This window comes from Streptomyces sp. CB02400 (genome assembly GCF_001905725.1).
GTDB classification, from domain to species: domain Bacteria; phylum Actinomycetota; class Actinomycetes; order Streptomycetales; family Streptomycetaceae; genus Streptomyces; species Streptomyces atrovirens.
The window spans coordinates 803,871-860,201 of the sequence record NZ_LIWB01000001.1 but is presented as its reverse complement, the minus strand read 5'-3'; the positions used below and the strand labels follow the sequence as shown (position 1 = coordinate 860,201).

51 protein-coding genes and 5 pseudogenes (1 of these 56 cut by a window edge) are annotated in these 56,331 nt (G+C 70.7%); 22 read left to right on the top strand and 34 right to left on the bottom strand.

Annotation, left to right across the window (positions count from 1 at the left end; genetic code table 11):
* The 4 genes from hydA to AMK33_RS03685 form a co-directional block, all read right to left on the bottom strand.
* On the bottom strand, positions 1-741 hold the 5' portion of the coding sequence (gene hydA / locus AMK33_RS03700) for a dihydropyrimidinase (RefSeq protein ID WP_073931196.1). The gene continues 663 nt to the left of window position 1, outside the view; only the first 741 of its 1,404 coding nucleotides appear in the window; the start codon lies at positions 739-741; its stop codon lies off the left edge, out of view.
* A 52-nt stretch (positions 742-793) separates the two neighbouring features.
* Positions 794-2,080 (bottom strand): aspartate aminotransferase family protein, encoded by a 1,287-nt coding sequence (locus AMK33_RS03695; RefSeq protein WP_073931195.1) that lies wholly within the window; start codon positions 2,078-2,080, stop codon positions 794-796.
* On the bottom strand, positions 2,077-2,919 hold the full coding sequence (locus tag AMK33_RS03690) for a nitrilase-related carbon-nitrogen hydrolase (protein WP_073931194.1): 843 nt from the start codon (positions 2,917-2,919) through the stop codon (positions 2,077-2,079). The genes AMK33_RS03695 and AMK33_RS03690 overlap by 4 nt, the downstream gene beginning before the upstream one ends.
* A gap of 356 nt (positions 2,920-3,275) precedes the next feature.
* Positions 3,276-3,545, bottom strand: coding sequence for a helix-turn-helix domain-containing protein (locus AMK33_RS03685; RefSeq protein WP_073931513.1), 270 nt, complete (start codon positions 3,543-3,545; stop codon positions 3,276-3,278).
* 33 nt (positions 3,546-3,578) lie between these two features.
* On the opposite strand from AMK33_RS03685, the gene map reads away from it, so the two are divergent.
* From map to AMK33_RS03655, 7 genes and pseudogenes are all read left to right on the top strand, one after another.
* The gene (map, locus tag AMK33_RS03680) at positions 3,579-4,355 is read left to right on the top strand and encodes a type I methionyl aminopeptidase (protein ID WP_073931193.1); all 777 of its coding nucleotides are present in this window, start codon (positions 3,579-3,581) and stop codon (positions 4,353-4,355) included.
* A gap of 394 nt (positions 4,356-4,749) precedes the next feature.
* The gene (locus AMK33_RS41105; protein ID WP_107102704.1) at positions 4,750-4,860 is read left to right on the top strand and encodes a keywimysin-related RiPP; all 111 of its coding nucleotides are present in this window, start codon (positions 4,750-4,752) and stop codon (positions 4,858-4,860) included.
* A gap of 22 nt (positions 4,861-4,882) precedes the next feature.
* Positions 4,883-6,706, top strand: a pseudogene (locus AMK33_RS03675) (lasso peptide isopeptide bond-forming cyclase); the annotation flags it as partial.
* Between the two features lie 118 nt (positions 6,707-6,824).
* Positions 6,825-7,079 (top strand): lasso peptide biosynthesis PqqD family chaperone, encoded by a 255-nt coding sequence (locus tag AMK33_RS03670; RefSeq protein WP_073931192.1) that lies wholly within the window; start codon positions 6,825-6,827, stop codon positions 7,077-7,079.
* Positions 7,076-7,513 (top strand): lasso peptide biosynthesis B2 protein, encoded by a 438-nt coding sequence (locus AMK33_RS03665; protein ID WP_073931191.1) that lies wholly within the window; start codon positions 7,076-7,078, stop codon positions 7,511-7,513. The genes AMK33_RS03670 and AMK33_RS03665 overlap by 4 nt, the downstream gene beginning before the upstream one ends.
* Entirely contained in the window at positions 7,510-9,564 is a 2,055-nt protein-coding gene (locus tag AMK33_RS03660; protein ID WP_079194724.1) for an ABC transporter ATP-binding protein, read from the top strand. Before AMK33_RS03665 ends, AMK33_RS03660 begins: the two co-directional genes overlap by 4 nt.
* 99 nt (positions 9,565-9,663) lie before the next feature.
* Positions 9,664-12,192, top strand: coding sequence for an ATP-dependent Clp protease ATP-binding subunit (locus AMK33_RS03655; protein WP_073931512.1), 2,529 nt, complete (start codon positions 9,664-9,666; stop codon positions 12,190-12,192).
* 24 nt (positions 12,193-12,216) lie between these two features.
* On the opposite strand, the gene ggt is transcribed toward AMK33_RS03655, so the two are convergent.
* Positions 12,217-14,025 carry a gamma-glutamyltransferase gene (gene ggt / locus AMK33_RS03650; protein ID WP_073931190.1) on the bottom strand — a complete coding sequence of 603 codons (1,809 nt, stop codon included), beginning with the start codon at positions 14,023-14,025 and terminating at the stop codon, positions 12,217-12,219.
* 152 nt (positions 14,026-14,177) lie between these two features.
* Between ggt and AMK33_RS03645 the strand changes: the two genes are divergently transcribed.
* Positions 14,178-14,933, top strand: a complete 756-nt coding sequence (locus tag AMK33_RS03645; protein WP_073931189.1) for a hypothetical protein — start codon at positions 14,178-14,180, stop codon at positions 14,931-14,933.
* A gap of 270 nt (positions 14,934-15,203) precedes the next feature.
* On the opposite strand, the gene AMK33_RS03640 is transcribed toward AMK33_RS03645, so the two are convergent.
* From AMK33_RS03640 to AMK33_RS03615, 6 genes are all read right to left on the bottom strand, one after another.
* A complete protein-coding gene (locus AMK33_RS03640) occupies positions 15,204-15,947 on the bottom strand; it encodes an amino acid ABC transporter ATP-binding protein (protein ID WP_073931188.1) in 744 nt (247 codons plus the stop codon).
* A gap of 146 nt (positions 15,948-16,093) precedes the next feature.
* Entirely contained in the window at positions 16,094-16,501 is a 408-nt protein-coding gene (locus tag AMK33_RS03635; protein ID WP_073931187.1) for a DUF6278 family protein, read from the bottom strand.
* Between the two features lie 74 nt (positions 16,502-16,575).
* On the bottom strand, positions 16,576-17,355 hold the full coding sequence (locus tag AMK33_RS03630; RefSeq protein WP_073931186.1) for an exodeoxyribonuclease III: 780 nt from the start codon (positions 17,353-17,355) through the stop codon (positions 16,576-16,578).
* Between the two features lie 52 nt (positions 17,356-17,407).
* Positions 17,408-18,043, bottom strand: coding sequence for an MBL fold metallo-hydrolase (locus tag AMK33_RS03625; RefSeq protein WP_073931185.1), 636 nt, complete (start codon positions 18,041-18,043; stop codon positions 17,408-17,410).
* A gap of 55 nt (positions 18,044-18,098) precedes the next feature.
* Positions 18,099-19,397 (bottom strand): bifunctional 3-oxoadipate enol-lactonase/4-carboxymuconolactone decarboxylase PcaDC, encoded by a 1,299-nt coding sequence (gene pcaDC, locus AMK33_RS03620; RefSeq protein ID WP_073931184.1) that lies wholly within the window; start codon positions 19,395-19,397, stop codon positions 18,099-18,101.
* A gap of 30 nt (positions 19,398-19,427) precedes the next feature.
* Entirely contained in the window at positions 19,428-20,525 is a 1,098-nt protein-coding gene (locus tag AMK33_RS03615) for an IS110 family transposase (protein WP_073931183.1), read from the bottom strand.
* Positions 20,526-20,877: 352 nt separating this feature from the next.
* Here AMK33_RS03615 and AMK33_RS03610 point away from each other — a divergent pair.
* Positions 20,878-22,026: pseudogene (locus AMK33_RS03610) on the top strand (IS1380 family transposase); the annotation flags it as partial.
* A 165-nt stretch (positions 22,027-22,191) separates the two neighbouring features.
* On the opposite strand, the gene AMK33_RS03605 reads toward AMK33_RS03610, so the two are convergent.
* Positions 22,192-23,478, bottom strand: coding sequence for a cellulase-like family protein (locus AMK33_RS03605; protein WP_073931182.1), 1,287 nt, complete (start codon positions 23,476-23,478; stop codon positions 22,192-22,194).
* Positions 23,479-23,746: 268 nt separating this feature from the next.
* Here AMK33_RS03605 and AMK33_RS03600 point away from each other — a divergent pair, with 268 nt between their 5' ends.
* The 5 genes from AMK33_RS03600 to AMK33_RS03580 all read left to right on the top strand — a co-directional run bounded on the left by AMK33_RS03600 (position 23,747) and on the right by AMK33_RS03580 (position 28,417).
* Positions 23,747-24,523, top strand: a complete 777-nt coding sequence (locus AMK33_RS03600; protein ID WP_073931181.1) for an SDR family NAD(P)-dependent oxidoreductase — start codon at positions 23,747-23,749, stop codon at positions 24,521-24,523.
* A gap of 67 nt (positions 24,524-24,590) precedes the next feature.
* Entirely contained in the window at positions 24,591-25,736 is a 1,146-nt protein-coding gene (dgoD, locus tag AMK33_RS03595; RefSeq protein ID WP_073931180.1) for a galactonate dehydratase, read from the top strand.
* Between the two features lie 88 nt (positions 25,737-25,824).
* Entirely contained in the window at positions 25,825-26,469 is a 645-nt protein-coding gene (locus tag AMK33_RS03590; RefSeq protein ID WP_073931179.1) for a bifunctional 4-hydroxy-2-oxoglutarate aldolase/2-dehydro-3-deoxy-phosphogluconate aldolase, read from the top strand.
* Between the two features lie 38 nt (positions 26,470-26,507).
* Positions 26,508-27,428 (top strand): sugar kinase, encoded by a 921-nt coding sequence (locus AMK33_RS03585; RefSeq protein ID WP_073931511.1) that lies wholly within the window; start codon positions 26,508-26,510, stop codon positions 27,426-27,428.
* Between the two features lie 89 nt (positions 27,429-27,517).
* A complete protein-coding gene (locus tag AMK33_RS03580) occupies positions 27,518-28,417 on the top strand; it encodes an SMP-30/gluconolactonase/LRE family protein (RefSeq protein ID WP_073931178.1) in 900 nt (299 codons plus the stop codon).
* Between the two features lie 132 nt (positions 28,418-28,549).
* On the opposite strand, the gene AMK33_RS03575 is transcribed toward AMK33_RS03580, so the two are convergent.
* The 6 genes from AMK33_RS03575 to AMK33_RS03550 all read right to left on the bottom strand — a co-directional run bounded on the left by AMK33_RS03575 (position 28,550) and on the right by AMK33_RS03550 (position 36,939).
* Positions 28,550-29,539 (bottom strand): acetylxylan esterase, encoded by a 990-nt coding sequence (locus AMK33_RS03575; RefSeq protein WP_073931177.1) that lies wholly within the window; start codon positions 29,537-29,539, stop codon positions 28,550-28,552.
* A 146-nt stretch (positions 29,540-29,685) separates the two neighbouring features.
* Positions 29,686-31,287 (bottom strand): glycosyl hydrolase 53 family protein, encoded by a 1,602-nt coding sequence (locus tag AMK33_RS03570; RefSeq protein ID WP_073931176.1) that lies wholly within the window; start codon positions 31,285-31,287, stop codon positions 29,686-29,688.
* 121 nt (positions 31,288-31,408) lie between these two features.
* Positions 31,409-32,275, bottom strand: coding sequence for a carbohydrate ABC transporter permease (locus tag AMK33_RS03565; protein ID WP_073931175.1), 867 nt, complete (start codon positions 32,273-32,275; stop codon positions 31,409-31,411).
* Positions 32,275-33,240, bottom strand: coding sequence for a carbohydrate ABC transporter permease (locus tag AMK33_RS03560; RefSeq protein WP_235617955.1), 966 nt, complete (start codon positions 33,238-33,240; stop codon positions 32,275-32,277). The genes AMK33_RS03565 and AMK33_RS03560 overlap by 1 nt, the downstream gene beginning before the upstream one ends.
* Positions 33,237-34,565 (bottom strand): ABC transporter substrate-binding protein, encoded by a 1,329-nt coding sequence (locus AMK33_RS03555; protein ID WP_235617954.1) that lies wholly within the window; start codon positions 34,563-34,565, stop codon positions 33,237-33,239. The genes AMK33_RS03560 and AMK33_RS03555 overlap by 4 nt, the downstream gene beginning before the upstream one ends.
* Positions 34,558-36,939, bottom strand: a complete 2,382-nt coding sequence (locus AMK33_RS03550; RefSeq protein WP_073931174.1) for a beta-galactosidase — start codon at positions 36,937-36,939, stop codon at positions 34,558-34,560. The genes AMK33_RS03555 and AMK33_RS03550 overlap by 8 nt, the downstream gene beginning before the upstream one ends.
* 173 nt (positions 36,940-37,112) lie before the next feature.
* On the opposite strand from AMK33_RS03550, the gene AMK33_RS03545 reads away from it, so the two are divergent.
* Complete coding sequence (locus AMK33_RS03545; protein ID WP_073931173.1) at positions 37,113-37,832, top strand: FadR/GntR family transcriptional regulator; 720 nt, start codon at positions 37,113-37,115, stop codon at positions 37,830-37,832.
* 384 nt (positions 37,833-38,216) lie between these two features.
* On the opposite strand, the gene AMK33_RS03540 is transcribed toward AMK33_RS03545, so the two are convergent.
* From AMK33_RS03540 to AMK33_RS03505, 8 genes and pseudogenes are all read right to left on the bottom strand, one after another.
* The gene (locus AMK33_RS03540) at positions 38,217-38,768 is read right to left on the bottom strand and encodes a restriction endonuclease (protein WP_235617953.1); all 552 of its coding nucleotides are present in this window, start codon (positions 38,766-38,768) and stop codon (positions 38,217-38,219) included.
* A gap of 13 nt (positions 38,769-38,781) precedes the next feature.
* Positions 38,782-41,565, bottom strand: a complete 2,784-nt coding sequence (locus tag AMK33_RS03535; protein ID WP_073931172.1) for an ATP-binding protein — start codon at positions 41,563-41,565, stop codon at positions 38,782-38,784.
* 311 nt (positions 41,566-41,876) lie between these two features.
* Positions 41,877-42,078 (bottom strand): annotated as a pseudogene (locus tag AMK33_RS43630) (P1 family peptidase); the annotation flags it as partial.
* Positions 42,079-42,102: 24 nt separating this feature from the next.
* A complete protein-coding gene (locus tag AMK33_RS43625; protein WP_073931507.1) occupies positions 42,103-43,344 on the bottom strand; it encodes a low temperature requirement protein A in 1,242 nt (413 codons plus the stop codon).
* Positions 43,341-43,700, bottom strand: a complete 360-nt coding sequence (locus AMK33_RS43620; protein WP_073931508.1) for a hypothetical protein — start codon at positions 43,698-43,700, stop codon at positions 43,341-43,343. Before AMK33_RS43620 ends, AMK33_RS43625 begins: the two co-directional genes overlap by 4 nt.
* Before the next feature lie 13 nt (positions 43,701-43,713).
* Positions 43,714-44,220, bottom strand: a pseudogene (locus AMK33_RS45130) (SDR family NAD(P)-dependent oxidoreductase); the annotation flags it as partial.
* Positions 44,221-44,227: 7 nt separating this feature from the next.
* The gene (locus AMK33_RS03510; protein WP_073931171.1) at positions 44,228-45,685 is read right to left on the bottom strand and encodes an aldehyde dehydrogenase family protein; all 1,458 of its coding nucleotides are present in this window, start codon (positions 45,683-45,685) and stop codon (positions 44,228-44,230) included.
* Positions 45,686-45,807: 122 nt separating this feature from the next.
* A complete protein-coding gene (locus AMK33_RS03505) occupies positions 45,808-46,254 on the bottom strand; it encodes a hypothetical protein (RefSeq protein WP_201262951.1) in 447 nt (148 codons plus the stop codon).
* A 205-nt stretch (positions 46,255-46,459) separates the two neighbouring features.
* Between AMK33_RS03505 and AMK33_RS03495 the strand changes: the two genes are divergently transcribed.
* On the top strand, positions 46,460-46,768 hold the full coding sequence (locus AMK33_RS03495; protein ID WP_143203801.1) for a hypothetical protein: 309 nt from the start codon (positions 46,460-46,462) through the stop codon (positions 46,766-46,768).
* A 45-nt stretch (positions 46,769-46,813) separates the two neighbouring features.
* On the opposite strand, the gene mihF is transcribed toward AMK33_RS03495, so the two are convergent.
* The 3 genes from mihF to AMK33_RS03475 form a co-directional block, all read right to left on the bottom strand.
* Positions 46,814-47,128, bottom strand: a complete 315-nt coding sequence (gene mihF / locus AMK33_RS03490; RefSeq protein ID WP_073931169.1) for an integration host factor, actinobacterial type — start codon at positions 47,126-47,128, stop codon at positions 46,814-46,816.
* A 345-nt stretch (positions 47,129-47,473) separates the two neighbouring features.
* A complete protein-coding gene (locus tag AMK33_RS03480) occupies positions 47,474-48,184 on the bottom strand; it encodes a recombinase family protein (protein ID WP_073931168.1) in 711 nt (236 codons plus the stop codon).
* 347 nt (positions 48,185-48,531) lie between these two features.
* Positions 48,532-49,002 (bottom strand): nuclear transport factor 2 family protein, encoded by a 471-nt coding sequence (locus AMK33_RS03475; RefSeq protein ID WP_053637133.1) that lies wholly within the window; start codon positions 49,000-49,002, stop codon positions 48,532-48,534.
* A gap of 161 nt (positions 49,003-49,163) precedes the next feature.
* Between AMK33_RS03475 and AMK33_RS03470 the strand changes: the two genes are divergently transcribed.
* Positions 49,164-49,607, top strand: a complete 444-nt coding sequence (locus AMK33_RS03470; protein WP_073931167.1) for an Rrf2 family transcriptional regulator — start codon at positions 49,164-49,166, stop codon at positions 49,605-49,607.
* Here AMK33_RS03470 and AMK33_RS03465 read toward each other — a convergent pair.
* Positions 49,508-49,915 carry a DUF4158 domain-containing protein gene (locus AMK33_RS03465; protein WP_073931166.1) on the bottom strand — a complete coding sequence of 136 codons (408 nt, stop codon included), beginning with the start codon at positions 49,913-49,915 and terminating at the stop codon, positions 49,508-49,510. The two genes, AMK33_RS03470 and AMK33_RS03465, sit on opposite strands and share 100 nt — an antisense overlap.
* A gap of 99 nt (positions 49,916-50,014) precedes the next feature.
* Between AMK33_RS03465 and AMK33_RS43615 the strand changes: the two genes are divergently transcribed.
* The 3 genes from AMK33_RS43615 to AMK33_RS03445 all read left to right on the top strand — a co-directional run bounded on the left by AMK33_RS43615 (position 50,015) and on the right by AMK33_RS03445 (position 52,705).
* Complete coding sequence (locus AMK33_RS43615) at positions 50,015-51,046, top strand: RHS repeat-associated core domain-containing protein (RefSeq protein ID WP_079194722.1); 1,032 nt, start codon at positions 50,015-50,017, stop codon at positions 51,044-51,046.
* 123 nt (positions 51,047-51,169) lie between these two features.
* Positions 51,170-51,997 carry a glycoside hydrolase family 32 protein gene (locus tag AMK33_RS03450; protein WP_073931165.1) on the top strand — a complete coding sequence of 276 codons (828 nt, stop codon included), beginning with the start codon at positions 51,170-51,172 and terminating at the stop codon, positions 51,995-51,997.
* A 27-nt stretch (positions 51,998-52,024) separates the two neighbouring features.
* A complete protein-coding gene (locus AMK33_RS03445) occupies positions 52,025-52,705 on the top strand; it encodes a GH32 C-terminal domain-containing protein (RefSeq protein ID WP_073931164.1) in 681 nt (226 codons plus the stop codon).
* Positions 52,706-52,937: 232 nt separating this feature from the next.
* Here AMK33_RS03445 and AMK33_RS03440 read toward each other — a convergent pair whose 3' ends face one another.
* Together AMK33_RS03440 and AMK33_RS03435 are read right to left on the bottom strand one after the other, a co-directional pair.
* The gene (locus tag AMK33_RS03440) at positions 52,938-53,513 is read right to left on the bottom strand and encodes a TerD family protein (protein WP_073931163.1); all 576 of its coding nucleotides are present in this window, start codon (positions 53,511-53,513) and stop codon (positions 52,938-52,940) included.
* Between the two features lie 135 nt (positions 53,514-53,648).
* The gene (locus tag AMK33_RS03435) at positions 53,649-53,915 is read right to left on the bottom strand and encodes a GlsB/YeaQ/YmgE family stress response membrane protein (RefSeq protein ID WP_073931162.1); all 267 of its coding nucleotides are present in this window, start codon (positions 53,913-53,915) and stop codon (positions 53,649-53,651) included.
* A gap of 183 nt (positions 53,916-54,098) precedes the next feature.
* Between AMK33_RS03435 and AMK33_RS03430 the strand changes: the two genes are divergently transcribed.
* Together AMK33_RS03430 and AMK33_RS03425 are read left to right on the top strand one after the other, a co-directional pair.
* Complete coding sequence (locus AMK33_RS03430; RefSeq protein WP_073931161.1) at positions 54,099-54,488, top strand: BlaI/MecI/CopY family transcriptional regulator; 390 nt, start codon at positions 54,099-54,101, stop codon at positions 54,486-54,488.
* Positions 54,489-54,494: 6 nt separating this feature from the next.
* Positions 54,495-55,427, top strand: coding sequence for a M56 family metallopeptidase (locus AMK33_RS03425; RefSeq protein WP_073931160.1), 933 nt, complete (start codon positions 54,495-54,497; stop codon positions 55,425-55,427).
* A 37-nt stretch (positions 55,428-55,464) separates the two neighbouring features.
* On the opposite strand, the gene AMK33_RS03420 is transcribed toward AMK33_RS03425, so the two are convergent.
* Both AMK33_RS03420 and AMK33_RS03415 read right to left on the bottom strand, forming a co-directional pair.
* Positions 55,465-55,920 carry a tellurite resistance TerB family protein gene (locus AMK33_RS03420; RefSeq protein WP_073931159.1) on the bottom strand — a complete coding sequence of 152 codons (456 nt, stop codon included), beginning with the start codon at positions 55,918-55,920 and terminating at the stop codon, positions 55,465-55,467.
* 151 nt (positions 55,921-56,071) lie between these two features.
* Positions 56,072-56,331 (bottom strand): annotated as a pseudogene (locus tag AMK33_RS03415) (sporulation protein); the annotation flags it as partial.

The window sequence follows — 56,331 nt, the reverse complement described above, 5'->3', positions numbered from 1 at the left end:
GGAGACGTGCACGACGTACAGCGGGGCCCCGGCGACCTGGGCGAGCCGGATGGCGCGGTGGGTGGCCTCGGCCTCGAGGAGCGCCTTGCGCACTTCACCGTGGTAGCGGGGGTCGGTCTCGCCGCGGGCGAGGGCCTGTTCGACGAGCACGTCGATGGCGATGCCGTTCTCGGCGTGCATCATGATCAGCCCGCCGTTCTCGGCGGAGCGCTGCATGGCGCGCAGGATCTGACCGTCGTCGGAGTAGAAAACCCCTGGATACGCCATGAATTGCTTGAATGACGTGACTCCCTCTTCCACCAGAAGGTCCATTTCCTTCAGCGTCTCGGCGTTGACGTCCGAGACGATCATGTGGAAGCCGTAGTCGATGGCGCAGGTGCCCTCGGCCTTGGCGTGCCAGGCGTCCAGGCCCCGGCGCAGGGACTGGCCGACGCTCTGCACGGCGAAGTCGACGACGGTGGTCGTACCGCCCCAGGCGGCGGCCCGGGTGCCGGTCTCGAAGGTGTCGGAGGCGAAGGTGCCGCCGAACGGCAGCTCCATGTGGGTGTGGGCGTCGACCCCGCCCGGGATGACGTACTTGCCGGTGGCGTCGATGGTCCGGTCGGCGGTGAAGGCGTCGGCGGCCGGGGTGGCTGAGGCGGCGAGGGCGGCGACGCGGCCGTCCTCGATCAGGACGTCGGCGTGGATCTCGTCGGAGGCGGTGATGACGAGGCCACCGCGGATGACGGTGCGGCTGCTCATGCTGCTCCCTCTCTACGAGCGATACGAGCGCTACGAGCTCTGCGAGCCGGTGCTACGACGTGCTCCGCAGGGCGCGTTCGAGGATCTCGGCGCCCTCCTCGGCCTCCGCGACGTTGAGGGAGAGCGGCGGGGCGACGCGCAGGGCGCTGGTGTTGTGGCCGCCGCCCTTGCCGATGAGCAGACCGCCCGCGCGGGCCGCCTCCAGGACGGCGGACGCGGCCGCCGGATCGGCCTCGTCGGTGCCGGGTCTCGCCAGCTCGATGCCGATCATCAGCCCGCGCCCGCGCACCTCGCGTACGGCGGGGACGTGGGCGGCGGCGGCCCGCAGCCGCTCGATGAGCAGGCCGCCGACCCGGCGGGCGTTGCCCTGGAGGTCGTGCTCCAGCAGGTAGTTGAGGTTGGCCAGGCCGGCCGCCATGGTGATCTGGGTGCCGCCGAACGTCGAAATGCTGTTGGCGTCCAGGCAGTTCATGATCTCGGAGCGGGCGACGACCCCGCCGATGGACATGCCGTTGCCGATGCCCTTGGCGAAGGTCAGCATGTCCGGGGGGCCGCCGCGGCCGTGGGCCTGCCAGCCCCAGAAGTGCTCGCCGGTGCGGCCCCAGCCGGTCTGCACCTCGTCGGCGATCCACAGGATGCCCCGCTCGTGCAGCACCTCGCGGAAGGCCGCGTACAGTCCGTCGGGCGGCGAGGTGAAGCCGCCGACGCCCTGGATCGGCTCGGCGATCAGCGCGGCGGGCGGGCGGGTGTGGCCGAGGAGGTCCTTCAGGTCGTCGACGCAGGCCGCGACGAAGTCGTAGTCGTCGAGCGCGGCGAACGGGCCCCGGGTGCGCACGCCGCCGTGGACGTACAGCGTCTGGAGCGGGGAGAGCGAGGTCGGGGACCAGCCGCGGTTGCCGGTGATGCCGACCGAGCTGAAGGAGCGGCCGTGGTAGCTGTTGCGCATCGCCAGGATCGTGTTGCTGTTCCGGTAGGCGGTGGCGAGCAGCAGGGCGGTGTCGTTGGCCTCGGTGCCGGAGGTGGTGAAGAAGACCCGGGCGTCCGGGATGCCGCTCAACTGGGCGATGCGCTCGGCGAGTTCCACCATCTGCCGGTTGAGGTAGAGGGTGGAGGAGTGGACGATCCGCCCGGCCTGGTCGCTCACCGCCTTGGTGACCTCGGGCAGGGCGTGGGCGGTCATGGTGGTGAGGATGCCGCCGAAGAAGTCGAGGTAGCGGTTGCCGTCGGAGTCCCAGACGTGGCGGCCCTCGCCGTGGGTGATCTCGATGGGCTCCTCGTAGTAGAGGGCGAGCCAGTCGGGGAGCACGGACCGGTGGCGGCCCAGCAGGTCGTCGGTCACGGCCGTACCAGCCCCTCGTAGGCGTCGGGGCGGCGGTCGCGGTAGAAGGCCCACTGCTGCCGCACCTCCTCGATGAGGTCGAAGTCCAGGTCGCGGACCACGAGTTCCTCCTTGCTGTCGCTGGCGACGTCGCCGACGAACTGCCCGCGCGGGTCGACGAAGTACGAGGTGCCGTAGAAGTCGTTGTCGCCGTACTCCTCCACGCCCACACGGTTGATCGCGGCGACGAAGTACTCGTTGGCGACGGCCGCCGCCGGCTGCTCCAGCCGCCACAGGTGGGACGAGAGGCCGCGGTGCGTGGCGGACGGGTTGTAGACCAACTGGGCGCCGTTGATGCCGAGTTGCCGCCAGCCCTCCGGGAAGTGGCGGTCGTAGCAGATGTAGACGCCGACCTTGCCGACGGCGGTGTCGAAGACGGGCCAGCCCAGGTTGCCGGGCCGGAAGTAGAACTTCTCCCAGAAACCCTTGACCTGCGGGATGTGGTGCTTGCGGTACTTGCCGAGGACGGTGCCGTCGGCGTCGATCACGGCGGCGGTGTTGTAGTAGTAGCCCGACTGCTCGACCTCGAACACCGGCACGACGATCACCATGCCGGTCTCGCGGGCCAGCTCCCGCATCCGGTGGACGGTCGGCCCGTCGGGCACGGGCTCGGCCCAGCGGTAGTGCTCGGGATCCTGGACCTGACAGAAGTAGGGGGCGTTGAACACCTCCTGGAACCCGATGACCTTCGCGCCCCGCCGGGCGGCCTCACGGGCGTGCTCCTCGTGTTTCGCCAGCATGGACTCGGTGTCACCGGTCCAGGTGGCCTGGACCAGAGCGGCACGTACGACGTTGGCCATGAGCTGCTCCTTCGACACGACGTCAGAGCCTCTACGCCCGTAGAAACGGCCGTAGAGGGACGAACGTAAGCCTCTCGGGCGGCCTTGCCAAGACCATCGTCGCCGCGGCCGTGGAGTCGACGCCGTTTCACACCCCTGTGGGTGAGTCGCCCGCGGCACCGGAGCCCGGCCGGGCGGTGCATCCGGCGACGCGGGCGGCGGGCGGGGCGCGCCGTCGGGGGCGGCTGGCGGGCCGCGCCGTCGGATGCGCGTGCCCGAACGCGGACGTCCAGCGGAGCCCGCGCCTCGCGCAGGCGGGACGCGGGCCGTGTACCGCGCGCCGGGGCCGGAACCGGGACCGCGCGCCGGGACCGGACTCAGGCGGCGATCGACGTGCTCGGCGCGGTGGGGGCGCAGCGCCCCACGAGCTCGTCCATCGACAGACCGAGCGTGCCGGCCAGCGCGGCCACCGTGAAGAAGGCCGGGGTCGGGGCACGCCCCGTCTCGATCTTGCGGAGGGTCTCCGCGGAGATGCCGGCGTTCGCCGCGATCTCGGCCATGCTGCGGCCGCCGCGCGCCTCGCGCAGCAGTCGGCCGAGCCGCTCGCCGCGTTCGCGCTCTTCGGGGGTCAAGGGGGTGCGCACCATGGCACCCATTCTAATACCGGTATAGTAATTGGCATGGTGGAGCTGAAGACCGACACATCGATCGATGCCATGTACGAGGCGGGCCAGGTCGTCGCGAGCGCGCTGACGGCCGTACGGAACGCCGCCGACGTGGGCGTTTCCCTGCTGGAGCTGGACCAGGTGGCACGGGACGTGCTGCGCGCGGCGGGTGCGACCTCGCCCTTCCTGGGCTACCGGCCCTCCTTCGCGCCGACCCCGTTCCCGGCCGTGATCTGCGCGTCCGTGAACGACGCGATCGTGCACGGCATCCCGGACGGCTACCGGCTGCGCGACGGGGACCTCGTCTCGATCGACTGCGGTGCCCAGCTGGGCGGCTGGGCCGGGGACTCGGCGATCAGTTTCACCGTGGGCACCCCGCGCCCGGCCGACGTGACGCTGATCGAGACCGCCGAGCGGGCGCTCGCGGCGGGCATCGAGGCGGCCGTCGTCGGCAACCGCATCGGCGACATCGCGCACGCGATCGGCACGGTGTGCCGCGCCGGGGGGTACGGCATCATGGAGGACTTCGGCGGCCACGGCATCGGCCGCCGCATGCACGAGGACCCGGGCGTGCCGAACGAGGGCCGGCCGGGCCGGGGCATGCCCCTGCGGCACGGCATGGTGTTCGCGATCGAACCCATGCTGATCGCGGGCGGCACCGACACGTACCACGCCGCCCCGGACGGCTGGACCCTCCGCACCGACGACGGCTCCCGCGCCGCCCACACGGAACACACGGTCGCGATCACCGAGAACGGACCGCGTGTCCTGACGGCCCGCCGAGCCGCGTGAGAACGCCCGCCTCCCCTTCGCCCGCACGAAGCGGAGGCGGGCAGTGCACGCCGAAGCTCGTGAGCGCGCCCCGGCGGCTCCCCTTCCACGCACTCGCCCGGACCGGCGCACCGGGCGGGCGATGCGGCACGGAAGGCGAGGTGGAAACGTTTCTCCCTAGAGACAGCGGAGTGATCAACACACGCATACCGCACCTGAAAGGACGGAGTCAGGCCGACCCGTAAGCGGAATCACCAGGCATTTTGCACACAGTCATATTTTTCTGGATCTTCTTGCCTTGTCCGGCAGTTCTGCCGCTAGCTGGGTGCCGCGCCGCTCCTCGCCCGGGCTCCCGATGAGTCACGGGCAGGTCGAAGAGGGGAGCGGGCCGAGCAACCAGCACGCGAGGAGAGTCATGAAGAAGGCATACGAAGCGCCGACCCTCGTACGTCTCGGTACGTTCCGCAAGGAGACCGGGCTCCTGGGCCGGTCCGGGAACGACCGGCTGATCCTGAGCAAGAACTGACGGACGGCACCGACCCGACGTCATGACACCACTGCACGCAAGTGCGGGAACGGGCCCCGGCGAGGCGCACTTCGTGGTCTTCACCGACCGCGAGGAAGCGGCCGCCGCGGCCCGCTCCTTCGCCCTGCCCGGCTGCCGGACCGTGAGCCATCCCTCGGGCCGGCCCTGGCTGGTCGGCCACTGGCGCGACGACGAGGCCGTCACCGTGCGCGCCGGTGACACCGCCCTGGCGGTCATCGGCTGCTGCCCCGTGGAGGCGGACGAACTGCGGCACCGGGCGGCCCGGTTGCGCGACCTGGCCGAGATCGACGCACTGGCCCGGTCCCTCCCGGGCAGCTTCCATCTGGTGGCCGCCCTCGGCGGGAGGATCCGGGTCCAGGGCACGGCCTCCGGTCTCCGGCTGGTCTTCCACGCGGAGATCGCCGGCACACGGGTCGTCGCCACCCGGGCCGACGTGCTCGCCGACGTCCTCGGCCTCGACCCCGATCCCGCGGAACTGGCCGTCCGGCTGCTGTGGCCCGCCCCGTATCCGCTGTACGAGACGTCCCTGTGGCCCGCCGTCACCGCCGTACCCCCGCATGAGGCGGTGATCGTCGCCGCGGACGGGCGCGGTCACCGGCACACCCGCTGGTGGACGCCGCCCGAACCGGTCGTGCCGCTGGCGGATGCGGCCGAGGCGGTCCGCACGGCCCTCCGGGAAGCCGTCGGCGCGCGGACCCGGCAGGGCGGCGTGGTCAGCTGCGACCTGTCCGGCGGGCTGGACTCCACCTCCGTCTGCTTCCTCGCCGACCGCTCCCCCGCGCGCGTGGTGGCCGGCACCTGGCCCGGACGCGACCCGGCGGACACCGACCTGTACTGGGCCGAGCGGGCGGCCCGGTATCTCCCGGACGTCGAGCACGTGGTCTGGGACGCCGACGCCTCGCCGCTGGTCTACGACGATCTGCTGGACATCGACGACGTGCTGGACGAACCCACCATCGGCGTGATGGACCGCTCCCGGGCCCTGCACCACCTGCCGGGACTGGCCGCGCGCGGCAGCCGCGTACACCTGACCGGCATCGGCGGCGACCACGTGGCCTGGTGCTCCGAGGCGTACTACCACCGGCTGCTGCGCACCCGCCCCCTGCACGCGCTGCGGCGACTGCGCGGGTTCCGGGCCCTGTGGCAGTGGCCGCTCGGCGGCACGGTCCGTGCCCTGGCCGACACACGACCGTACGGAAAGTGGCTCGCCGACACCGCCGGCCGGCTGCGCGAACCGGCCGCGCCGTCCTCCGTCGGCACGGGACTCGGCTGGGGCATGGCTCCCCGCCTGCTCGACTGGGTGACCGCGGACGCCGAGGGGCTGGTGCGGCGGGCGCTGCTCGACGCCGTCGCGACGGCGACTCCTCTGCACCCCGACCGGGGCATGCACGCGGACCTGGAGCAGATCCGCTCCACCACGCGTGTCATCAGGCAGTGGGACCACACGGCGGCCCGCACCGGCCTGCCGATGGCCTCGCCCTTCCTCGACGACCGGGTCATCGAGGCGTGCCTCGCCGTGCGTCCGGCCGAACGCGTCACACCGTTCCGGTACAAGCCGGTGCTGACCACCGCGATGAGCGGGGTGGTTCCCGAACCGTGCCTGCGCCGGACCACCAAGGCCACGGCCTCCATGGACGCTGCCGACGGACTGCGCGAGAACCGCGCCGACCTGCTGTCGCTGTGGGAGGACTCCCGGCTGGAGCGGCTCGGTCTGGTGGACGGGGCCGAGCTGCGCCGTCTCGCCCGGCGGCCGGCCTCCCCCGGCCTGTCCGACGCCGTCCTCTACTCGACGATCGCCGCCGAGGTGTGGCTGCGCGGGCTCTCCCGCAGACGCGGCGACCCCTCCGCCCGCACCGGCACCCGTGTCCCGTGGGACCTGTCCGACGATTCCCGCCTGCCGCACGTGCCGCGAGGCCCCGCCCGCGGCGCAGAAAGGTGATGCCATGCCCTTGCGTTTCGACGCACACGTCTCCACGGCCGAGACCGACTACGGCACCGTGCTCCTGGACGAACGGGCCGGAACATACTGGGAGTTGAATCCCACCGCCACGCTGGTGGTGCGGGCGCTGCTGGACGGCGGCGAGGTCGCCGACGCTGCCGCCGCCCTGGTCCGCGAGTTCGACATCGATACGGCGCAGGCCGTGCGGGACGTCCAGGCGCTCGTCGGTGATCTGCGCGAGGCGGGGCTGGCCTCATGACGACACCCAGCGCGCTGGAACGCCCCACCGGTGTGCCGTTCGGACAGCGGCTGGCCGCCCGGCTGGTCCTGGCGCCCGCCAGCGTCCTCGCCCTGCTGCCGCCGCGCCGCATCCGCGCCGTGCTGCACGTGCTGCGGCGTGGCGCGGCGCCCGCCACCGCCGTCCAGGCGCAAGGCGCGCGCGACGCCCTGTGCGCCGTCAGCCTGCGCTGCACCGGGCCGAAGGGGTGCCTGCCGCGTTCCCTGGGCGCCGCGCTGCTGTGCCGGCTGCGCGGGACGTGGCCGACCTGGTGCGCCGGGGTCCGTGTCGTGCCGCCCTTCACCGCCCACGCCTGGATCGAGGCCGAGGGGCACCCGGTCGGCGAAGGCGTGCCCGACGGCTACTTCGCCCGCCTGGTCTCCGTGGAGCCGCCCCCCCGCCCACCGTCGCGATGACCGACCACCGACCACCGGCCCCCGGCGCCCCAACACCGACACCGGCACCGGCACGCCCGACGCCCACCGGCCCGACGACCGAGGCCCCGGCACCCCCCGGCCCGGCGCACCCCGAACCGGCGACCCACGACCCGGCACCCCCCGACCGGCCCACCGGGAGCCCACCGTGTGCCGGGGCGTCGGCCGGTGTTCCGGACCGGGACGCCGGGCAGCGGGACGGGACCGCCGATCCCCCGGGGTCCTCGGGTGAGGACCGGTCCACCCGGGCCGCGCTCCGTACGCTCTACCGCCTCACCGCCGGGCACCGGCGGGCCATCGGCGTGGCCGTCCTGCTGACCCTCGCGGGCTCCGCCCTCGGGCTGGCCCAGCCGCTCGTCGCCCGGCAGGCCGTGGACGCGAGCGGCCACGGTCAGGTCGTCTGGCCGCTGCTGGGGCTGCTCGGCGCGCTGTTCGCCGCCGAGGCGGTCACCGGCTCGGTGGGCCGCTTCCTCCTGGAGCGCATGGGCGAGGGCGTCGTACGCCAGCTCCGGCTCGGCCTGGTCGACCGGCTGCTCCGGCTGGAGATGCGCGAGTACGACCGCCACCGCGGCGGCGACCTCGTCTCCCGCGTCACCGCCGACACCACCCTGCTGCGCGAGGTCGTCTCCCAGGCCCTGGCCGATCTGGTGACCGGGAGCATCGTCGCCGCCGGGGCGCTCGTCCTGATGGCGTGGCTCGACCCGCTGCTGCTGCTCCTCGTCGCCCTGACCGTGGCCGTCGCGGCCGGTGTCGTCACCTCGCTGCTCAAGGCGATCCGGTGTGCCTCGGAGCGCATGCAGCACGCGGTCGGTGCCATCGCCGCCGACCTGGAGCGGGCGCTGGGCGCCCTGCCCATGGTCCGGGTGCACCGCGCCGAGGCACGGGAGTCGGCCCGGGTGGGGGCCCGGGTGCGGGAGGCCCACGACGCGGGCGTGCGCACCGCGAAGCTCGCCTCCGTGATGAGCCCCGCCGTCGAACTCGCCGTCCAGGGCTCCTTCCTCCTCGTCCTCGTCGTCGGCGGCCTGCGCGTGGGCGGACGGTCCGGTTCCCTGGGCGACCTCGTCGCCTTCCTGCTGTACGCCTCGTACCTCGTCCTGCCGCTGTCCTCCGTGTTCCACGCGGTGGGGCTGGTCCAGCGCGGCATGGGCGCCCACCGGCGGGTCGAGCAGGTGATGCGCCTCCCCGTCGAGCACACCGGACCGGCCGCCACGCCGGTCCGTCTCGCCGCCCGGCCCCGCCCCGGGGTGGAGCGCGACGGCGAGCGGCCCGCGCTCGCCCTGGACGACGTCCACTTCGGCTACGAACCGCACCGGCCCGTGCTGCGCGGTGTGTCCTTCGCCGTCGCCGCGCGCCGCCAGGTCGCCCTGGTGGGCCCCTCGGGCGCCGGGAAGAGCACGGTCTTCGCACTGGTCGCGGGCTTCTACGAGCCGGATTCGGGTGCCGTGCTCTTCGGTGGCCGGCCGGCCACCGAACTGGGCCGCGACGCGTGCCGGCGCCGTATCGCCGTCGTGGACCAGAACACCCACGTCGTCCACGGCACCCTGCGGGAGAACATCGCCTACGCCGTGCCCGACGCCCCGGAGGCGGAGCTCCGGCGGGTGGTGGAACTGGCCAGGCTCGAAGAGGTCGTCGACCGGCTGCCCGGCGGCCTGGACGCCGTCGTCGGCGAGCGCGGGAGCACCCTCTCCGGCGGCGAACGCCAACGCGTGGCACTGGCCCGTGCCCTGCTCGCCCGTCCCTCGCTGCTGCTGCTCGACGAGCCCACCTCGCACCTGGACGCGATCAACGAAGCGGCGCTGACCACGGTGATGAAGGACGTGGCCCGGGAGTGCGCCCTGCTGGTCGTCGCCCACCGCCTGTCCACCGTGCGGCACGCCGACCACATCGTCGTCCTGCACCGGGGCCGCACGGCCGGCCAGGGGCGGCACGAGGAACTGCTGGCCGCGAGTCCCCTCTACCGGGAGCTGGCCGCGAGCCAGATGCTGCGGCCGGGCGGCGACCGGGCCGCGCGCCGTGCCCCGTCGTCCCACTGAACATGCCCGCGGATACGGATCGTGTCATCGTGGGCATGAGCGAGCCCCGACCGGGTTACCCGGCCCCGGCACGTCGACCCAGCGAAGGAACGGATGACGATGACGAGTGGTTTCGTCGGCCCGGAGGGCGACCCCTTCGCAGAATTCCTCGCCCGCTTCTTCGGCGGACAACGCCCCCGCCAGATCGACATCGGCCGACTCCTCAGCCAACCCGCCCGCGAACTGGTACGCGGCGCCGCCCAGTACGCCGCCGAACACGGCAGCCGTGACCTGGACACCCAGCACCTGCTGCGCGCCGCCCTCTCCGCCGAGCCGACCCGGAGCCTGCTCAGCCGGTCCGGCGCGGACCCCGACTCCCTGGCGTCCCAGATCGACGACCGCTCCGGCCCCGTACAGCACGGCCCGGGCGAGGCCCCGCCGCCGACCTCGCTGTCCCTCACCCCCGCCGTCAAGCGGGCCCTGCTGGACGCGCACGAGATGGCCAGGGCGTCCGGCGCCGGCTACATCGGCCCGGAGCACGTGCTCACCGCCCTCGCCGCCAACCCCGACTCGGCCGCAGGGCACATCCTCAACGCGGCCCGGTTCGCCCCCTCCGGCCCGCCGGAGGCACCGGAGGCCCCGCAGGCCCGCGCCGAACGGCCCCGTCCCGCGACGGGCACGCCGACCCTCGACAAGTACGGCCGTGACCTCACCGCGCTGGCCCGCGAGGGCCGTGTCGACCCGGTGATCGGACGTGACGACGAGATCGAGCAGACCGTCGAGGTGCTCTCCCGGCGCGGCAAGAACAACCCGGTGCTGATCGGTGACGCGGGCGTCGGCAAGACCGCCGTCGTGGAGGGGCTGGCCCAGCGGATCGCCGAGGGGGACGTGCCCGACGTACTCCTCGGACGGCGCGTGGTCGCCCTGGACCTGACGGGCGTCGTCGCCGGGACCCGCTACCGGGGCGACTTCGAGGAGCGGATGAACAACATCGTCGAGGAGATCCGGTCCCACTCCGACCGGCTGATCATCTTCATCGACGAGCTGCACACCGTCGTCGGCGCCGGGGGCGGAGGCGAGGGCGGCTCGATGGATGCCGGCAACATCCTCAAGCCGGCCCTCGCCCGCGGCGAGCTGCACATCGTGGGCGCGACCACCCTGGAGGAGTACCGCCGGATCGAGAAGGACGCGGCGCTGGCCCGTCGCTTCCAGCCGATCATGGTGCCCGAGCCGACCCCCGCGGACGCGGTCGAGATCCTGCGCGGTCTGCGGGACCGGTACGAGGCCCACCACCAGGTCCGCTACACCGACGAGGCGCTGCTGGCGGCCGTGGAGCTGTCCGACCGCTATCTGAGCGACCGCCGCCTCCCGGACAAGGCCATCGACCTGATCGACCAGGCCGGCGCGCGGGTGCGGCTGCGGGCCCGGACCAAGGGCACGGACGTACGGGCCATGGAGCGCGAGGTCGAGCAGCTCACCTGCGACAAGGACCAGGCGGTCGCCGACGAGCAGTACGAGCAGGCCACACAGCTGCGGGACCGCATCGTGGAGCTGAAGCAGCGGATCACGGACGCCGGCGGCGACGGCGAGGTCGACGAGGGGCAGAGCCTGTGGGTGGACGCCGAGGCGATCGCCCAGGTGGTGGCCCGGCAGACGGGCATCCCGGTCAGCCGTCTCACCGAGGAGGAGAAGGACCGGCTGCTGGGCCTGGAGCAGCATCTGCACCAGCGGGTCGTCGGCCAGGAGGAGGCGGTGCGCGTCGTCTCGGACGCGGTGCTGCGCTCCCGCGCGGGTCTGTCCAGCGGCGACCGGCCGATCGGCAGCTTCCTGTTCCTCGGCCCGACGGGCGTCGGCAAGACGGAGCTGGCGCGGGCGCTCGCCGAGGCGCTGTTCGGCAGCGAGGACCGGATGGTGCGCCTCGACATGAGCGAGTACCAGGAGCGGCACACGGTGAGCCGGCTGGTGGGCGCCCCGCCCGGCTACGTGGGGCACGAGGAGGCCGGGCAGCTCACCGAGGTGGTGCGCCGGCACCCGTACTCGCTGCTGCTGCTCGACGAGGTGGAGAAGGCTCATCCGGACGTCTTCAACATCCTGCTCCAGGTCCTCGACGACGGTCGGCTGACCGACTCGCAGGGCCGGACGGTGGACTTCACCAACACCGTGATCGTGATGACCAGCAATCTCGGCTCCGAGGCGATCACCCGGCGCGGCGCGACCCTGGGTTTCGCGTCCGGCGGCGCGGACGCGGACGAGGAGGCGCGCCGGGAGCAGATCCTGCGGCCGCTGCGGGAGCACTTCCGGCCCGAGTTCCTCAACCGGATCGACGAGATCGTGGTGTTCCGCCAGCTGACCGCGGAGGAGCTGCGGCGGATCACCGACCTGCTGCTGGGGAGCACCCGGCGGGGGCTCGAGGGGCAGGGCATCTCGGTCGACTTCACCGACGCGGCCGTGGACTGGCTGGCCGAGCGCGGCTACCAGCCCGAGTACGGCGCCCGGCCGCTGCGCCGCACCATCCAGCGGGAGGTCGACAACCAGCTCTCCCGGCTGCTGCTGGACGGCCGGGTCCGGGAGGGCGGCCGGGTGACGGTGGACACGGAGGACGGACGCCTGGTGTTCCGTACGCAGGAGACACCGGCGCCCGAGCTGTGAGGGCACCGGCGTCCCCGGGCGTGCTCAGCGCGCCGGACGGACCACCATCGCCGAGCCGCCGCCCCTGCGGACCTTCTCCGCCGCCGCGAGCCACGTGCCGTCCGGCAGTCGCTGGACGGCCGTGGCCGCGCCGATCTCCGGGTTCTCCCGGAACGCGTGCCCGATGGTCTCCAGGCGCTGCCTGACCTCACTGTCGTACAGGCCGGGTTCGAGGTCCGTCAGCTCCGTGTTGCGCTGGCTGGCGCGCGGCGCGGCGATCGCGTCGACCAGGGGCAGTCCGCGGTCGAGGAACCCGGTGAGGGTCTGCAGCACGGTGGTGATGATGGTGGAGCCGCCGGGTGAGCCGAGCGCCACCACCGGCCGGTCGTGCCGGTCGAGCACGATCGTCGGCGAGATGGACGACCGGGGCCGCTTGCCGGGGCCCGGCAGGTTCGGGTCGTGCACGGCCGGGTTCGCCGGAGCGAAGGAGAAGTCCGTCAGCTCGTTGTTGAGCAGGAATCCGCGGCCGGGCACGGTGATGCCGCTGCCGCCGGTCTGCTCGATGGTGAGGGTGTAGGCGACGACGTTGCCCCACCGGTCGGCGGTGGTGAGGTGCGTGGTGTTCTCGCCCTCGTACGTCGTCGGTGCGGCCTCGTCGCCGCTCGCGCAGGGTTCCGGGTCGCGGGGGTCGCCGGGGGCGAGGGGGCTGGTGAGGACGGCGTCGTCCCTGATGAGGCATTCGCGCGAGTCGGCGAACCGCTGGGAGAGCAGTTCCTCGGTCGGTACGTCCTCGAAGGCGGGGTCGCCGACCCAGCGCCCCCGGTCGGCGAACGCGATGCGGCTCGCCTCGATGAAGCGGTGCAGGTACTGGACGTCGCCCGCGTCGGAGAGGTCGGTGCGCTCCAGGATGTTGAGCGCCTCGCCGACGGTGGTCCCACCGGAGGAGGAGGGCGCGATGGAGTAGACGTCCAGTCCGCGGTACGAGGTCTTCGTGGGCGGCTGGAACTTGGCGCGGTAGGCGGCGAGATCGCGTTCGGACAGCTCGCCCGGCCGGGCGTTCCAGCCGGAATCGGGGTCCACGGGCGGCTTGTCGACCGTCCGCACGATGTCCCGGCCGATGTCGCCCCGGTACAGGGCGTCGACGCCCTCGCGGCGCAACTCCTCGTAGGTACGGGCCAGATCGGGGTTCTTGAAGGTGGATCCGACGACCGGGAGTTCGCCGCCCGGCAGGAACAGCTCGGCCGTGTCGGGGAAGTGGCGGAAGCGGGTCTCGTTGGCGGCGGTCTGCGCGCGGAAGGTCTCGTCGACGGTGAAGCCGTCGTGGGCGAGGCGTTCGGCGGGTTTCAGGACCGTGCCCAGGCCGCGCTTGCCCCACTTGTCGAGCGCCCGCTGCCAGGTGGCGGGCGTGCCGGGGGTGCCGACCCCGAGTCCGCTGCTGACCGCTTCGGCGAACGGGATCGGCTCGCCGTTCTCCAGGAACAGTCCGGAGTCGGCGGTCAGCGGGGCCGTCTCGCGGCCGTCGAGGGTGTGCACGGTGCGCGAGCGGGCGTCGTAGTAGACGAAGTAGCCGCCCCCGCCGACACCGGCCGAGTAGGGCTCGGTGACACCGAGCGCGGCGGCCGTGGCGACGGCCGCGTCGACGGCGTTGCCGCCCTTCCTCAGGATCTCGATCCCGGCGGCGGAGGCGTCGGCGTCGACGCTGGAGACCGCGCCGCCGTGACCGACGGCCACCGGGACCTTGGGGGTGTGCCGGGAGGGCACCTCGTGCCGGTCGGGCGGCGGGGCCGCCCCCACCGACAGCACGGCGGCACCGACCGCCAGGACTGCGAGATTCCGTGCGACGGGACGACGCATCCGCACCTCCGGTAAACGGCTGTCCGCGCAGCCTAGTTCGTCACCGGGCTCCCGTCAGGGATGCCGAAGGGGTGTGCCGTCCCGTCGTCCGGCGGGCCCTGTGGCCTGCGTCTCGAACACGGGTTTGCGTGGGACCGCTAGCATGCGCGCCCATGAGTGACGACGTGCGCAACATCGTTCTGGGCGTGGTGGCCGCCGGCATCAGCGCCGCGCTGGGCTGGATAGCCCGTACCTACCTGTGGAGGCGGAAGCTCCGGCGCAAGCAGACGTTCTTCGGCCTGCCGCAGAACTCCGAGTCCCTGCTCGTCGTCAACCGCGATCCGGCGACGGCGGAGCCGGCGGTGCACCGCTTCGACGTGTTCGCGCTCCTTGAGCTCTCCGCGCTGATCAAGGACTGCGGGGCGCACGTCCAGATGGTCACCCAGGACGCGGCCCACCAGGGCTTCGGCGAACGGACCGAGTTCTGTGTGGGCGGGCCGGGTTCGAACCGGCGGATGGTGGCCCACATGGCGGCCATGCTGCCGGGGGTGCGGGTCAACGTCGATCCGGAGCCGGGCCCGGACCGGGGCGCCTTCCAGATCGGCTCCGAGCGCTACCGCATGGACCCGGGCATCACCGAGTACGTGCTGCTGGCGCGGCTGACCGCGGGTGAACGGCGCGAGACGCGGCCGGTGTTCCTGTTCTGCGGTCAGCGCGCGATCACCAACCAGGCCGCGACCCGCTACCTCGCCCGCAACCACGAGCGGCTGGCCCGCAAGCACGGCTCGAACTCGTTCGTCCTGCTGCTGAAGGTGATCAACTCGCAGGCGTACGGCCCCGATGTGGTCGAACTGGTCGCGGACGTGACCAAGGTCGCGCAGACCGCGCTGCCGGCTGCCGCGCCGCGCACCAGTCACCGGGCGGACTGACCTCGTTCAGCACCACCCGTCCGGCGCGCAGCTGACCTTCTCCTCGCCGGCGGACGACCCGTCGGGGTCGCGTCCGCCGCGCGAGCAGTGATCTCCGGCTGCCGCCGGACGGGTCTGGCCGATGTGATCCGCCGCCCCGTTGGACGTGGGGCGGTGGGCCCCTCCCGGTGGCGGTGTCCCCGCTCCTGGCGCGGAGTCCCCTCCCCCACCGGGATGAAGGGACCATCCTAGTCGAGGCCCGGACGGAGGAGTCTACGGGCGTCACCCCGTTCAGTGCTTGAGGATCTTGGAGAGGAAGTCCTTGGCACGGTCGCTGCGCGGATCGCCGAAGAACCCGTCGGGCGTACGGTCCTCCACGATCCGGCCGTCGGCCATGAAGACCACGCGGTTGGCGGCCGAGCGGGCGAAGCCCATCTCATGCGTGACCACGATCATGGTCATGCCCTCACCGGCCAGTTGCCGCATGACCTCCAGGACCTCGTTGATCATCTCCGGGTCCAGGGCGGAGGTCGGCTCGTCGAACAGCATCGCCTTGGGCTCCATGGCCAGCGCCCGCGCGATCGCCACGCGCTGCTGCTGACCGCCCGAGAGCTGCGCCGGGTACTTGTCCGCCTGACTGGCGACGCCGACGCGGTCGAGGAGCGCGTGCGAACGCCGGTCGGCGTCCTCCTTCTTGCGTCCGCGGACCTTCACCTGGCCCAGCGAGACGTTCTGCAGCACGGTCTTGTGCGCGAAGAGGTTGAAGGACTGGAAGACCATGCCGACATCGGCGCGCAGCCGCGCCAGCGCCTTGCCCTCGTGCGGGAGCGGCTGCCCGTCGAGCAGGATCGTGCCGGACTGGACGGTCTCCAGCCGGTTGATCGCCCGGCACAGCGTCGACTTCCCCGACCCCGACGGGCCGATGACGACGACCACCTCTCCCCTGTCCACGGTGAGCCCGATGTCCTGGAGGACGTGGAGGTCCCCGAAGTACTTGTTGACGTCACGCAGCTCGATCAGCGGATCGACGGCCACACCCGTCCCTCCTCGTCCTCAGCCGTGCGGTGGTCGCCGCAACGTATCCGGGCAAGATCACCGGGAAGGCGCGACACGCACTCTTCGGCCATTAGCCGTATTTATGCCGATTCATACCGATTTACACCTGGCTGCGGGCCGGGGCCTCACGCCTCCGCGACCTCCGCGTACAGCTGGGACAGCTCGGGCACGCCGCTGGCCGCCCACTCGTGTCCGGCGTCCACGACGTCGAACTCCCGCCCGGAGGTGAGCCGTACGACCGGCTGCCCGTCGGCGCGGATCTCCCAGGCGGCCCCCGGCACGGTGCGCACGATGACGGTGCCGAGGTACAGCCCCGCGTCGTTGCCCAGCCAGTTCGAGGTCTCCTCGTCGTCCCGCCAGCGCGGCACCAGTTGGTCCAGCGCCTCCAACGAGGCCGGGGAGTCGTCGAGTCGGACACCCGCCCGGCCGGCCTGGGAGCGCAAGAGTTCGCACTCGGCGAGGAGTTCCGCGATGCCCTCGGGATCGGGAACCCCTGCCTTCTGGCGCCGGTTGCCCAGGAAAGGGATGTTCATACCTCCAGCCTGTCATTCGTACCGTGCCGCGCACCACAGGCGCGCGGGGTCGGACGACGGCCGGCGGCGCCCTGCTACACGTCGAGGTCCACCACGACCGGCGCGTGGTCCGAGGCGCCCTTGCCCTTGCGCTCGTCGCGGTCGACGTAGGAGTCCGTGACCGCCTTCGCGAAGGGCTCGTTGCCGTACACCAGGTCGATGCGCATGCCGCGGTTCTTGGGGAAGCAGAGCTGGCGGTAGTCCCAGTACGTGAAGGGGTGCTCGTACTTGAGGGGGCGCGGGACGACGTCGGAGAGGCCGGTCTCGCGCAGGGAGGCGAGGGCGGCGCGCTCGGCGGGGGTGACGTGGGTGGAGCCCTCGAAGTCGGCCCGGTCGTAGACGTCGTCGTCGGTCGGTGCCACGTTGTAGTCGCCCAGGACGGCGAACGGGCGGTCGCCCGCCGCGTCGCCGGCCACGGCGGCCCGCAGCGCCTCGAACCACTGGAGCTTGTACGCGTAGTGGGGGTGGTCCACCTCGCGCCCGTTGGGCACGTACACCGACCAGACGCGGACCGGGCCGCAGGTCGCGGAGACGGCGCGGGGCTCGACGGAGCCTTCGTAGCCGGGGTCGCCCGGCAGGCCCTTGACGACGTCCGTCAGGCCGACGCGGGAGAGCACCGCCACGCCGTTCCACCGGCCGGTGGCGTTCACCGCCGACTCGTAGCCCAGCTCGCGCACCTCCTCCACCGGGAACTTCTCCTCGGCGACCTTGGCCTCCTGGAGGCACAGCACGTCCGTGCCGCTGCTCTCCAGCCAGGCCAGGAGCCTCGGCAGGCGGGCGGTGATCGAGTTCACGTTCCAGGTCGCGATGCGCATGTTCCACAACCTACCCGGCACCTGTGACAACGCGCGCCCGCCGCCCGCCGGGTCACAGCTCGGCGGAGCCCCCCGGCGCGAGCCGCAGGTGTTCCGAGCCGCCGAGCGCGCCGATCTGACGGTCGTAGATCGGCCGGGCGAGGTCCGTGAGAAGGGCGTCGTGGATGTCGTAGGCGCGCCGCGGCCTCACCTCGCGGACGTAGTCGATGACCTCGGAGATCTTGTTCCAGGGGGCCATGACCGGCAGCATCAGCGTCTCGACCGGCCGGTCGGGCACGGTGAGCGCGTCACCCGGGTGGAAGAGCTTCCCGCCGTCGACGAGGTAGCCGACGTTGGTGACGCGCGGGATGTCCGGGTGGATCACCGCGTGCAGCTCGCCGTGGACCTGGACGTCGAAGCCGGCGGCGGTGAAGGTGTCGCCGTGGCCGACGGTGTGCACGCGCCCCGGGAAGGCCGCCGAGAGCTGCTCCGCGACCGACTTCAGGGTCCAGATCTCAGCGGCCGGGTTCGCCTCCAGGGCGGCCCGCAGCCGGCCCTCGTCGAAGTGGTCGGGGTGCTCGTGCGTGACCAGGACGGCGTCCGCGCCGAGGGCCGCGTCCTCCTCGCTGAACATCCCGGGGTCGAGGACGAGGACGCGTCCGTCCTTCTCCAGGCGGACGCAGGAGTGGGACTTCTTCGTGAGCTTCATGATCCCATTCTGCTCCCGTCCCGTTCACGGCCGCACGAAGCACTCCCGGGGGGCTTCACTCCTGGGGCGTGGTCTCCTCGCGGACGACCTGCTGGGCCACCCGGAAGGCGCTGTTCGCCGCCGGGACGCCGCAGTAGACGGCCGCCTGGAGCAGCACCTCCTTGATCTCGTCCGGGGTGAGCCCGTTGCGCAGGGCGGCCCGGGTGTGGAAGGCGAGGTCCTCCAGGTGGCCGCCGGCGACGAGGGCGGTGAGGGTGACGCAGCTACGGGTGCGCCGGTCGAGTCCGGGCCGGTCCCAGACCTCGCCCCAGGCGTAGCGGGTGACGAGCTCCTGGAAGTCGCCCGAGAACGCGTCGGCCTCGGCCAGGATCCGGTCGACGTGCGCGTCGCCCAGCACCTCCCGGCGGACCTTGAGGCCGGTGTCGTACGGGTCGGGTCTGCCCTGCGGCTGCTGCGGTACGACGGGCGGGGCGATCTCGGCGACGGGCGCGAGCTGCGGCGGGGCGGCGGCCGGCACCGGATTCACCACCGCCGCGGGCAGGGCGGTCTGGCCGGTGACGGGCTCGAAGGCGGGCTGCCAGGCGGTGGAGAAGTGCCGCACCAGCAGGTCGGTGACGGCGGCCGGCTGCTCCACCGGCACCAGGTGGGAGGCGCCGGGTACGACGGCGAGCCGGGCGTCCGGGATCCCGGCGACCAGCGTACGGGCCTCGGCGGGGCCGGTGACCTGGTCCTCGGAGCCGACCAGCACCAGGGTGGGCACGCCGACGCTGCCGAGTCCGGCCCGCACGTCGAACGAGGCGAGCGCCTCGCAGGCGGCGATGTAGCAGCCGGGGTCGGTGGTGCGCACCATCTGCACGGCCCACTCGGTGATCGCGGGCTGGGCTGCGGCGAACCCGCCGGTGAACCAGCGCTCCGGCGAGGAACGGGCGATGGGGTCGAGCCCGTTCGTCCGTACGACGACCCCGCGCCGGCGGAACTCGTCCGCCGTGCCGAAGCGGGGCGAGGCGGCGATCAGCGCGAGGGACGCGAGCCGCTCGGGGTGGCGCAGGGCCAGCTCGATCCCGACGGCACCGCCGAGCGCGCAGCCGGCGTAGCCGAAGCGCTGCACGCCGAGGCTCTCGAGGGTGGCGAGCAGCCGCGCGGTGAGTTCGGCGACCGAGCCCGCGGGGTGGGCGGGGGCGCCTCCGTGTCCCGGCAGATCGAACCGGAACACGCGCCACTGCTTCGTCAGCTCGGGGACCTGCCGGTCCCACATGTGCCATGTGGTGCCCAGGGACGGACCCAGGATCAGAACCGGAGCGTCTTCCGGCCCGTCGAAGCGGTATTGCAGGGTGTTCGGTGGTGTCTCACTCACGCCCCAGACCCTCTCACGTCTCAGACGCCCCTAAAACGGGGGGACGCTGGATACCGTTCTGACCAGGTTGAAGACCTCTCGGGCGGTATATCGCTCGAGACATCGGGTGATCTCACGCCGGGTCTTGCCCTCCTGGGTGCGGCGTTCGCAGTACGCCCGGGTGCGCGGGTCGTGGCGCAGGCGGGTGAACACGATGCGGTGCAGGGCGGCGTTGGCCTGCCGGTCGCCGCCGTGGTTGAGCCGGCGTGTGCTCCGCCGGCCGGAGGAGTACTCGATGGGACTGACTCCGCAAAGGGCAGCGAAGGACGCCTCGTTGTTCAGTCGCTCGGGGTTGTCTCCCATGGTGATCAGGAGAGTGACGGCGCTGTCCGGACCGATGCCCACCGGTTCGAGCAACTGCGGGGCATGGTGTTCGACGAGCCGGGTCAGGTGTTGCTTCAGCTCGTCGATCTGCGCGGTGAGCTGTTCGATGCGCTCGGCCAGCATGCGCAACGTCATGTGGGTGGCCTGGGCCACCGCGTCCCCGTCTCCCCCACCATCGGGTGGGCCGAGGGACGCGCAGGTGCGGAACAGCTCGGCATTGCCCAGGCTCGACAACCGTTCCCGCAGGGCGGGGTCGGCGACGACCAGGACGGCTTTGAGCTGGTTGATCACCTGGGTGCGGGCCTTGACCGCGGAGTCCTTGGCGAGCTTGCAGATCCGGGCGCTGTGCACCGGACCGTCGCCGGACTTGGCCCGGGCCTGGGCGCGGCCGCTGAGCACGGCCCGCGCTGCGGCCTGCGCGTCGAGCGGGTCCGACTTGCCGAGCAGACGGCGGGCCGACCGGTCGGGCCGGTTCACTTCGAACACCAGGATGTGCTGGGCCAGGAGGTAGCGGGACAGGCCCGCACCGAAGGTGCCCGTGCCCTCCACGCCGGCTCGGCGCACCGTACCCCGCTTGCGGGCCCACACGAGCAACTGTCGGTAACCGGCCGCCGTCGCCGGAAAGGAATCGGTTCCCAAGACCTTCCCGAGTGGGGAGATCACGGCGGCGACATGAACCTCGCCGTGCGTGTCCACGCCCAGGACGACCTCGCGCCGGACGGGCGGATCCGTGCTCGAGGAGGTACTGCGCTGTCGGGTCGTCATGATGATTCGCCTCCCACGTGGTGACGTGCTGGCTGTGTGGATGGCACCGGCCCGCTCGGGCGGTCTGAACCGTGATGGCGCCTGGAACTCGGCAAGGCCCCTATAGGGACACGCCCTGTGGCTCGGTGGCAGGCAGCATCCCGCAACGACGGTCGACATGCCGGTGACTGGACACTTCGGTCAAAAGTCTCACGAGTCAGATCCCGTCCGGGATGGCACCGCACAACCGTCCCACCGATCCCGGTACAGCGACATGACTCGCTCACTGCCGGTTGGCTTCGGCCGAAGCGAGACTCAACCTGATTGGGCGGGTTGACGACGTGTTGGCTCTTCGTCCACTCCTGACCGTATCGATGTGGATGTGCTGCGGCACGGGGCGATGTCCCGGGCGTTCTCCGGGATACGCGCCCCCTCCACGCTGGGCACGTTCCTGCGCGCCTTCACCTGGGGGCACGTGCGTCAACTGGAGTCCGCCGTGCGGGCGTTCACGGCGAACCTGGTCCGGCACTGCGCCTTGCTGCCCGGCGCGGACCAGGTGGTGTTCCTGGACATCGACTCGAAGATGAAGCCCGTCCACGGCTACGCCAAGCAGGGCGCCGCCTTCGGCTGCACCAGACAGCGTGGCCTGCACGTCCAGATCGTGACCGCCTCCACGCCCGTCGCTGCGCCGGTCATCGTGGCCTCGCGGCTGCGCAAGGGCTCGGCCGGCTCCGGCAAGGGCGCCGCGCATCTGATCGCCGAAGCGGTGAACACGGTCCGGGCCATGAGCGCGGTGGGCCAGATCATCGTGCGCGGCGATTCCGCGTTCTGCTCGCACAAGACCGTGTCCGCCTGCCGCCGTCTGGGGGTGCGCTTCTCTTTCACGATCGCCCAGCGAAGGAAAGTCCGCAGCGCCATCGACGCCATCAACGAGGCCGCGTGGACGGCGATCAAGTACACGGACGCGGTCTTCGACGAGGACGGGCAGCGGTGGGTCTCCGACGCCGAGGTCGCCGAGACCGCATACACCGCCTTCACCGGCAAGCCCCAGAAGCACCACGCCACGGCCCGGCTCCTGGTCCGCCGCGTCAAGCGCCTCGGTCAGGCTCATGTCCCCGAGAGGCAGGGCGAGTTGTTCACTGCCCATCGTTTCCACGCTGTGTTCACCGACACCGCGCTCGGCCTTGCCGAGGCCGAGGCCACCCACCGCCGGCACGCCATCATTGAGCAAGTCTTCGCCGACCTGGAGGACTCCGCCCTCGGCCACCTGCCGTCGGGGAAGTTCACCGCGAACGCGGCCTGGCTCACGCTCGCTGCCCTCGCCCACAACCTCACCCGCGCGCTCGGCGCCCTGGCCTCCGCCTTCCACGCGAAAGCCCGCACCGGCACCGTCCGACGCCACCTGATCGCCGTCCCCGCCCACCTCGCCACGGGTGCACGCACCCACCTCCCCGACCGATGGCCCTGGCAGGGAGCGTTGGAGAACCTCTGGACGGCCGTCGGTCACCGCCTGCGCACCTGACAAGCCGGACCGACTGCCCGCCCACGACCCGAAGGACCTCAAAGACCCCGCCACCGGACCGGCCATCCGGCACCCACCCCTACCCGAAACCGGAAAACCACCCGAAAACCGATCAGCAAACCCGATCAAGATTCACACGGTGGATCCAGGCTGAAAGACCAAGGATCAAGACTCCTTCGCTGCTTGAAGGAAGAGCTCGTTGCACTCCCGCTGGAGTTCCGTCTGGCTCCACATGGGGTGGTGGGGTGCCGCGTTCGAGCACACGATGGTGCCCCAGGCACCCACCTCGGCGCTGCCCCGGACGGCGCGCCTGCAGAACTCGGCGCCGATCGGGCCCTCTTCGAAGGTGCCGTTCAAGGGGGTGTAGCCGATCCAGCCCTCGCCGAAGACCAGCGGAATCCCGCGGCCGACGCACAGGTCGGCGGCTGCCGACATCCATGTCTCCAGGGTAGTCAGCATGGCGAGGTGGTGCGCGCCGTAGCGTTCGTAGAGGATGCGATCCCAGACCTCGGCGTCGCACCAGTCGTGTACGTAGATCTCGGGCTTGCCGACGATCGTGGCCTGCTGACGCCATTCCTCGCCGGCCGGCGGCAGCCACTGGTCGAAGGGCGGCGCGCCCGGGCGCATCAGGTCGGTGCGGGCGCGCTCCTCGTCGAAGCCGCCGTCGGGCGACCGCAGTCCGTAGCCGGTGACGAGCTCGTCGAGGACCCCATAGACGTACGGGTGGAAGATGCCGACGTCGATGTTGTGCGGGATGCCGCGGAAGGATTCCAGGGGGACCCGGGCGTAGTTGACCGTTGCGGGAATGGTGGGGCGACGTTCATGGAAGCGGTCCAGGCCCGCTTCGAGGCGTTCGCGCAGCTCCACCACGGCGGGTTCCTTGCCAGGGAGCCCCTCGGTGAGGTAGCCGCCCTGGACCTCGTTGTGCAGTTCGACGAACGCGATCACGTCGGACAGTCCCTCTGCCTCGGCTAGATCGCACAGGTCCGCTAGGGCGTCGGCCAGCCGTACAGGCCGGTCTTCGGGGCTGACGGCCATGAGCGCGTCGAACCAGCGGCGATCACCGGCGAAGGAGCTGCTCTGCTGGTACTCCCAGCTGGAGATGATCACGAAGACGCTGTGGCGCTGGGCGGTCCGCAGCAGTTCCAGCAGATGCGCCTTCGGGTCGATGCGGGTGCGGTGCCGCACGTCGTACCAGCGTGTGCCCTGGCCGTACTCGCCGCCCAAGGGGCCGAGTTCGATTTCTCCGGTCAGGCCGGAGCCGAAGATGAGGAACGGCATGGCGCAGATCCGGATGGTGTTGTAACCGCGATCGACGGCTTCGGCGAAGGCGCGGTCGAGGTTCTCGAAGGGTTCGCCCGGTCCGGTGCGGGTGTACCAGGTGAAGTCCCACAGGGTGATGGTGAGCCGGTCCGGCAGGTGGGTCGGCAGAGGTATCGGTGAGTAGGCCATCTCGTCCGCTTCGTGGTCGGTGACGGTGAGGGGAGGCCGCGGAGACGCCCTAACGTGGCGAAACCGAGGGCAGTGCGGCACACGGGCGTGGGCGGCTGGTCGGCGGTCTCAGCCCACGACGGTGGCACGTTAATTCATAATTTCCGATCAGAGAAGCCACCCCCGACCACCATCACCCCCGGCCGAAGCCGACGCACCTCTTGGCCCGCATGGATAATTAATATTTAATGACGTCATCGTTGCTGCCTCAGCCACAGGAGTCGTCTCCATGCTTCCCGCACGGGTATCCCCCTCGGAACGCCTCAGCGACCGGTGCGCGCTCGTCACCGGAGCCGCCTCCGGGATCGGGGCGGCCACGGCCCGACGTCTCGCCTCCGAGGGCGCCAGCGTGGTCCTCGCCGACATCGATGCCGAGGCCGGCGAGGCCGTGGCCGCCGGCATCCGGAAGGACGGCGGCGAGGCACTGTTCCACTACTGCGATGTCGCCGACGAGTCCTCCTGGGCCAGGACGGCCAAGGCAGCGCGCCAGGCGTTCGGTCCGATTCGGGCCCTGGTCAGCAACGCCTACACGGTCCAGGTGGCACCGGCCCATGAGATCAGCGCCGAGCAGTGGAACCGGCAGCTCGCCGTGACCTTGAGCGGATCGTTTCTCGGCGTGCGAGCCTGCCTCGACGACCTCCGCGCGACGGACGGAAGCGTCGTGCTGGTGTCGTCCGTGCACGCGCTGGTCGGTCTGCCCGGACGTCCCGCGTACGCGGCCGCGAAGGCCGGATTGACCGGCCTGGCACGGCAGTTGGCGGTCGAGTACGGCGGGCAGGTCCGTGTGAACAGCGTGCTGCCCGGCCCGGTCCTGACCCAGGCTTGGGACGCCATCGATGAGGACGACCGGCGGGCCAGCGCCGCCGAGACCGCTACGGGCCGCCTGGGCCGACCCGAGGAGGTCGCCGCCGCCATCGCCTTCCTCGTCAGCGACGACGCGTCCTTCGTGACGGGCGCCTCCCTCGTCGTCGACGGTGGCTGGAGCGTACTGAAGAACTCCTCGTGAGCGGCCGGCATCCCCGCCGTACCTCGTCTTCCTTTAATCTCAGTTCCCTGTTTTGGAGCCATCTCCCTTGAAAATCACCCGGGTTGAGACCTTCGCCGTGCCGCCTCGCTGGCTGTTCTGCCGGATCGAGACCGATGACGGTGTGGTGGGCTGGGGCGAGCCGGTGGTGGAAGGCCGGGCCGCCACCGTCCGCACGGCCGTGCACGAACTCGCCGAGTACCTCGTCGGTCAGGACCCGATGCGTATCGAGGACCACTGGCAGACCATGACCAAGGGCACCTTCTATCGGGGCGGCCCGATCCTGTCGAGTGCCGTCGCCGGTATCGACCAGGCCCTGTGGGACATCGCGGGCAAGGCCCTCGACGTGCCGGTCCATGTGCTGCTCGGCGGCCCGGTGCGTGACCGTGTACGCGCCTACAGCTGGGTGGGCGGCGACGAACCCGGTGAGATCGCCGAGGCCCTCCAGGCGCAGGTCGAGGCCGGTTTTACGGCGGTCAAGATGAACGCCAGCGGGCGGACCGGGAAGCTGGCCACCGCGGGGGAAGTGCACGCCGTGGTCGAGCGGGCCCGGATCGCGCGCGACGTCCTCGGGCCCGACCGGGACTTCGCGATCGACTTCCATGGCCGGTTCACCACCGCCAGTGCCCGCCGCGTGCTGCCCGAACTCGCCGCGCTGCACCCGCTGTTCGTCGAGGAGCCCGTCCTCCCGGAGCACGCGCACCGTCTTCAGGACGTCGTGTCGGCCTCGCCCGTGCCCATCGCCACGGGTGAGCGGCTCTTCTCCCGTACCGACGCCCTGCCCGCCCTGCAGGCCGGCATCGCCGTCCTGCAGCCCGATCTCTCCCATGCGGGAGGCATCTCGGAGGTGCGGCGCATGGCGTCGCTGGCCGAGACCTTCGATGTGCTCCTTGCCCCGCACTGCCCGCTGGGCCCGATCTCGCTCGCCTCCAGTCTCCAGGTCGCCTTCAGCACGCCGAACTTCCTCATCCAGGAACAGAGCATCGGCATCCACTACAACGCCGGCGCAGAGGTCCTGGACTATCTGGTCGACCCCACGGTCTTCCGGTTCGACCAGGGCCACATCAACCGGCCCGTGGGTCCGGGCCTGGGCATCGAGGTCGACGAGCAGGCCGTACGTCGCGCGAACGACAGCGCGCCGGACTGGCGGAGCCCGCTGTGGCGTCACACCGACGGCTCCTTCGCCGAATGGTGACCTGCCCCTTGCCCCTGGGCCCATCCCCGGACTTGTCTCATCCCCCGCTCCAGCCCTCGCCCTCGCCAAGTATCACGGAGAACAACTGATGCTGACCCACATCGACTTCACCCGCGAACTGCGCCGCGACCGGCTGGTGGCCATCGTGCGCGGCAGCGACCCCAAGGCCGCGCTGGCCAGCGTGCTGGCGCTCGCCCAGGAGGGCGTGCGCCTGATCGAGATTTCGTTGACGACGCCCGGTGCCGAGGCGGTCATCACGCAAGCCGTCGAGGAAATCGGCAGCGACGCCGTCATCGGTGCGGGAACGGTTGTCACCGAGCAGGACGCTCTGCGGGCCCGGGACGCGGGAGCCCGGTGGATGGTGACGCCGGCCCTGGACAAGGGTTTCGAGCACGCGGTCGCGCTCGGCGTGCCCGTGCTGGCCGGTGCGCTCACACCGACGGAGGCGGTGGCCGCGATGCGGTCCGGTGCCGCCGCGGTCAAGCTGTTCCCCGCCTCCATAGGCGGCCCCGCCTATCTGCGCGCGCTGCGCGACCCTCTGCCCGACATGCCGTTCGTACCGGTGGGCGGCGTGGATGCCGAGGCGGCCCGGGCCTACTTCGCCGCGGGAGCCGTCGCCGTGGGCGTGGGCTCGCCCCTGCTCGGTGATGCCGCGCAGGGCGGGGACCTGGCCCAGTTGCGGGTCCGGGCCCGGGAGTTCCTGACCGTGTGCGCGGCGGGAGCCGACGCGTGAACGCCGCGCCACTCGATGCCCTGACGTTCGGCGAGACGATGCTCTCGTTCCAGGTGGACGGTGCGCTGACCTCGGGCGGCCAGGCCCGTACGGCGGTCGCGGGCGCGGAGTCCAACGTCGCAGTGGGCCTGGCCCGCCTGGGACACCACGTGGGCTGGGCCGGCCGCCTCGGAGCCGACGAACCCGGCCGGATGATCCTGCGGACCCTGCGCGGCGAAGGCGTGCACGTGGACCATGCCACCACCGATCCCGACGCTCCCACCGGGTCCCTGATGCGTGAGCGCCGGGTCGCCGATCTGGCCCGCGTGCACTACTGGCGCGCCGGATCCGCCGCGTCCCGCATGCAGCCACCGCATGTGAAGAGCGCCCTGGCAGCCGGAGCGCGCCTGCTGCATCTGACCGGCATCACCTGCGCCCTGGGCCCCGGACCGCTGGAGAGCGTGCGGACTGCGGCCGGATACGCCGCCGAGCACGGCTGGACCGTGTCCTTCGACGTGAACCACCGCACCCGCCTGTGGGATACCGCGGCCGCCTCGGCCGCGCTGCGCCCGCTGCTCGGTCTGATCGACATCGTCATCGCCTCCGACGACGAGCTGCCCCTGATCGCCGGAGAGCCCGGTACGCCGGAGCATGATCGGGTGGCCGAGCTGCTCGCCCGGGGCGTACGGGAGGTCGTGGTCAAGCGGGGCGCCCAGGGCGCGGACCTGTATCTCCGCGCCGACCAGGGCGTGCACACTCCGGCCCACCCGGTGCCCGTGGCCGACACGGTGGGCGCCGGCGACGCGTTCTGCGCCGGATACCTCTCCGGCGTCCTGGACGAACTGTCGCCCGAACAGCGGCTGCACCGGGCCACCCGCACCGCCGCATTCGCCGTCGCCACTCCCGGCGACTGGGAAGGGCTGCCCCACCGCGACGAACTCTCCCTCCTGGACGCGGCGCCCGGCGCGACCGTGCGCTGAGCCTGCCCGTCACGCGCAAGCCGAAGCCGAGCCCGCCCGGCACCTGGTGAGCCGAGTTTTCCTTCCTCCCCGTCTTGAAAGGTCGTCACATGGCCGTGTCCACCCACCAGCTGGTCGGCACCTTCGCACCCGTCACGTCCGACCGTCTGGAACTCGGCGAAGGACCGCGTCTGCTGTCCGATGGCAGCGTGGTCCTCGTCGACATCCTCGCCGGGAAACTCGTGCAGTTGCCCGCGCACGAGGACAGCTCCCTGGTGGAACTGGCGCATCTGGGACAGCCGTTGGGCGCGGTCGCTCCGCTGGACAGCCCTGGCCCTCGCGGCTGGGCCGCTGCCACCGGCATGGCCTTCGCCGTCCTCGACGAGGGCGGGCAGATCGTCCGCACGACCCCGGTCACGCCTCAGGCCGGCGGCCCGCAGCGTATGAACGACGCGGTCTGCGACTCCGCCGGGCGCATGTGGGCCGGCACCATGGCCTACGACGCCACACCCGGCGCCGGCGCGCTGCACAGGTGGAACAAGGACGGCTCGGTGACCTGCGTCTTGGACGGGCTGACCGTTCCCAACGGGCCGGTCTTCAGCCCGGACGGCGACATCCTCTATCTCGCCGACTCCGCGGTGGGCACAGTGGAGGCATTCCGCGTCGACCCGCAGACCGGTGATCTGTCCGACCGGCGCCTGGTGTTCCGCGTCGCCACCAAGGACGGCAGCCCGGACGGGATGGCGGTCGATTCCGACGGCTGTATCTGGTCGGCGATCTGGGGCGGCAGCCAGATCCGCCGCTACAGCCCCGAGGGTCAGCTGCTGCAGACCCTGGACGTTCCCGCCCAACAACCCACCGCTGTCTGCCTGACCGGAGAGCACCTCATCGTCACGACAGCCACGTACGGGCTGGCCGAGCCGGGCCCGTGGGACGGCGCCGTGCTCCGCGCCTCCTGCACGGCCACTGCTCCGGTCACGGCCGGCGCCGCCGCATCCCTGGCCGGTTGACGCGACGGACCGCGCGAGCGGCGGGTCCGTCCACTACGACGTTGTTGGTGTCGTGTGGACGGGCCCGCCGCTCGTTGTGTTGCCTCAGCACCGGACCGCCACGACCGGGCCCGCACAGCGCAGGCAGGCCGATCAGGAGACCTTGAGAGGGGACAGCCCCGTGTGCCGAAGCCAGTGCAGGTGTTCGCCGGACGACGACCCGTACCCGCCGCCGTGGTCGCCGTACGGCCAGACGCGGATGTCCTTCAGGCCCGCGTAGCGGTTGTACGAGGCGTAGATCGTGGAGGGCGGGCAGACCGGGTCCATCAGCCCGACGCTGAACAGCGCAGGAGCGGTGGCGCGGGCGGCGAAGTGCACCCCGTCGAAGTGGTTCAGAGTGGCGAAGGCGCGCTCGGGCTGATCCCGCGTGTGCAGGCACAGGTACCGGGCGAGTTCGACGTACGGCCCGTCGCTGGCGATGTCGGCGCCCCGGCGGAAGTGGCACAGGAACGGCACGTCGCACCAGAGGGTGGCGACCTGCTCGCCGGCGAGGCCCGCGACGGCCAGGGCGAGCCCACCACCCTGGCTGGCGCCCTGCACCACGATGCGGTCGGCGTCGACGTGCGGCAGGCCGGGGGCGCAGTCCACGGCGCGTACGCAGTCGGTGATCAGGCGGCGGCAGTAGTGGTGGTGGCGGGGGTCGTCGATGCCGCGCGTCATGAAGCCCTCGACCCACTGGGTGCCGGGGCCTTCCCCGTGGTCGGGGGTGTCGTGCCCTTGGCCGCGGCTGTCGACGACGAGCTGCGCATAACCGGCGCAGGGGAAGAGGAGATGGTCCGTCGGCAGTCCACGCCCGCCGCTGTAGCCGATGTACGTGACGACGGTGGGCAGCGGTTCCTTGGCGCCGTGCGGCAGCAGCAGCCACGCGGCCACGGGTCGGCCGCGCCAGCCGGGGAACCGGACGTCGTACACGTCGACGGCGGTGAGAGAGTGCTGTGGACCGGGGTGAACGGTGGGGTGCGGCTCGGCGGCGGCGCGCGCCTGGGCGAGGGTGTCCTGCCAGAAGGCGTCGAAGCCGGAGGACTCCGCGAGAGCGGCGTCGTAGACGCGGAGCTGGCCCAGGGGCAGGTCGGTGAGCGGCACGGCGCAAGTTCCTTGCGACTACGGGCGGGGGGTGCGTGATGGAGTGCTTCTTCAACGGCCGAGATCCTGCGTCGGCGCGGTCCGAATGTGACGAGCCGGCCAGGGGCGTGGCAGTCCTCCCCGGCCGGCTCGTGATCAGGCGCGTTCTACCAGGTGCGGAACGCGCTCAGGCTGGGCAGCGCCTTGTGCGTCTGGTTGTAGTCGAAGAAGGAGGTGTCCTCGACCTCGTTGTCGCCGCCGACGACCCAGCCGTTGGGGTCGGCTCCGTCGGCGAAGTCGATCGCGATCGGGTCCCAGTACGAGATCCCCACCACCTTGCCCGTGTTGTGCATGGCGCGGAAGAACTCCTGCGTCCACCGCAGCTGCCCCTCAGGGGTGGCGCCGTAGTTCTCGGGACCGTCCGGGTCGAGGGTGTTCTTCTCGATCAGGGTCGTTTCGCTCGCGCCGTTCGGCTCGAGGGTGAAGGGATAGCCGGTCTCCATCGCCATGACCGGCTTGCCGCTCGCCGAGCCCACCCAGCTCGCGAAGTTGGCCAGGGACGCGATCGACATGTCCGTCCAGAACGGATACAGCGATACGCCCATGATGTCGTAGTCCAGGCCGTACGTCTTGGCGTCGTTGATCCAGCCCTGGTAGAGGTCGCGCCCCGGGGTGGTGAGATGGATGACGGTCTTGCTGGTCGGGGAGGTGTCCTTCACCGCCTTCGAGGCCGACTGCAGCAGCGCGAAGTACTGGGCCGGGGTGGTCCAGCGGTCCACGTCGGCGAGGGCGTTGTTGATCTCGTTGCCGATGGAGACGTACTCGGGTGTGACGCCCGCGTTCTTCATCTTCTGGACCGAGGCGGCCGTGAAGTCGTAGATCGCCTGCTCGAGCTGGCTCTGGGAGAAGCCGGCCCAGTCCTCGGGCCTGATCTGCAGGGCGGGGTTGGTCCAGAAGTCGCTGTAGTGGAAGGACAGCAGGACCTGCATCCCCCGCGCCTTGGCGTCCTTGGCGTTCGCCACCGCGTCGTTGATGTCCTGCCAGCCGGGCTGGAGCTGATAGCGCTCGCCGTCGACGGTCACGAAGGCGCCCGGCTTGTTGTAGACGCGGATGCGGGCCAGGTTGAAGCCCTCGGGGGCGAGGACGTCGAGCACGTCCTTCTTGTTGCCGGCGCTGTCCGCGTACTGGGCGCCGGCGGCGGCGTTCATCCGCCGGTAGGTGATGTCACCGCCGACCGCCATCGCGCCGCCCGAGCCGGGTGTGACACGGGTGAAGGAGAAGTCGTCGGCGTAGAGCCGGCCCTGCTGGGAGTTGGACCAGATGCCGACAGTGCACGACGGGCTGAGCACCGAGACGCTGAGCGTCACCCGGGTCCACTGTGCGGACTTGGGCAGGTCGAGGCTCTGGGAGCTGTCGCCGCAGGAGTACGCCTGCAGGCCGGCGGAGGTCACTCCGTCGTTCTTGATCCAGGCGGAGAGCGTGTAGGTGCCCTTGGACAGGCCGGTGAGCGTCTGCACCGTGTTCACCGACCACTGGCCCTTCTTGCCGTGGCCGAGAGCGGTCTGTCCGCTGTGGGTGCTTGTGGACTGGCTGTAGGCCGAGTTGTTGGTGCCGATGTTGCTCCAGCCGGTCAGTCCGCTCTCGAAGCCGGGATTCGCCAGGAGGTTGGGGTCGCCCGCATTCGCGCTGGCGGAAGCGCTGGCGAGCGTGGCCGCCGGGAGCACCAGGCCGGCGGCGATCGCTATGGCAGTTCTCTTGCGGATACGCACAGGAACAGCTCCTCAATGTGGGGTACCTACCCGGCTCGTCCGGCCGGGGTGGGCAGGCCGGGCCGGACGCGCGGACTCCCCCTGGCTGGTAGGTCCGCGCGCCTGACCGGGCACGGGTGGATCAGCTCTTGACGGCGCCTGCGGTGAGTCCTTCGAGGAGCTGCTTGCGCAGCACGAAGAAGACCACCAGGCTCGGGATCGCCGCGAGCACGGCACCGGCGAGTACCAGGTCGTACTGGCGGCCGGTGGCGGCGAAGATGGCCTGCAGGCCCAGCGGGAGGGTGTAGTCGCCGGGGTCACTGACCACGATCAGCGGCCAGATGAGGCTGTTGTAGCTGTTGAGGAAGGACCACACGCCAAGCGCCCCCAGGGCCGGCCGCAGCAGGGGCAGCACGATGCGCCAGAAGAGCCCGAACTCGGTGCACCCGTCGACGCGGGCAGCGTCCAGCAGGGCGTCGGGGACGGACTGTTCGACGAACTGGCGCATCATGAAGATGCCGAAGGCGGGGGCCACCCAGGGGACGACGAGGGCGAAGTACGGGGTGGTCAAGTGGGCCTTGGCGACCATGATGAACAGCGGGACGACGATCACCGCGAACGGGACGGCCAGCGAGCTGAACATGATGGTGAACAGGGCGTTCTTGCCCCGGAAGCGGTACTTGGCGAAGGCGAAGCCGGCCAGCGCGCACAGCAGGACCGAGGCCACGGTGGAGATGAGGGCGACCACCGTGCTGGTCAGCAGCCAGCTCCAGAACGGATTGCCGTCAAGCAGGCCGCGGTAGTTGGCCAGCGTCCCCGGCGACGGAAACAGCTCGGGCGGGTAGCTGAAGATGTCGGCGCGGTCCTTGAAGGACGCCGACAGGGCCCACAGGAGCGGCACCGCGAAGACCAGCAGCAGGGCGATCAGGAAGACGTACAGCAGGGTGCGGCTGACCCTGCGACGGGTCCGGTCGGCGGTGGGCCGGACCGCGTGGTCGATGGTGGTCATCAGTCATCCCTTCCAACTCGCAGCAGGCGCATGGCGAGCCGGCCGAGCACGAACACGGCGATGAAGAGCAGGACGCCGGCGGCCGCCGCGTAGCCGAGCTGCTGGCGCTGGAATCCGGCGCGGAAGATGAACATGGCGACGGACAGGGTGGATTCGCCGGGGCCGCCCTGGGTGAGCAGGAACGGCTCGTCGAAGATCTGCGCCGTGCTGACCAGGACGGTGACCGCGACGAACGCGGTGACCGGTCGCAGGCAGGGCAGGGTGACGTTGAGGAACCGGCTGACCGGTCCGGCACCGTCGATGGCGGCGGCCTCGTACAGCTCGCGCGGCACGTTCTGCAGTCCGGCCAGGAAGAAGATGGTGAGGTAGCCGGTCCACCGCCACAGCACCAGGATCACCACGGAGACCTTCGCCCACTCCGGGTCCCCGAGCCAGTCGATGCCGCCGAACCCGAACAGGGCCTGGCCCAGGGCGTTCAGGAGGCCGAACTCGGTGTCGAAGAACAGGCCGAAGACCAGGATGATGACGATCGGCGAGATCACCACGGGCATGAAGTACGTCAGCCGGAACAGATCGCGTCCTCGCAGCCCGCGGGCGTTGAGCGCCTGGGCGATCAGGAGCGAGGCCGGGAGCACGACACACATCGTGAAGACGACGTACAGCGTGGTGTTGCCGACGGCGGTCCAGAAGCTGGCATCGCTCAGCAGGTCGCGGTAGTTGCGCAGGCCGACCCACTGCGGGGTGCCCAGGCCGGCCCATTCGGTACAGCTGAGGTAGAGGCCGACCAGGATCGGCACCAGCATAAACAGGCCGAACAGCAGGTAGAACGGCGAGATGAAGACGTACGGGGCCCAGGTGCGCTGGCGGCGCATCCACCAGGTGCGGGACGTGGCGCCGTCCGCGGAGGCGCCCTTCGCCGCGGCCGGGACGGCGGGCGCGGAGCGGGTCGGGGTGGGAGCGGTCATCGCTTCACCTGCTGTCGGTATGCCTTCAGTCCGGCCTTGAGGGCGGCGGCCGGCGAGGTGCGGCCCTTGAGCGCGTCCAGAATGGGGCCGCCCAGGACGTCGATGAGGATCTGCATGCCCGCGGCCTGGTAGAAGACGGGCAGGTCGGCGGCCGCCTTGCCGTAGACGTCGAAGACCCGCTGGCCGCCGAGGTACTCGTCCTCGATCTGGGTGAACTCGGGGTCCCGGTAGAGGGGTTGGAGGGTGGGCAGGAAGCCGCCGTTGTTGTAGCGCAGGATCTGGCCCTCGCGGGTGAGGTAGACGCGCTTGAGCAGTTCCAGTGCCGCCTGGGTGTGGGGCTTGTCCTTCAGCACGGCGATGCCGGTGCCGCCCAGGGTGGAGCCAACATGCCCGCCGCCCTCGAAGCGGGGCAGGGTGCGCATCCGCCAACGTCCCTTCTGGTCGGGCACGTTGGCCTGCAGTCCGTAGGCGTTGTACCAGTTGGGCATGGCGGTGGCCGCGAGCCGCCCGGTTTTCAGGGCCGCCGCGCAGGCGGCTCCGTACGGGTCGGGCAGGGCGAGCAAGGCGCCCGAGCGGACCCCCTGGGTCATGAACTCCAGGACTTCCAGCGCCTCGGGCGAGTCCAGGGTCAGCTCACCGGAGGCGTTGAAGAAGCCGCCGCCGCGCTGCAGCAGAAACTGGTTGAACCCGTTGACGATCGCGCCGTTGTCACCGGTGGACACCATGCCGATGCTGGTCTTGTGGTCCTTGGCGAGGCGTTCGCCGTGCTCGAGGAGCTCCTCCCAGGTCTCGACGGCTTCGGGGACCTTGTACTTGTCGAACAGGTCCTGCCGGTAATAGAGGACTGTGATCGAGTTGTCGGAGTCGAGGGCGTAGGGGACCTTGTCGACCGAGTACGGGGCCAGCTTGAGCAGGTCGTCGCCGAACGGGCGGACGGTGTCGCGCAGATCGACGAAGAGGTTCTCGGCGATGCGGGCGTTCATCACCCGGGGGAACTGGTCGATGATCAGCCCGGCGAGGTCGGGGGTGTCGCCGTCGGCGACGGCCTGGGCCATCATGCGGGTCACGACGTCGCTGCCGGCTGCGGCGGTGGGCTTCACGGAGTAGGCGAAGCGCGAACCGCGCATCAGCTTCGTGTCCTTGGCTGCGCTCTGGAAGGTCTTCACGTAGCCGGGGTCGTGCGTCCACAGGCTGACGGTCACGTTCCCGGAGCGCACGGGCGCGGCGGCCGAGCTGCCGCACGCGGCCAGCGCGGGAGCGGCGAGCAGTCCCAGACCTGCGCCGCCCGCCGCCCTCAGCAGGCTTCTGCGGCTGATGTCAGTCACGTCCGCCTCCCGCCTCGCGCAGCGATATACGGGGTACGGCCACCAGCTCGACCGCTTCGACGGCGGCGCGGTCTCGTGCGGCGTCAAGTCCCTCACGGGCGGTGGCGTCCACGTAGATGACGGAGGCCGGATCCAGGGGCAGCACGCGGATCTCGATGCCGTGGCGTGCGGCGGCCTCGGCGTGGCGGCGCAGTCCGATCTCCCAGTTGGGCCCGAACCAGAAGTCGTCGGCGATGAGCTTGCCGTCGATGTAGGCGCGGGCCACGTCGCCGGTGTAGCGCACGCGCAGGAGGGTTTCGCCCTCGCTGTTCAGAGCCTCGGCGGGAACGGTGATCTGGTAAACGGCGGCCTTGTCGAAGTCGGCTTCCAGCGGCGCGGAAGCCCGCTGGTGTCCGCCGCCTGTGCGGGCCGGGGCAGCCACGGCCCGCTCCCGGACACACTCCAGGGTCGGCTGCGGCAGGTGCGGTGCCGCAGTCAGCTGCCAGCGGTTGAAGGCTCCGTCGGCCGTGGGCTGCCCGATGCCTTCTCCGTGCAGGGCGTCCGGTGCGGGCAGCAGGGCGATGGACGGGGACGCGGAGGAGAGGTGCATGTGCAGTGCACCGCCATCGGCGACCACCACATCCGCACTGAGGGAGAGCCGTTCACGGCCGTAGACGTCGACCTTGCTCAGCTGCAGGGCCTGTTCGTGGGAGAGCACGATGACCTTGGCGGTGCCGGACGGGCCGGTCACGGTGAGCAGGGCGCCGGTGCCGGGCTCGGTGAGCGTGGCCACGGTGTGCTCACCGGTGCGTTCCACTTGGGCCGGGCCCTCGATGTCCGCGTCCAGGGGCAGGGCGAGGGTGGCGGGGATGCCGTCGACGGCGGCCAGCACGGTCAGGGGTGTGCCGTCCTCCAGCGCGATACGGGTGGCCGGCTGCGCACTCGCCCACTCCAGGCGCAGACCACTGCCCAGGTCCAGGCCGATCGGCCAGACGAAGTGCGCACCGGCGGGTACGGGAACGGGCTGCGCGGGCAGGGTGACAGTCCGGCCGCCCTCGAGCTGGACGCTGAACTGGACGTTCTCGTGGTCGGGGAGCGCGGCGTACGGGTCGTGGTTGTTGACGAACAGGAAGCCCTGGTCGCCGGCCGAGCGGACCGACCAGCGCAGGGTGGTGTCGTCGTCCAGCGAGGTGGGTTCGGCATCTGGCAGCGCGAGCGGCATCCGCGCCAGGTCGGCGCCGTAGCTCTCCAGGAGCAGGTGCTGCAGTCGCAGGCCGTGGAAGACGGGCCGCGCCTGACCGTACTCACCCAGCGGTGCCTGGAAGTCGTAGGTGACCGTCGGCATGTCGTTGGGGTAGCCGGTGGCGTGGCTCTCCTGGTTGGGCTCCTTGAGGTCCACCCGCTGCGAGCCGCCGTGGTACATGTAGTAGCCCTGCCACACGGACCCACTGCCCAGCTTCGTCAGCGCCAGTGCTGTGGTGTCCGCGGCCCGTACGAGCGGCCGTCGGTGGTACGCGATGGCCATGCCGCCGCCCAACTCGCAGGTGGCGTACGGGTAGCGGCTGGTGTCGGGCCCGGTGCCGGTGGAGTCGGCGATGCGCAGGTCGGCGCCGATGGCGTGGTCGTCACGGATCGGCGTGAAGAAGAAGTGGCGGCGCATCTCCCGCGCCGGTCCCATCTCGGCGTCCACCCAGAACTCCTCCGCGTAACCGCCGTACAGCGGCAGCAGGGTGTCCTGCGGGATGTCGGCCGCGCCCCAGGCGGTCGCGGTCCACAGCGGGGCGCGCATGCCGAACTTCTCGGCCATGCGCCGCAGCGTGGCCAGGTGGCCGGGGTTGTCATAGAGCTCGTTCTCCACCTGCAGGGCGACGATCGGGCCGCCGTCGTCGTGGAAGAGGCCCCGCAGCTCCTCGGCGATGCGCCGGTAGTACGGCTCGACCAGCGCGAGATAGGCCGGGTCGTCGCTGCGCGGAGTGCAGTCGACCTCGTTCAGCAGCCAGTCCGGGTGGCCGCCGTTGCGGCACTCGCCGTGGGACCACGGGCCAAGCCGCACCACGAGAGCCAGGTCGAGCTCGGCGCACAGCTCCACGAAGCGGCGCAGGTCAAGGTCGCCGTCGAAGCGCAGAGTGCCGCGCTCGTTCTCGTGCTGGTTCCAGAACAGGTAGGTGGCGACCAGGTCGATGCCGCCCGCCTTCATCTTGAGGAGCTCCTCGCGCCACTCGGCCGCCGGGCAGCGGCTGAAGTGGAACTCGCCCATGACGGGAATCCAGGGCCGCCCGTCCCGGATCAGGCTCTGGCTGTCCACGGTCAATGACTGCGGCGCGGTGTCGGAGCTGCCCATCGGCAGATGGCCGGTCAAGACCGGGGGCGTTCCGGGGGCATGCAGGGACAACATGACAATCGGCTCCTACAAGAGCGGCTCGTGTGAAGTGGGTTCATCGTGGGTGGGGCCCGCACCCCTGTCAAGATGTATTCATAATTAACGTTCAGAGGTAGGATGAACGCGTCCAGCGCGGCAACATGCACATCCAGCACGACAACCGCTTCCCATCGCGAGGAGAACACCGCATGGCGTCCTACACCGGCCGAGGCGTACACGGGCAGATCGTGCACGCCCTGGGCACCCGCATCGTCGGCGGTGACCTGCCCGAAGGCGCCACGCTCGACGTTCGCGCGCTCGGTGAGGAACTGGACGTCAGCCTGACCGTCATGCGCGAGTCCCTGAAGGTCCTCGCCGGCAAGGGACTGATCGACGCCCGCCAGAAACGCGGCACCTTCGTCCGCGCGCGCGAGCACTGGAACCTTCTCGACGCGGACCTCATCCGCTGGCAGGTGGAGACCGGCGGGGGGCAGCGCCTGATGCGGGACCTGGCCGACGTGCGCTCGATCGTGGAGCCCGCTGCGGCGCACCGGGCCGCGCTGCATCGCACCGATGACGACCTGCAGGCGATGCAGAGTGCCCTCGACGCCATGGCCGAGGCGCACGCCCACTCCCCCGAAGGCGCCGCGGAAGCGGACGCCGCGTTCCACCGCGCCCTGCTCAACGCCACCGGCAACGAGATGCTGGCCCGCATGGACCTGCTCCTGGAGCCGGGGCTGCGCGCACGCGACCGCATGGTGCACTCCCACAGCGAGGCATCCGACCCCCTGCCCAGCCACAAGGCCGTATTCGACGCCGTCCGCGACCAGGACGCCGCGCGAGCGGAGCTGGCCATGCTCGATCTGCTGGCCCAGGCGACGCACGACCTCGACCAAGTCACCGGGGACCGGTCAGCCGCTCCCCGCTGACAGCGCTCACTTCTCCCAAAGCCGCTGCTGCATCAAGTGGCCCTACAACTGTGACAACAGCGGCGGCCCTCGCATCCGGCTCGGCCATCGTCCGCCACGGCATTCCTCAGCGGCACCGAGATTCACCACGAACGGCACAGGTAGACGCTGTGCGCACGGTCTTCCTCGCGCAGTCACCGTACGAGCGGAGCCATCCGCCTCCCGGCTGGGGGGTGGCGAGCTCCCTGGCGAGCGAGTCGTCGACGCCGAGGTGGTGACGGCTGCGGCATCGAAGGATGCGGAGGCAGGCCGCGCGGTCGCGGCGGCACGTCCCATACTTCCCCGAAGCTGACAAAGTGGGCGACGTCTGCTCGTCCGCCTGAGGCCGCAGCCCCCGAACGAGCATCAGAATGGCGCTTCCGCGGTGTCACCAGTTGACATCGCACCCGGCAGTGCACCCACGGGAAGCGGCAGGTTGGTCACCACGAACTGGTTCAAAATGTCGTCGCGATCCATGAACATGATCTGGCTCCGCTTCGCCGCGTCCAACGCGTTGCCCAGCCAGTTGCGTGCAGCCTTGGTGATCTCCCCGCCGGCCACGATGAACGCATGGTCGACGAGGACGCGCCGGTTGGTCTCGGGGTCGAAGATTTCGTGCGCCAGCATCATCAGGGCCTGATTGTGGATCTCAGCGATGTTGGCATTGCCCGCCCTGGACTTGCCGGTGGCGTCCAGTTTCCCGCGCTTCACCTGGATACCGAAGTACAGTAAATGCTGGGTCGGCAGGGTGTACCGCATCCAGATGTCCTTGCCGTACTCCAGCGCCTTGTCCCGGTGCCCGGCCGCAGTGATCCGGTGAAAGCCCAGCTGCCGGAAGAGTGGCAGCAGCACTTCCTCAATGAGTGCATCCTCACTGCACGTATCCAGGAACGCGGCAAGTGCTGTACGCCGCTGCATCTCGGAGTAGCTCTCACAGCCGGGTGGCCGGAGGCTCGGGAGGCAGCGCGTCCAGAGCGTCGCGGAGCCCGGCCCGCGACGTGATCCCCAGCTTCGGGAACACACGGTAGAGATGCGACGACACGGTCCGCGGCGACAGGAACAGACGCGACGCGATCTGCGGGTTCGACAGCCCCGTCGCCGCCAGCCTGGCGACCTCCAGCTCCTGCGGGGTGAGGGCATCGCCGGCCTTGCCCCGGCCGGTCCGCGTCATCCCGGTGGCGCGGAGCTCCGCCGCGGCCCGGGCCTCCCACGAACGGGCCCCGAGCTCCTCGAAGCGGCCGCGGGCGGCGGCCAGCTGCACCCGGGCCTCGCGGTTGAGCCCCTGACGGCGCAGCCTCTCGCCGTACGCCAGATGAGCACGGCCGACCTCGAAGGGCCACTGCTCGATGCCCGGCAGCCCGAGTGCCTCCTCGAAGCACCGGACCATGTCCTCGGCAGCCGATGTCATCGCCGTGACCGTGGCCGCGCTCAGCGCGAACCGCGACGAGAGGTGACCGACACCGGCGTCGCGCAGCGCGTCCGCGTGCCGTCGCGCCTCCGCGTGCCGCCCGGAGCGCACGGCGGCCTCGACGAGGTCCGGCGCGGACCACACGGCCTCGGGGTTGAACGCCGGCAGCACACCCGGGGCGCAGATCGCCGTGGCGTGCCGGAACGCCGTCTCGAAGTCGGCGGCGCCGAGGGCCGCCCGGGCCGCCGCCTGGTGGGCGCAGTTCTCCAGCCGCCGCAGGCCCCTGGGACCCGACCACCCCCAGATGTCCTCGCAGTGCTCCCGGCACGCGTCGAGGGCGCCGCGCTGGGCCGCGGCCATCGCGGCGACGTAATGCCCCACCTGGGCGAACAGGTGGTACCCCGTCTCCTCGGACAGTGCGATGAGTTCGGCCGCGGCGTCGGCCGACGCCTGCAACCGGCCGGCGTACAGGTCGTCGAGGGCGACGAACATCAGGGCCGGCATGCTCGATCCCACCGCGCCGCCGTCGCGTATGACCCGGGACACGGCCTCGCGACAGCCCGGAAGCCGGTCGAGGTACGAGGCGGTCAGGGCGGTGCGGACGACCACGTCGGCGTCACTCTGGTCCCTCAGCCGCGCGATCTCCTCGTCCAGGCGGCGCAGCATGCCGTCGGTGACGGAGCCGAGGTCGTGGTGGACGCGCCCCAGCGACGCCGCGGCGGCGGGCGCCGCCTCGGGGACCCGGGCGAGCACGTCGACCAGAGGTTGCCAGTGCTCCTGCCGGCCCGAGTACTGGCTGACGAGGGTGAGGGTGAACAGCGCGGTCTCCAGCTCCTCATGCGGCGGTCCGGGCATCACCGGGGCCTGCTCGACCGCCTCCATCAGGAGTGCATGGGCCGTATCGGCGTCGCCTTCCGTGACGAGCACCAGGAAGCCGGCCGTCGCGGCCGCCGAGAGCGACCGGGCCGCCGGATTGCCCTCGACCTCACGCATGATCTCGTGGCTGACCTCCAGACGGCCTGTGACCCAGGCGGCGGCATAGGCGGCCTGCGACAGGCGGCGCCTGCGGTCCGCTCGGTCGGTGCTCAGCTCGGCCGCGCGCCGCAATCGCGCGATCGCGCCGTCGGCGTCACCGCGCCGCAGGCTGCTCCGGGCCGCCGACTCCACCACGGCGGCGACCGCCTCGTCGGGCGCCGTCGTGGCTCTCGCGAGGTGATCACCGCGCCGCTCGGGCTGGTCCGCCAGCGCGTCGGCCAGCCGGCGGTGGGCGCCGCGCCGCTGTTCACCGGTGGAACCGTCGACCACCGCGGACCTGACCAGCGGATGCCGGAAGCGCACCGCGCGGCCGTTCTCCGTGACCATGACCAGGTGGTCACGCTCCGCGGGAGCGAGTTCCTCAAGGCTGCCCGGCCCGCCGGCCGCCTCAAGGACGCCGATGTCGCCGGAGCCCTCAAGAGCCGCGAGCAGCAGTACCTCACGCGTTCCCCGCGGCAGTCGTCCGACGCGGGCGCCGTACAGAGCGCGGACATCCCGCCCCGGTCCGCTCGCCCACCCCGTCCCTTGGCCGTGTTGGTCGCCGGACACCCCGGTGGACCCGGCGAACTCGAGCAGCGCCAGGGGATTTCCCTGCGCCTCGTGGGCCACGGTCGAAAGAACCCGGCGGGGAAGGTGAGCGAAGCGTCGGGACAGCAGCCGCAGGGCGTCCGCGTCACCCAGCGGCGCGACCTCGAGCTCCGGCAGACCGGTGGACCGGAAGGATTCGCCGGACTCCGCCCGCTGCGCTCCGAGCAGCCCGATGCGCCGGCCCCCCAGTCTTCTGGCGACGAAACCCACCGCGGCCCGGCTCGCCTGGTCGACGACATGGAGGTCATCGACCACGAGGAGCAACGGCCGCTCCTTCGCGGCCTCGTCGAACAGGGACAGTGCCGCGTTCAGGACGGCGATCCGGCTCGGCGCGGGACCGGCGCCGAGACCGAGGGCGACCTCGAGGGCCTCCCGTATGGAACGCGGCAGACGACCGAGCTCGTCCGGCAGCGAGCCGACGAGCTGATGGAGCCCCGCGTAGCTGATGTCCGTCTCGTACTCGACACCGCTCCCGCGGACGACCCGCACTCCCTTCGCCACCGCCAGCTCGGCGGTCGCGTCCAGGAGTGCCGTCTTCCCCACGCCCGGATCACCGGTGAGCAGCAGGACAGCTCCGTCCGTCCCGGCCATGTCCAGGAACGCCGCAAGCTCGGCGAGCTCGCCCTCCCGGCCGACCAGCCCGGTCGGGCCGACGCCCGTGCCTGTCCCTGACTTCGCCCACATCCGCCGCGTCCCTCGTCCTGCCTCGCGAAGCAGTCGAAACACCAGCCACGCACTTGACCAGGAAGTATCGCACCCACCGGCAAACGGAGCCTGAAGCCATCTGCTTCGCCGACACCCGCAGCTCCCAAACGAAGATCATGCAGAGCACCCGTCGGGCGCCGCAGCCCCACCGCAACGACAGCACCAAGGGCAGTCAGCCTTCCCGGGAAGCCCTTCGAGTCGGCTGATGACGGTGATGTGGGTGGCGTCGACGTCGGCGGCCTGAGCGGCGTTGAGGACCTTGGTGGTCTCGGCTCCGTCGATGAGTACGCGACCCGCTCGGCGGTGCCCACAGCGCGTACGGTCGCGTGGGTCACCGAGTCCGCGCCCCGCCGTGAGGACGTTGTCCGGGGTCGGCGGGTTCGCGGTGCCGAGCGGGTGCGTCCCCGTCGTCGGCGTGAACAACGTGTCGCCGTCGTTGAGCAGGTGCACCGGGCGCACGGCACGGGCGCCGTCGTACGCTGTGCCGGCCAGGTTCCCGCGGCGGCGGGGGTTTCCTCACAGAACTGGCACCGCGGCGCTTTCCTCGCCCCTCCCGCGCTCCGGGCTCGCCCCGAGCGCCGTCAGCGTCACCCCGGCTGCCACCGCCAGCGCCGCCACCAGTCCCGCCGCGAGCACCGCCCAGTGACCCAGGAACGTACAGACGACCACCAGCAGCGCCGTGGTCGGCAGCACCGACTGCTGGGCGATCCCCACCTTGTAGAAGCGCGAGTGCAGCGCCCATACCGTGAGCAGGAACAGCGCTGTCGGCAGCGTCACCGCCGCCGACGCCGACAGCGCCGAAAGGTGCGTCTTGCCCACCGCCTGCTCCACCGCCACCTCCAGGCCGGCCCCGATCGCGGCACCCGAGACGAAGATCAGGTAATGACCGTAGCCCCAGAGGAAGGACTGCCGGTTGGACCGGAGGTGCCCGTGGATGGGGACCGCGAAGTACACCCACCAGGCGGCGAAGATGATCAGCAGTCCGCCGACGGCGATGGGCAGCAACTCACCCAGGGCCTCGTGCTCGTCGATCCCCGACTTCACGGCGACGGTGGCCGCCGCGATGGTCTCGCCGAGCACGATGAGCGTGAGCAGCCCGTATCGTTCGGCGATGTGGTGGGGGTGCCAGGGCGTGGGGTGGGCCCGCTCCGCATACAGCGGTACGGCCATCTCCAGTGGCGCCATCACCAGGAAGACCCACGGGCGGCCGGCCTCCGGCAGGGCCAGTAGCCCCAGCCAGCCGATCTGGCACAGCCCGATGGCGTACCGCAGCGCCATCGTCCGCTCGGGGCCCTGGCTCGACCGCGCCACGCGCAGCCACTGCGCCGTCATGGCGAGCCGCATGATCACATAGCCCAGGACGACGACCGGGTACGCGTGTTCCTCGAACGCCTGGGAGACGCCTGCCGTCAGGACGAGCACGCCGGCTATCTGGATCAGCGTGACGATCCGGTACAGCACGTCGTCGTTGTCGTAAGCCGAGGCGAACCACGTGAAGTTCATCCACGCCCACCAGATGGCGAAGAAGATCATCAAGTAGTTGAGGATCCCCTCGCCCGTGTGTCCCTCGACTATGGCGTGCACCAGCTGGGCGCCTGCCTGGGCTATGGCCACGATGAAGCACAGGTCGAAGAAGAGCTCCAGCGAGGAGACGTCGCGGTGGGTCTCGTCGCGGCCTCGCGCCGTGAGCCTGCGCAGTGGTCTGTGGTGTGCGGGCGCCGCGGAGCACACCGGCGGCGGAGCCGGGCTGCTTGTCATCTGGTGAGCCAAGCTCCGAAATGCCGCTGCAGTCGGGGATTGATCTGCCAGACCATCGCTGCTGCCGCCGCCGGGACGAGTACAGCGAGTCGCACCGGCAGGTACAGATCCTCCAGAACAGGGTTCGTGGCCAGGCCCAGCAGGACGATGGTGGGGTAGATACCGCACACGGTGAGGAGCCACAGCTTCCAACGCCGGACGGCGGCCGGAACGGTGGGGCCGAGCCGGGGTTCGGCGTTCGCGAACGCGTTCCGGCGCTGCTCCCGGAGCGTGTGCCGGATGTCCGTCACTGCCGGTGGGCTTGGCAGTCCAGGATCGTCGGCACCGTAGGCATGGGAAACAATTCTCTCGTTCATGGACCACTCCAAATCGACATGCTGCGTATCGTTTTGATTCCATCGGTTCCTGCGCGACCGAGGCGCTGTCGGCGCTGCGTGATGGGCTGCCCGCGCGCAACAGCGGCAGCAGTTGCCGGGTGAGCAGCACAGCGCTCAGACGGTTCACCGCCGGCCGCTGCTGGTATCCGTCCGCTGACATGCTCCGGATGGTGCCGTTCCAGGTGAAGCCCGCACCCGCGTTGTTGACCAGCACGTCGAGGCGATCGTGCCGTGCCGCCACTTCGGCCGCGGGTCGCTGGGTCTCGGCCAGAGCGGACAGGTCGGCGATGTGTCGCCCGGCCCCGAAACGCTGCGCGACCGGCACCAGTCGCTGCGGGACACGACCGTGCAGAAGCAACTGGTGCACGGCTTCCGCAAGCTCCTCAGCCAGAGCGAGACCAAGACCGTTCGTCGCTCCGGTGATCAGAATCGACGCCCGGTGCAACCTTCCCGTGCAGGGGGACGGCCCGGCGCCCAGGTGGGCGCTGGGCCAGGTCATGATCTGATCAGTGAGCGGACTGGGTGTGGTCCTGCTCCACGTACACCTTGAGGGCCTGGAACTCCTCGATCGCTCGCGGGCCGCACAGGTAGCCGTAACCGCTTCCCTTGACGCCGCCCTCCTCGAAGTCCTCGCTGATGGCCCCCCAGGTGTTGATCCATACCGTGCCGGTGCGGATGCGCCGGGCGATCCGGCGGGCCTTCATCGAGTCCGAGCTGAACACCGAGGCGGCCAGGCCGTAAATGGTGGCGTTCGCCTTGGTCACGGCGTCGTCCTCGTCATCGAAGATCTCGAACGTCTGGACCGGACCGAAGACCTCTTCCTGCACGATCCGGACGTCGGTGCGGTCCACCTCGATCAGGCTCGGCCGGTAGAACGCGCCGGCGGCCAGCGGGCCGTCGGTGACCACACCGCCGCGCAGAAGTACCGTGCCGTACGAGGTGGCTTCCTCGACGATCGCGTCCACCCGCTGGGCGGACGCCCGGTCGATCACCGGGCCGAGCTGGGCCTTCTCGTCGTCGCCCGACCCGAGCCGCACCTGCGCGAGCGCACTGGTGAGCCGAGTGCGCACCTGGTCGGCGATGTCCCGGTGAACCAGTACACGGGAGCCGGTGCAGCAGAACTGCCCGTTCATCAGCACCAGCGACTGCACCACAGTCGGGATCACCATGTCCAGATCGGCGTCGGGAAAGATCACCATCGGCGCCTTGCCGCCCAGTTCCAGACCGAGCCGCTTGAGCGTGGCGGAGGCCGCGGCCGCGATATGGCGCCCGACCGGCGTACTCCCGGTGTAGTTGATCACGGCGACCTTGTCCGAGGAGACCAGGAACGGGGCCCCGGTGTTGCCGGACTCGGTGAACACGCTGACCACGCCCGCCGGGATCTCCGAGACCGAGGCCAGGACCTGCGCGAAAAGCTCATTGGTCAGTGCCGTCTGAGCCGGAAGCTTGACCACGACGGTGCAGCCGGCGGCCAGCGCCGGGCCCAGTGCCCGCACGGTCAGCATGATGGGGGAGTTCCAGGGAGAAATGATCCCGGCGACACCGAGCGGCTCGGGCACCGAGTGGGTGTACTGGCCGGGTGCCGTCTCGGCGGCGCGCCCGGCGGTCTGGGTGCGCACAGAGGCCGCCGCGTACCGCAGCCACCCGACCGCACCGCTGACCTCCCACGTGGTCTCACCCAGCAGCTTGCCGTTCTCCCGGGACAACATGGCCGCAACCTCCGGTACCCGGGCCTCGAGGGCGTCGGCCAGCCGGCTGAGCGCGGTCGCCCGGAGCGAGGGAGTGCGCGCCCATTCGGTGGTCTCGAACGCGGCGGCGGCTGCGTCCACGGCGGCCGAGGCCTCCGCCTCGCCACCGTCGTAGAACGAGCCGACGACGGTGCCGTCGGCCGGGTTGATCGATTCCAGAACCGAGCCGGAGCCGGTCCACTGTCCGTTGATCCAGTGCTGCGCGATGGTGTTCATGGTCCGCTCCTCGTGGTCTCACCCGGGTACCGGGTGGATTCGATGTCTCCACGAGAATGGCTCGGCCACCGTGCCGACAGCCTCCGTCAGCTGACTGACATCCGGCCGACGGCTCGCTTACGTCAGTACCGGGGCAGTGCTGAGACCCGACCGGTGGCTCTCAGTGGACGTTGAGTCCGCTTCTGGTAGCGGCCTCGTCCGGGTTGAGTGAGGAAGCCTTGGCGGGTGAGGTGTCCGAGGCGGCTGCGGGTGATGTAGACGGATGCCTCGTCGGTGGGCATGCCGAGGCGTTCGTGCAGTTCACAGGCTCGGAACTCTTGATCGGGATGCTGGTTGAAAGTGTTCACGATGGCCTGGTAGGCGGTGTTCGTCTCGGGCGGTGCGGGTTGGCCTGAAGCCGGTGCGAGTTCGGCGATGACCTTCCGGGTGGTGACCAGGTTCGCGAGTCGCGCTTCGGTCTTGGTCAGGGCGGCGGTCAAGTGCTGGATCTGATCACGCAGTTCGTCGGCACGGGCTGCGGTCTTGTCGTGCTGGGCCTGGAGGCCGGCCAGGAGCTCGATGACGTTCACGCGGCCAGTCCGAGGGTGTCGCGCCAGGCTGGACTCGGTGTGGTGAGGCGGCGGGTCATGTTCGCGATCGAGGCCCAGTAGACGCGCGATGCTCTGGCCTTTGCTCCCCTGGGTGGGCACAGTCCCGGTAGCGTGCCGCCGACTACGCGATGTGAAGGGCGGGGCCGCGGTGGTGAAGCGGTGCGTCCGGTACGTGATGCCGGTGATGGTCGATGTCGACTGCGACGACGACAAGGTGACCCGGGTGGTCACACTCCCGGAGGAGGTCCGCGAGGACCGCGACGACATGGGGCACTTCCTCATCTACGACGAGAAGTTCGTCCGCCGGAACGGCGACGAGCAGCCCCAAGTGCACGCGTTCTGTGTGGGCGAGCCTCGCTGGGAGCATCCGCAGTTCCGGGCTGGCGGGCCGGTGAATTGGCTGGAGACCTCAGCGTGGGAGGAAGGCTTCGACCTGACTGAGGCGGACGACCGGTACGCGGAGATCAACCCGTACGAGCTGCGGGAGCGGTAGAAGGACAGCAGAGGGCCCCGGCCGGGAGCTCGGTGTTCGCGGTGGTCAGGCCGCTGGCGTGAAGAGTTCGAGCAGGCGTTCCTTCTGCCGGGCGCCCAGGCCCTGGACGCGGCGGCTCTCGGAGATTTCGAGTTCGTCCAGGAGCTGTGCGGCGCGGACCTTGCCGATGCCGGGCATCGACTCCAGCAGGCGGCGGACGTAGACCTTGCCGACCACGGTGTCCTCACGCTCCAGCACCTCCTTCAGTGAGACCTTGCCGTCCTTGAGCCGGGCGAGGATCTCGCCGCGCTCCTTGCGGACAGCGGCGGCTTTCTTCAGCGCTTCGGCGCGGGCCTCGGCGGTCAGTGCGGGCAGAGCCATCGGGGACCTCTTCTCGTACGGCGTTGCGGCGGCCATCATCACCCCGCCGTCGGGCCGGTGAACAGCAGGTTTACGGATTTGCCCCTGGTAGGGTGCCGACTTCGCCCTGCGCGGTCCAGGTCTTGAGTACGTGTTCGAGGCCGTCGCTGACTTCGATGAGGCGGATGACCACGCTGTCCTGGCTGCCGTACAGCCCGACCCAGCCGCAGTACGTGCGCAGGGCGGGAGCGTCGTCCGTCCATTCGCCGGTGACGGCCGGGCCGCCCTCTTCGAACTGGAGGACCGCGAGGTACCGGGTGGGTTCCGGCTGGTCCGCCGTACGCGGGGCGGGAACGTCCCCGGCCTTCAGGCGGCGAAGTCGGCGTGCGCGGCCTCGACGGCTTCGGGGTACGCCTCGTGCTTGGCGTGTTCGGCGAGCGCCCGGTAGATGCTGACGACGGAGGGGTTCTGTCCCTTGCGCTTGCCGGTGGGGATGATCAGGTCGGGCTGGATCTGCTCGACGGACTCGCCGCCCGCGCGGCGGCGGAACACGGTGTGGAGCATGTCGGCGGTGATGACCGGGGGTCGGCCGCCGCGCTTGCCCTTGCGGGCCGCGGTGTCGAGCCCCTCCAGCGTCGACTCCGGGATGTTCTCCCGTTCGGTCTCCGCCATCGCCGCGAAGAACGCGAACAGCAGCTTGCCGGGGCCGGTGGGGCCGTAGATGCCGGGCAGGGGCCCGGCGAGCATCTCCAGGACCAGGCCGTGGGCGGTGAGGTGGTCGGCGAGCGCGGTGAGTTCGGCGGCGTCGCGGCCGAGCCGCTTCATCTCGTACACGGTAAAGATGACGCGGCAGTGCGGGGCGTGGGCCTTGACCTCCCGCGCCGTACGAGCGCCTCCTCGAACTGGGCCCTCCGCGGACGCGGGTGCTGATCTTCTCGCTGAAGATCTTGTCCCTCGGGATGCCGTGGCCCGCAAGGCGTCGAGCTGGGAGTCGTCGTCCTGCCCAAGGGCGGAGCAAGGGGCGCGGGTGGTGCCGTCTCTTACGCCGGCCTTCGCGCCGGTTCTCGTGATCGTCACGGACTCATGGCAGGCCGAGCCCTCCACGGTCCGCGCACGCGTGGAACTCGTCCACGGTCAGCGTCGGATGCGCAGGGCTTGAGGGCAGTCCGGCCCCGCGTACCTCGATGATCTTTGGGGTGGGGTCTCGTCGCAGCCGTGTGTCTCGTGGAGGCGGGCCCGGAGAACGTCACTCGACGTGGGTCGTTGCCCTACCTGCCGGCCAGGGCTGCTGATACTCGATGAGTCGGCCTGCCGGGTCGTGTCGGCGGTTGGGTGCGAACAACAACTTTGTTCAAGAAGCAGCGCCGGGTATGCGGCCCGAAGAAGGGAGTGTCTTGTCGCATACTCGGCGCTCACCGGCAGAGTTACGCCGTCGTGGCTGCTGTCTCGGTGGCTTCGACTGCGGACTTGAAGTCAGGGTGGACCCCGATTTGATCAAGCCACACGCTCATCGAGTTGTAGCAATTGAACCTTTCGATCTTTCCGTCACGGAGGTACCAGAGGTCCGCCGCCGGCACGTCGATCCGGTTCCCGGTCGGTGGGATCTCGCCGACCGGAGTCGGAAACCCTCCGAGATGCGTGCCCTGGATTCGCAACTCGACGGCGACGACATCACCGAACGCATGTACCTCGAGCAGCTCACGGTGCACATCGGGGAACGAGCGGGCGAGGCCCGCGATCACCTGAGGAATCTGCTCTCCGCGGAAACTCTGCGAGGTCGACATGTCGTTGAACGACCCGTCCTCGGTGAACAAGGCCAGGAAACCGTCACCGTCGAGAACGTTCCCTTCCGCGAGCCGATAAGCCTCGCGAATGGTCTTTTCGTTGCTTTCCATTCCTGTTCTCCTTTGAGTTCGCAACACGCTCACGGCCCGCGCTTGTCTTTGACCGACCCTTCCCGGCCGTCGTAACTATAATCGTTACAACAGATTGTCGCAACCTTCACTGTTGCGACTGCGCTGTCGTAACATGGAGCGTTGCGACCGGAGGAGGGGTCATGAGTGCCAACAGCAGGCTGACCATTGCCGCCCATGCGCTGGCCTGGATCGGTCTCTACCAGCGCCAGGGCCACGAGATCGCCACCTCCGAGCAGATCGCAGCCAGCGCGAACACCAACCCCGTGGTGATCAGGCGGCTGCTCGGCGAGCTGCGCAGGGCCGGGCTCGTGGAGTCCCGGCGGGGCGCGGGCGCGGGCTGGTCGCTGGCGCGCGAGCTGGGGTCGATCACCCTGCTCGACGTGTACGAGGCAGTGGAACCCGGCCCGCTGTTCGCGATGCACCGCACCACCCCGGACCAGGGATGCGTGGTGGGTCACGGCATCCAGCCGGCAATGCGGGGCATCTACCAGGACATCGAGGAGACCCTGAGACACGAACTGGCCCGCGTCACGCTCGAGAAGGTACTCAGGGACGTACTCGCGGCACCTCGCCAGCCTCTCTGATCAGCTGGGCGACCCAGTGCGAACCGTAAGGTTCGGCGTGGGTTCTGCCCACCGGGGCGGAGTGACGTGAGCGTGTGCCGCCGCACGAACTCCACCACCTGCTCCGGCACGTCCTCCAGCGCCGAAAAGCACCCCATGCGCTGATACGACTTCAGCATCATCAACAAGGCCAGCAGATGCTCATCCCCGTCCGTCGCCCCGGCCGCCCACTCCAGCTCGTCACGAGTCGGCGAGAAGAACAGATGCAGCTCATGCACGGTGATCAGCCGCTTGAACCGCGGATACGCGGTCCGCTCGATCGAGGTCACAACCCACCCCAGGCCCCAAGACGATGGTCAACATCACCACCAGCGACGCTGAGCCGAACGGGTGACGGGCCGGACGCTCACGGCTTCGAGATCAACTCATTGCCCCTTCGACGCGTATCTGGGTCACCCCCCAAGAAAGGCGCCGACACCTCCACCTACGACCTGGCCGGGCATATCTCCGCCGCCACCGACGCGGGCACCGCCTACACCTACGACCACGATGCCAACGGCAACCAGGTCGCCACCCTCAGGGGCGGCGCGGTCGCCCACCACACCCAGTGGGACCCCAACGCCCCACTGCCGGTCCTGGCCACCGAATACGACAGCGCCTGGACCATCAAGCAGTCCTTCCGCTACGACTCCCTCGGCCAGCCCACCTCCGCCAAGACCGGCACAGGCACGCTCTTCTACTACCACCACGACACCCAGGGCTCACCGGTCGACGTCACCAACAGCACCGGCACCCTCTACCAGCGCTGGGCCTACAACCCGTTCGGCACCCGGGTCCTGGGCACCGTCACCGACGGTGCCCCCGCCAGCCCTCCCTCCTACACCGGCGCCCGCTACGAAACCACCACCGGCAATCCCGACCTGCACGCCCGTCAGCACGACACCACCACCGGCCGCTTCACCCGGCCCGACCCGGCCACCCGCGCCCAGACCACGCCGTACATATCGCCCTACGCCTACGCCTACGCCGACAACGCCCCCACCCTGCTCACCGACCCCAGCGGACCGACCCCCGACGACCCGAACGACGGGGAGTCCGAAGTGCGTCGAACTCGGTTCCCCGTAGTAACGTCCCCCGCCCGGCTCGACCGCGGCTCTGCGCCATCCCGTCAGGCCGCCGATTCCGACGAGGGCGATCTGCTGGGTCAGTTCTTCGGCGGCTTCGGCGTACAGGTCGGCGAGGGCGTCGCAGCCCTGCTGGCGCAGCATGGATTCGGCGCGGTAGAGGCGATAGGCGGGGCGGACGGGGAGGTACTTGTCGACGAAGGCGCCGGCACCGCCGTTCTCGCCGGTGAACGCGTCGTGCAGGTCCCCGGCGAGGACGAAGGGCGACTTGAGGGCGTCGACGAACGCATCCCCGAAGATGCCCGCTTCTTGCCCTCCTGGGCGCGGCGTTCGTAGTACGCCCGGGTGCGCGGGTCGGGGCGCGCCCGGTGAAGACGATGCGGTGCAGGGGCTTCGGTCACGGCCGGCCACCAGAAGGACGTCCAGACCTTCGCGGGAGGCACCATCCCCAAGGCCCAGATGGAGATGGACCGTTCGCGCTACGACGGTGACCGCTACCGCCCCGGCTACCACTTCACCGCCCCGAACCACTGGATGAACGAACCCCACGCCCCCATCCAGTACGAGGGCAAGTACCACCTCTTCTACCAGCACAACTCTCACGGCCCCTACTGGCACAACATCAGCTGGGGACACGCGGTGAGCGAGGACCTGGTCCACTGGCGCGACCTGCCCGTCGCACTCGCGCCCACCGAGGACAGCGTGGCCCCCGACGGGGTCTGGTCCGGCGACGCCGCCTACGACGAGAACGGCGTGCCCGTCCTGCTGTTCACCGCCGGCGACGGCTCCCAGCGCCCCAACCAGGCGACCGGCCTCGCACGCCCCGCCGATCCCGGCGACAGTGACTTGGTCGAGTGGAAGATGCACCCCACGCTGGTCACCAGCCAGACCGCCGACCTGAACGTCGGTGCCGGACGCAAGGTCCGCTTCGGCGACTTCCACGACCCCTTCGTCTGGAAGGAGGGCGACACCTGGTTCCAGCTGATGGGTTCCGGCGTCCAGACCACCTCGGGCACCGACGTCGGCGGCACCGCCCTCCTCTACACCTCCAAGAACCTCACCGACTGGACCTACTCGGGCCCCCTGATGGTCGGTGACGTGGCGGCCCACCCCAAGACCGGCCAGGTCTGGGAGCTGCCCACCTTCCTTCCCATCGGAAAGGACGGCCAGGGCCGCGAGCGCCGGGCCCTGCTCGTCAACCCGGCCTTCCCCGCCGGCCCCGGCGAGTACAGCAGCAAGTACGTCTACTACTGGGTCGGCACCTGGGACGCCCAGGCCCGCCGCTGAACCCCCGACACCACCGAACCGCGGCTCATGGACTACGGCGACCACTTCACCGGCCCCAGCGGAACGGTGGACGACAAGGGACGCTCCCTCGTCTTCAGCATCGCCCAGGACCGTCGCACCGAACGCGCCCACTACGACGCCGGCTGGGCCCACAACGCGGGCCTGCCCATCGAACTGTCCATGCGGCCCGACGGAGACCTCGGATTCCGCCCCGTCGAGGAGGTCTCCCGCCTCCACGACGGCGAACCGCTCCTGGACATCACCGCGCCGACCTCCCTCACCGACGCCAACACCCGCCTCGCCGGCATCAAGGGAGACATGCTCCACATCAAGCTGACGATGGAACGCGGCAGCGCCGGCGCGTTCGGCCTCGACGTGCTCCGCAGCCCCGGAGACGAAGAAAGGACCCGCCTGTTCTACGACGCCCCCGCAGGACAGCTGGGCGTCGACCGGACACGATCCGGGAACAACTCCAGCGCCGAACCGAACTTCGGCATCCACAAGGGACCGCTGACGCTCTCCAACGGCACCCTGACCCTCGACGTGTTCCTCGACCGCTCGGTGATCGAGGCGTACGCGAACAACCACAAGTCCATCACCACCCGCGCCTACCCCTTCCGCCAGGACTCCCTCGGTCCGCGCCTCTTCGGCGACGGCAGCACCGTCGAGTCCATGACCGTCTGGAAGATGGGCAGCATGACCGACTGACCCAAGTGCCCGACCACGCACTGGGACGACAGCCCGGCCCGTAACCTGGCCGCTGCGGCCCCGGGCCCCTGGACCCGGGGCCGCAGGCGTTCAACTGCTGCGTAGTTCGCGGCTTGAACAGCGTCCTGCTCGGCGTCGACGACGGCGAGGGCGACCGCGAGAGGACCCGGGTACGGAGGCGGTGCCGGACCTGTCCCGAGGGGAGCCGTTCCGGCGCAGCCTCCGCGGGGTGTCAGACGCCGACGCCGAAGTCGGCGGCGATCCCGGCGAGGCCCGAGGCGTAGCCCTGGCCGACCGCGCGGAACTTCCATTCGGCGCCGTTTCGGTACAGCTCTCCGAAGACCATGGCGGTCTCGGTGGAGGCGTCCTCGGACAGGTCGTAGCGGGCGATCTCGGCACCGCCGGCCTGGTTGACGATGCGGATGAAGGCGTTGCGGACCTGACCGAAGCTCTGGCCGCGGTTCTCGGCGTCGTGGATGGACACCGGGAACACGATCCTGTCGACCTCGGCGGGTACGGCAGCGAGGTTCACCTTGACGACCTCGTCGTCGCCCTCGCCCTCACCGGTGAGGTTGTCGCCGGTGTGCTCCACCGAACCGTCGGGACTCCTGAGGTTGTTGTAGAAGACGAAGTGCTGGTCGGACAGGACCCTGCCGGACGCGTCGAGGAGCAGCGCGGAGGCGTCGAGGTCGTAGTCGGTGCCGGTGGTCGTACGGACGTCCCAGCCCAGACCGACCAGGACGGCTGTCAGGCCCGGCGCCTCCTTGCTGAGCGAGACGTTGCCGCCCTTGGACAGGGAAACTCCCACTGCGTACTCCTTCTCGGCAGGTGCGGTCGAGGCCCGCGGCACGGGCCACGGTTCATGAATCTACATCACTGTAGAGAAACCGGAAGGGCGGCGCGACCGCGCCCCGGGCTCGGCACGGTCGGGCGATGCCCCTTGTCAGTCCCGTGAGTTGCCGAACAGCAGGCGATAGGCGATCAGCAGCACGAGTGCGCCCGCGACGGCCGAGCCCCAGGTCGCGGCGTCGAAGAACTCACGCCGGACCGGCCGGTCGAGGAACTCCGCCGACAACCAGCCACCCAGGAAGGCGCCGGCGATGCCGATGAACGTCGTGCCGACACAGCCGCCCGGATCACGGCCGGGCAGGATGGCCTTGGCGATCGCTCCAGCGATGAGTCCCAGTACCAACCACGCGATGACACCCATGTCCCCGATGCTCCTTTCAGTGGTCCTTCTTGCGTACGGGCACGCCCTGGGGCAGCGTAGCTTCTACAATTTTGTAGAGAGTATGGCGGGGGATCTTCGAGGCTCGTCGGGTGGCGTGATCGTCTTGGGGCGTCTATACGATGTCCGCGCGGGAAACGGACGGCGGCGGAAGGGAGACGGGGCGTGACGGAACAGCGGCAGCGTCCCCGGCGGCGGGGGCAGGGCGAGCTGGAGGCACTGGTTCTGGCGGCACTCAGGGAGGCGGACGGACCGGCGACGGCCGGCTGGGTCCAGGAACGCCTGGGCGGCGATCTCGCCTATACGACCGTCATCACCATCCTGACCAGGCTGCTGGCCAAGGGGGCGGTGACCCGGGAGCGTGCGGGCCGGTCCTTCGCCTGGACGCCCGCGTCGGACCAGGCGGGCCTGGCTGCCCACAAGATGCGCAAGGTGCTGGACTCCGAGGGCGACCGCGAGGCGGTGCTGGCCAGCTTCGTCACCGGCCTCGGCCCGGACGACGAGCGGCTGTTGCGGGAGCTGCTGGGCCAGTCGAGGCACGAAGGGGAAGACTGAAGCCTCATGGGGGTGTTCGTCTTTCTGCCGTTGGTGCTTCCCTTGACCGCGTGGCCGATCGCGCGCCTGGCCGAGCAGCATCTGCATCCACGGACCGCGACCCGGCTGCTGACCGGGGTGGCCGCGGTGATGGCGGCTTGCAGCACGCTGTGCCTCGGCCTGGTGATGGTGGTCGGCACCGCCCAGCTTCCCGGGAACCCGCTGCCCGACGGCTGGTCCGACCCCGAGGTGCGCGCGGCGGTCCCGTTCGACGAGGTGGCCGGCAAGGTGGCGATTCCCGCCCTGTGCGCGGTGCTGGTGGCGTGCGGCCGGTCGCTGTGGCGGCACGGGCGGGTGCGTCGTAGCGCCCACCGGGCGCTGGCCGGGCTGCGGGGGACGGAGGTGGTCGTCCTTCCGGACGGCGTCCCCTACGCCTACGCGTTGCCGGGCGGCCGGCGGGACCGCGTGGTGGTGACCACGGCCATGCTGGAGCGCCTGGAGCCGGCCGAGCGCCGGGCGCTGTTCGCCCACGAACGCGCCCACCTCGCCGCCCGTCACCACCGTTTCCTGCTCGCGGTTCAGCTGGCCGCGCGGGCCAACCCCTTCCTGCGGCCGTTGCGGACGGCGGTGGCGTACACGGCGGAGCGGTGGGCGGACGAGGACGCGGCCCAGGCGGTCGGCAGCCGCCGTACCGTGGCCCGGGCGATCGGCAAGGCGGCCCTGGTCTCTCGCAGCACTCCGGTGGCCACCCTGGCCGGCTTGGCCGCGGCGGGCCCGGTGCCGCGCCGGGTGGCGGCCCTGCTCGGGCCCGCTCCGGCGGCGCGCAGCTGGCCGTCGCTGTTCACCCTGGTGGGCCTGGCGGTGTGGGGCGCGGCGGTGGGGGCTGCCGTGTCGGCGATGTCGTCCGCGAACTCCGCCGTGACGATGGTCCTCATCCTGTACGCGGCCACGCCCCTGTGACCCCGCGGCGGGCCGGCCGCCGCGGGGCCGGGGCCGTTCAGAGGTCGAACTCGTGGGGCGGCAGGTCGAGGGCGTAGCACGCCTCGCGGACCACGGCCCGCTCGTCCTGGTCGAAGTCGCCGTCGGCGCCGCCGATGACGATGCCGATCTGGATGACGGCCCGTGCCTCGGCGGGTTTCTTCTTCGCCTTGGCGATCTCCTGCAGGACGCTCACCTTGCCGAAGGCGAAGTCGGTGGTGAGCTTGCCGAGGTTGTCCTCGAAGCGGCGGCGCAGGTCGTCGGCGGGGAAGTTCCGCAGCACCTCGTTGGCGGCGATGAGCTGGGCCACGCGCTGCCGCTCGGACGGGTCGACGCTGCCGTCGGCGGCCGCCACCAGGGCGCACATCGCCATGCTCGCGTCGCGGAAGGCACCGCTCTTCAGATCGTTCTTCTTCGCCATGAGCTGGGTCTGCATCGTCGACGCGGACTCCTTGAAGCGGTCCCACAGGGCCATGAGCACTCCGTACGGGTCGGGAGGCGCCCGGACCGAAGTGCACCGGACAGCGCTTCTTCTGCAAGAAGGTAGAAGTCATCGGCAGGGGACGGATACATGCCTCCACCCGCCCCCTGTTGATGTGTCCTTCACCCCTTTCCGGGGCCTGCTGTCAGCCCTCGTCCTCCTCGTCCCCTTCGAAGAAGTCCCCGACCTCGTCGACGACTTCGGCCGCGACCATGCCGCCGACGACGCCGACCGCGAGACCGGCGGCGCCCGCGGCGACGACGGTGCCCATGCCGGGACCGGAACGGTGGTGGTCGTCGTGGTGGCCGCCGTGCCCGCCGTGCCCGTGCTCGGCGTACGGGTCACCGTGGCCGTAGGCACCGTGGGAGCCGTGCGACGCCCGGCGTTCGACCAGCTGGCGGATCC

Coding starts and splice junctions, on each gene's coding strand:
- AMK33_RS03690 (WP_073931194.1), bottom strand. CDS start 2,919: ATGGCCAACGTCGTACGTGCCGCTCTGGTCCAGGCCACCTGGACCGGT.
- AMK33_RS03685 (WP_073931513.1), bottom strand. CDS start 3,545: ATGGTGCGCACCCCCTTGACCCCCGAAGAGCGCGAACGCGGCGAGCGG.
- map (WP_073931193.1), top strand. CDS start 3,579: ATGGTGGAGCTGAAGACCGACACATCGATCGATGCCATGTACGAGGCG.
- AMK33_RS41105 (WP_107102704.1), top strand. CDS start 4,750: ATGAAGAAGGCATACGAAGCGCCGACCCTCGTACGTCTCGGTACGTTC.
- AMK33_RS03670 (WP_073931192.1), top strand. CDS start 6,825: ATGCCCTTGCGTTTCGACGCACACGTCTCCACGGCCGAGACCGACTAC.
- AMK33_RS03665 (WP_073931191.1), top strand. CDS start 7,076: ATGACGACACCCAGCGCGCTGGAACGCCCCACCGGTGTGCCGTTCGGA.
- AMK33_RS03660 (WP_079194724.1), top strand. CDS start 7,510: ATGACCGACCACCGACCACCGGCCCCCGGCGCCCCAACACCGACACCG.
- AMK33_RS03655 (WP_073931512.1), top strand. CDS start 9,664: ATGACGAGTGGTTTCGTCGGCCCGGAGGGCGACCCCTTCGCAGAATTC.
- ggt (WP_073931190.1), bottom strand. CDS start 14,025: ATGCGTCGTCCCGTCGCACGGAATCTCGCAGTCCTGGCGGTCGGTGCC.
- AMK33_RS03645 (WP_073931189.1), top strand. CDS start 14,178: ATGAGTGACGACGTGCGCAACATCGTTCTGGGCGTGGTGGCCGCCGGC.
- AMK33_RS03635 (WP_073931187.1), bottom strand. CDS start 16,501: ATGAACATCCCTTTCCTGGGCAACCGGCGCCAGAAGGCAGGGGTTCCC.
- AMK33_RS03630 (WP_073931186.1), bottom strand. CDS start 17,355: ATGCGCATCGCGACCTGGAACGTGAACTCGATCACCGCCCGCCTGCCG.
- AMK33_RS03625 (WP_073931185.1), bottom strand. CDS start 18,043: ATGAAGCTCACGAAGAAGTCCCACTCCTGCGTCCGCCTGGAGAAGGAC.
- AMK33_RS03615 (WP_073931183.1), bottom strand. CDS start 20,525: ATGACGACCCGACAGCGCAGTACCTCCTCGAGCACGGATCCGCCCGTC.
- AMK33_RS03605 (WP_073931182.1), bottom strand. CDS start 23,478: ATGGCCTACTCACCGATACCTCTGCCGACCCACCTGCCGGACCGGCTC.
- AMK33_RS03600 (WP_073931181.1), top strand. CDS start 23,747: ATGCTTCCCGCACGGGTATCCCCCTCGGAACGCCTCAGCGACCGGTGC.
- AMK33_RS03590 (WP_073931179.1), top strand. CDS start 25,825: ATGCTGACCCACATCGACTTCACCCGCGAACTGCGCCGCGACCGGCTG.
- AMK33_RS03585 (WP_073931511.1), top strand. CDS start 26,508: ATGCTCTCGTTCCAGGTGGACGGTGCGCTGACCTCGGGCGGCCAGGCC.
- AMK33_RS03580 (WP_073931178.1), top strand. CDS start 27,518: ATGGCCGTGTCCACCCACCAGCTGGTCGGCACCTTCGCACCCGTCACG.
- AMK33_RS03565 (WP_073931175.1), bottom strand. CDS start 32,275: ATGACCACCATCGACCACGCGGTCCGGCCCACCGCCGACCGGACCCGT.
- AMK33_RS03560 (WP_235617955.1), bottom strand. CDS start 33,240: ATGACCGCTCCCACCCCGACCCGCTCCGCGCCCGCCGTCCCGGCCGCG.
- AMK33_RS03550 (WP_073931174.1), bottom strand. CDS start 36,939: ATGTTGTCCCTGCATGCCCCCGGAACGCCCCCGGTCTTGACCGGCCAT.
- AMK33_RS03545 (WP_073931173.1), top strand. CDS start 37,113: ATGGCGTCCTACACCGGCCGAGGCGTACACGGGCAGATCGTGCACGCC.
- AMK33_RS03540 (WP_235617953.1), bottom strand. CDS start 38,768: ATGCAGCGGCGTACAGCACTTGCCGCGTTCCTGGATACGTGCAGTGAG.
- AMK33_RS03535 (WP_073931172.1), bottom strand. CDS start 41,565: ATGTGGGCGAAGTCAGGGACAGGCACGGGCGTCGGCCCGACCGGGCTG.
- AMK33_RS43625 (WP_073931507.1), bottom strand. CDS start 43,344: ATGACAAGCAGCCCGGCTCCGCCGCCGGTGTGCTCCGCGGCGCCCGCA.
- AMK33_RS43620 (WP_073931508.1), bottom strand. CDS start 43,700: ATGAACGAGAGAATTGTTTCCCATGCCTACGGTGCCGACGATCCTGGA.
- AMK33_RS03510 (WP_073931171.1), bottom strand. CDS start 45,685: ATGAACACCATCGCGCAGCACTGGATCAACGGACAGTGGACCGGCTCC.
- AMK33_RS03495 (WP_143203801.1), top strand. CDS start 46,460: ATGGTCGATGTCGACTGCGACGACGACAAGGTGACCCGGGTGGTCACA.
- mihF (WP_073931169.1), bottom strand. CDS start 47,128: ATGGCTCTGCCCGCACTGACCGCCGAGGCCCGCGCCGAAGCGCTGAAG.
- AMK33_RS03475 (WP_053637133.1), bottom strand. CDS start 49,002: ATGGAAAGCAACGAAAAGACCATTCGCGAGGCTTATCGGCTCGCGGAA.
- AMK33_RS03470 (WP_073931167.1), top strand. CDS start 49,164: ATGAGTGCCAACAGCAGGCTGACCATTGCCGCCCATGCGCTGGCCTGG.
- AMK33_RS03450 (WP_073931165.1), top strand. CDS start 51,170: ATGGAGATGGACCGTTCGCGCTACGACGGTGACCGCTACCGCCCCGGC.
- AMK33_RS03445 (WP_073931164.1), top strand. CDS start 52,025: ATGGACTACGGCGACCACTTCACCGGCCCCAGCGGAACGGTGGACGAC.
- AMK33_RS03435 (WP_073931162.1), bottom strand. CDS start 53,915: ATGGGTGTCATCGCGTGGTTGGTACTGGGACTCATCGCTGGAGCGATC.
- AMK33_RS03425 (WP_073931160.1), top strand. CDS start 54,495: ATGGGGGTGTTCGTCTTTCTGCCGTTGGTGCTTCCCTTGACCGCGTGG.
- AMK33_RS03420 (WP_073931159.1), bottom strand. CDS start 55,920: ATGGCCCTGTGGGACCGCTTCAAGGAGTCCGCGTCGACGATGCAGACC.